Origin of the sequence: Streptomyces sp. NPDC052052 (genome assembly GCF_040680455.1) — a bacterium.
Taxonomy (GTDB): Bacteria; Actinomycetota; Actinomycetes; order Streptomycetales; family Streptomycetaceae; genus Streptomyces.
Window position 1 is genome coordinate 57,672 of record NZ_JBFAWU010000023.1, and the last position, 56,210, is coordinate 113,881.

General features: G+C 70.4%; 53 protein-coding genes and 1 pseudogene (2 of these 54 cut by a window edge). 32 read left to right on the forward strand and 22 right to left on the reverse strand.

Annotated features, from left to right (window positions below):
- Positions 1-1,047, reverse strand: partial view of a cytochrome P450 gene (locus AB0L71_RS25345; protein WP_365247074.1) — the 5' portion only. It extends 159 nt beyond the left edge of the window; only the first 1,047 of its 1,206 coding nucleotides appear in the window; its start codon is at positions 1,045-1,047; its stop codon lies off the left edge, out of view.
- 544 nt (positions 1,048-1,591) lie between these two features.
- Between AB0L71_RS25345 and AB0L71_RS25350 the strand changes: the two genes are divergently transcribed.
- On the forward strand, positions 1,592-2,803 hold the full coding sequence (locus AB0L71_RS25350) for a DUF2786 domain-containing protein (RefSeq protein ID WP_365247076.1): 1,212 nt from the start codon (positions 1,592-1,594) through the stop codon (positions 2,801-2,803).
- 59 nt (positions 2,804-2,862) lie between these two features.
- Positions 2,863-5,016: an FUSC family protein gene (locus AB0L71_RS25355; protein ID WP_365247078.1), complete on the forward strand. Its 2,154-nt coding sequence runs from the start codon at positions 2,863-2,865 to the stop codon at positions 5,014-5,016.
- A 42-nt stretch (positions 5,017-5,058) separates the two neighbouring features.
- Here the strand turns inward: AB0L71_RS25355 and AB0L71_RS25360 are convergent, their stop codons facing one another.
- Positions 5,059-5,538: a hypothetical protein gene (locus tag AB0L71_RS25360; protein WP_365247080.1), complete on the reverse strand. Its 480-nt coding sequence runs from the start codon at positions 5,536-5,538 to the stop codon at positions 5,059-5,061.
- Positions 5,539-5,820: 282 nt separating this feature from the next.
- On the opposite strand from AB0L71_RS25360, the gene AB0L71_RS25365 reads away from it, so the two are divergent.
- Positions 5,821-6,063 carry a DUF397 domain-containing protein gene (locus AB0L71_RS25365; RefSeq protein WP_037690973.1) on the forward strand — a complete coding sequence of 81 codons (243 nt, stop codon included), beginning with the start codon at positions 5,821-5,823 and terminating at the stop codon, positions 6,061-6,063.
- A gap of 153 nt (positions 6,064-6,216) precedes the next feature.
- On the opposite strand, the gene AB0L71_RS25370 is transcribed toward AB0L71_RS25365, so the two are convergent.
- Positions 6,217-6,711: an ATP-binding protein gene (locus tag AB0L71_RS25370; protein WP_365247082.1), complete on the reverse strand. Its 495-nt coding sequence runs from the start codon at positions 6,709-6,711 to the stop codon at positions 6,217-6,219.
- A 328-nt stretch (positions 6,712-7,039) separates the two neighbouring features.
- Between AB0L71_RS25370 and AB0L71_RS25375 the strand changes: the two genes are divergently transcribed.
- The 3 genes from AB0L71_RS25375 (at position 7,040) to AB0L71_RS25385 (ending at position 10,143) form a co-directional block, all read left to right on the forward strand.
- Complete coding sequence (locus AB0L71_RS25375) at positions 7,040-7,921, forward strand: helix-turn-helix transcriptional regulator (RefSeq protein ID WP_365247084.1); 882 nt, start codon at positions 7,040-7,042, stop codon at positions 7,919-7,921.
- 54 nt (positions 7,922-7,975) lie between these two features.
- The gene (locus AB0L71_RS25380; protein ID WP_365247086.1) at positions 7,976-9,433 is read left to right on the forward strand and encodes an aldehyde dehydrogenase family protein; all 1,458 of its coding nucleotides are present in this window, start codon (positions 7,976-7,978) and stop codon (positions 9,431-9,433) included.
- A 161-nt stretch (positions 9,434-9,594) separates the two neighbouring features.
- Entirely contained in the window at positions 9,595-10,143 is a 549-nt protein-coding gene (locus AB0L71_RS25385; RefSeq protein WP_365247201.1) for a DinB family protein, read from the forward strand.
- A gap of 59 nt (positions 10,144-10,202) precedes the next feature.
- Here AB0L71_RS25385 and AB0L71_RS25390 read toward each other — a convergent pair whose 3' ends face one another.
- Positions 10,203-11,627 (reverse strand): glutamate decarboxylase, encoded by a 1,425-nt coding sequence (locus AB0L71_RS25390; RefSeq protein ID WP_365247088.1) that lies wholly within the window; start codon positions 11,625-11,627, stop codon positions 10,203-10,205.
- A 71-nt stretch (positions 11,628-11,698) separates the two neighbouring features.
- The gene (gene wrbA, locus AB0L71_RS25395; RefSeq protein ID WP_365247090.1) at positions 11,699-12,322 is read right to left on the reverse strand and encodes an NAD(P)H:quinone oxidoreductase; all 624 of its coding nucleotides are present in this window, start codon (positions 12,320-12,322) and stop codon (positions 11,699-11,701) included.
- Between the two features lie 383 nt (positions 12,323-12,705).
- Between wrbA and AB0L71_RS25400 the strand changes: the two genes are divergently transcribed.
- A complete protein-coding gene (locus tag AB0L71_RS25400) occupies positions 12,706-13,419 on the forward strand; it encodes a VTT domain-containing protein (protein ID WP_365247092.1) in 714 nt (237 codons plus the stop codon).
- A 24-nt stretch (positions 13,420-13,443) separates the two neighbouring features.
- Here the strand turns inward: AB0L71_RS25400 and AB0L71_RS25405 are convergent, their stop codons facing one another.
- Entirely contained in the window at positions 13,444-15,147 is a 1,704-nt protein-coding gene (locus AB0L71_RS25405) for a threonine/serine exporter family protein (protein WP_365247094.1), read from the reverse strand.
- Between the two features lie 275 nt (positions 15,148-15,422).
- Positions 15,423-15,917, reverse strand: a complete 495-nt coding sequence (locus AB0L71_RS25410; protein ID WP_003968257.1) for an inorganic diphosphatase — start codon at positions 15,915-15,917, stop codon at positions 15,423-15,425.
- A gap of 86 nt (positions 15,918-16,003) precedes the next feature.
- Here AB0L71_RS25410 and dacB point away from each other — a divergent pair, with 86 nt between their 5' ends.
- From dacB to folE, 6 genes are all read left to right on the forward strand, one after another.
- Positions 16,004-17,509: a D-alanyl-D-alanine carboxypeptidase/D-alanyl-D-alanine-endopeptidase gene (gene dacB, locus AB0L71_RS25415; RefSeq protein WP_365247096.1), complete on the forward strand. Its 1,506-nt coding sequence runs from the start codon at positions 16,004-16,006 to the stop codon at positions 17,507-17,509.
- A 49-nt stretch (positions 17,510-17,558) separates the two neighbouring features.
- Positions 17,559-18,692, forward strand: coding sequence for a zinc-dependent metalloprotease (locus tag AB0L71_RS25420; RefSeq protein WP_365247098.1), 1,134 nt, complete (start codon positions 17,559-17,561; stop codon positions 18,690-18,692).
- A 195-nt stretch (positions 18,693-18,887) separates the two neighbouring features.
- A complete protein-coding gene (gene tilS / locus AB0L71_RS25425; protein WP_365247100.1) occupies positions 18,888-19,970 on the forward strand; it encodes a tRNA lysidine(34) synthetase TilS in 1,083 nt (360 codons plus the stop codon).
- 98 nt (positions 19,971-20,068) lie between these two features.
- Positions 20,069-20,608, forward strand: a complete 540-nt coding sequence (hpt, locus tag AB0L71_RS25430) for a hypoxanthine phosphoribosyltransferase (protein ID WP_365247203.1) — start codon at positions 20,069-20,071, stop codon at positions 20,606-20,608.
- A 223-nt stretch (positions 20,609-20,831) separates the two neighbouring features.
- On the forward strand, positions 20,832-22,862 hold the full coding sequence (gene ftsH, locus AB0L71_RS25435) for an ATP-dependent zinc metalloprotease FtsH (protein ID WP_365247102.1): 2,031 nt from the start codon (positions 20,832-20,834) through the stop codon (positions 22,860-22,862).
- A gap of 152 nt (positions 22,863-23,014) precedes the next feature.
- Positions 23,015-23,620 (forward strand): GTP cyclohydrolase I FolE, encoded by a 606-nt coding sequence (gene folE / locus AB0L71_RS25440; protein WP_365247104.1) that lies wholly within the window; start codon positions 23,015-23,017, stop codon positions 23,618-23,620.
- 60 nt (positions 23,621-23,680) lie between these two features.
- Here folE and AB0L71_RS25445 read toward each other — a convergent pair whose 3' ends face one another.
- The 6 genes and pseudogenes from AB0L71_RS25445 to AB0L71_RS25470 form a co-directional block, all read right to left on the reverse strand.
- Positions 23,681-24,163 (reverse strand): DUF3180 domain-containing protein, encoded by a 483-nt coding sequence (locus tag AB0L71_RS25445; RefSeq protein ID WP_365247106.1) that lies wholly within the window; start codon positions 24,161-24,163, stop codon positions 23,681-23,683.
- Between the two features lie 83 nt (positions 24,164-24,246).
- Positions 24,247-24,858, reverse strand: a complete 612-nt coding sequence (gene folK / locus AB0L71_RS25450; protein ID WP_365247108.1) for a 2-amino-4-hydroxy-6-hydroxymethyldihydropteridine diphosphokinase — start codon at positions 24,856-24,858, stop codon at positions 24,247-24,249.
- A complete protein-coding gene (gene folB, locus AB0L71_RS25455) occupies positions 24,855-25,214 on the reverse strand; it encodes a dihydroneopterin aldolase (protein ID WP_365247110.1) in 360 nt (119 codons plus the stop codon). The genes folK and folB overlap by 4 nt, the downstream gene beginning before the upstream one ends.
- 192 nt (positions 25,215-25,406) lie before the next feature.
- The gene (locus AB0L71_RS25460) at positions 25,407-25,889 is read right to left on the reverse strand and encodes a nuclear transport factor 2 family protein (RefSeq protein ID WP_365247112.1); all 483 of its coding nucleotides are present in this window, start codon (positions 25,887-25,889) and stop codon (positions 25,407-25,409) included.
- Positions 25,886-26,683 carry a dihydropteroate synthase gene (gene folP / locus AB0L71_RS25465; protein WP_365247205.1) on the reverse strand — a complete coding sequence of 266 codons (798 nt, stop codon included), beginning with the start codon at positions 26,681-26,683 and terminating at the stop codon, positions 25,886-25,888. The genes AB0L71_RS25460 and folP overlap by 4 nt, the downstream gene beginning before the upstream one ends.
- A gap of 194 nt (positions 26,684-26,877) precedes the next feature.
- Positions 26,878-28,035, reverse strand: a pseudogene (locus tag AB0L71_RS25470) (betaine/proline/choline family ABC transporter ATP-binding protein); the annotation flags it as partial.
- Positions 28,036-28,161: 126 nt separating this feature from the next.
- Here AB0L71_RS25470 and AB0L71_RS25475 point away from each other — a divergent pair.
- The 4 genes from AB0L71_RS25475 to AB0L71_RS25490 all read left to right on the forward strand — a co-directional run bounded on the left by AB0L71_RS25475 (position 28,162) and on the right by AB0L71_RS25490 (position 31,730).
- Positions 28,162-28,866: an ABC transporter permease gene (locus tag AB0L71_RS25475; RefSeq protein ID WP_365247114.1), complete on the forward strand. Its 705-nt coding sequence runs from the start codon at positions 28,162-28,164 to the stop codon at positions 28,864-28,866.
- A gap of 3 nt (positions 28,867-28,869) precedes the next feature.
- Entirely contained in the window at positions 28,870-29,544 is a 675-nt protein-coding gene (locus tag AB0L71_RS25480; RefSeq protein WP_365247116.1) for an ABC transporter permease, read from the forward strand.
- 99 nt (positions 29,545-29,643) lie between these two features.
- On the forward strand, positions 29,644-30,630 hold the full coding sequence (locus AB0L71_RS25485; RefSeq protein WP_365247118.1) for an ABC transporter substrate-binding protein: 987 nt from the start codon (positions 29,644-29,646) through the stop codon (positions 30,628-30,630).
- Positions 30,631-30,722: 92 nt separating this feature from the next.
- A complete protein-coding gene (locus AB0L71_RS25490; protein WP_365247119.1) occupies positions 30,723-31,730 on the forward strand; it encodes a hypothetical protein in 1,008 nt (335 codons plus the stop codon).
- Positions 31,731-31,848: 118 nt separating this feature from the next.
- On the opposite strand, the gene AB0L71_RS25495 is transcribed toward AB0L71_RS25490, so the two are convergent.
- Complete coding sequence (locus tag AB0L71_RS25495; RefSeq protein WP_365247121.1) at positions 31,849-32,991, reverse strand: NADH-quinone oxidoreductase subunit D; 1,143 nt, start codon at positions 32,989-32,991, stop codon at positions 31,849-31,851.
- A 58-nt stretch (positions 32,992-33,049) separates the two neighbouring features.
- Positions 33,050-34,045, reverse strand: a complete 996-nt coding sequence (locus AB0L71_RS25500) for an SAM-dependent methyltransferase (protein WP_365247123.1) — start codon at positions 34,043-34,045, stop codon at positions 33,050-33,052.
- 95 nt (positions 34,046-34,140) lie between these two features.
- Here AB0L71_RS25500 and AB0L71_RS25505 point away from each other — a divergent pair, with 95 nt between their 5' ends.
- Together AB0L71_RS25505 and AB0L71_RS25510 are read left to right on the forward strand one after the other, a co-directional pair.
- A complete protein-coding gene (locus AB0L71_RS25505; RefSeq protein ID WP_365247125.1) occupies positions 34,141-35,352 on the forward strand; it encodes a sensor histidine kinase in 1,212 nt (403 codons plus the stop codon).
- Between the two features lie 44 nt (positions 35,353-35,396).
- On the forward strand, positions 35,397-36,089 hold the full coding sequence (locus AB0L71_RS25510; protein ID WP_365247127.1) for a response regulator transcription factor: 693 nt from the start codon (positions 35,397-35,399) through the stop codon (positions 36,087-36,089).
- Here AB0L71_RS25510 and AB0L71_RS25515 read toward each other — a convergent pair whose 3' ends face one another.
- Positions 36,090-37,322, reverse strand: coding sequence for a beta-eliminating lyase-related protein (locus tag AB0L71_RS25515; RefSeq protein ID WP_365247129.1), 1,233 nt, complete (start codon positions 37,320-37,322; stop codon positions 36,090-36,092).
- 198 nt (positions 37,323-37,520) lie between these two features.
- Here AB0L71_RS25515 and AB0L71_RS25520 point away from each other — a divergent pair, with 198 nt between their 5' ends.
- The 10 genes from AB0L71_RS25520 to AB0L71_RS25565 all read left to right on the forward strand — a co-directional run bounded on the left by AB0L71_RS25520 (position 37,521) and on the right by AB0L71_RS25565 (position 45,833).
- Positions 37,521-38,468: a DUF2520 domain-containing protein gene (locus AB0L71_RS25520; protein ID WP_365247131.1), complete on the forward strand. Its 948-nt coding sequence runs from the start codon at positions 37,521-37,523 to the stop codon at positions 38,466-38,468.
- On the forward strand, positions 38,468-39,532 hold the full coding sequence (gene panC, locus AB0L71_RS25525) for a pantoate--beta-alanine ligase (RefSeq protein ID WP_365247133.1): 1,065 nt from the start codon (positions 38,468-38,470) through the stop codon (positions 39,530-39,532). Before AB0L71_RS25520 ends, panC begins: the two co-directional genes overlap by 1 nt.
- A complete protein-coding gene (locus AB0L71_RS25530) occupies positions 39,529-41,271 on the forward strand; it encodes an L-aspartate oxidase (RefSeq protein WP_365247135.1) in 1,743 nt (580 codons plus the stop codon). Before panC ends, AB0L71_RS25530 begins: the two co-directional genes overlap by 4 nt.
- A gap of 2 nt (positions 41,272-41,273) precedes the next feature.
- Entirely contained in the window at positions 41,274-42,317 is a 1,044-nt protein-coding gene (gene nadC / locus AB0L71_RS25535) for a carboxylating nicotinate-nucleotide diphosphorylase (RefSeq protein WP_365247137.1), read from the forward strand.
- The gene (locus AB0L71_RS25540) at positions 42,317-43,114 is read left to right on the forward strand and encodes a type III pantothenate kinase (protein ID WP_365247139.1); all 798 of its coding nucleotides are present in this window, start codon (positions 42,317-42,319) and stop codon (positions 43,112-43,114) included. Before nadC ends, AB0L71_RS25540 begins: the two co-directional genes overlap by 1 nt.
- A 159-nt stretch (positions 43,115-43,273) precedes the next feature.
- Positions 43,274-43,855 (forward strand): hypothetical protein, encoded by a 582-nt coding sequence (locus AB0L71_RS25545; RefSeq protein WP_365247207.1) that lies wholly within the window; start codon positions 43,274-43,276, stop codon positions 43,853-43,855.
- Between the two features lie 60 nt (positions 43,856-43,915).
- Entirely contained in the window at positions 43,916-44,095 is a 180-nt protein-coding gene (locus AB0L71_RS25550; RefSeq protein WP_365247141.1) for a hypothetical protein, read from the forward strand.
- 175 nt (positions 44,096-44,270) lie between these two features.
- Complete coding sequence (locus tag AB0L71_RS25555; protein ID WP_365247143.1) at positions 44,271-44,783, forward strand: BlaI/MecI/CopY family transcriptional regulator; 513 nt, start codon at positions 44,271-44,273, stop codon at positions 44,781-44,783.
- A gap of 9 nt (positions 44,784-44,792) precedes the next feature.
- Complete coding sequence (locus tag AB0L71_RS25560; RefSeq protein ID WP_365247145.1) at positions 44,793-45,350, forward strand: amino-acid N-acetyltransferase; 558 nt, start codon at positions 44,793-44,795, stop codon at positions 45,348-45,350.
- Positions 45,351-45,497: 147 nt separating this feature from the next.
- Positions 45,498-45,833 carry an Lsr2 family protein gene (locus AB0L71_RS25565; protein ID WP_365247147.1) on the forward strand — a complete coding sequence of 112 codons (336 nt, stop codon included), beginning with the start codon at positions 45,498-45,500 and terminating at the stop codon, positions 45,831-45,833.
- Here the strand turns inward: AB0L71_RS25565 and AB0L71_RS25570 are convergent.
- Positions 45,812-46,420, reverse strand: coding sequence for an SCO3374 family protein (locus AB0L71_RS25570; RefSeq protein WP_365247149.1), 609 nt, complete (start codon positions 46,418-46,420; stop codon positions 45,812-45,814). The two genes, AB0L71_RS25565 and AB0L71_RS25570, sit on opposite strands and share 22 nt — an antisense overlap.
- Positions 46,421-46,848: 428 nt before the next feature.
- On the opposite strand from AB0L71_RS25570, the gene AB0L71_RS25575 reads away from it, so the two are divergent.
- Both AB0L71_RS25575 and AB0L71_RS25580 read left to right on the forward strand, forming a co-directional pair.
- On the forward strand, positions 46,849-49,377 hold the full coding sequence (locus AB0L71_RS25575) for an ATP-dependent Clp protease ATP-binding subunit (RefSeq protein ID WP_365247151.1): 2,529 nt from the start codon (positions 46,849-46,851) through the stop codon (positions 49,375-49,377).
- 665 nt (positions 49,378-50,042) lie between these two features.
- Positions 50,043-50,747, forward strand: coding sequence for a M23 family metallopeptidase (locus AB0L71_RS25580; RefSeq protein ID WP_365247153.1), 705 nt, complete (start codon positions 50,043-50,045; stop codon positions 50,745-50,747).
- A gap of 19 nt (positions 50,748-50,766) precedes the next feature.
- Here AB0L71_RS25580 and AB0L71_RS25585 read toward each other — a convergent pair whose 3' ends face one another.
- On the reverse strand, positions 50,767-51,351 hold the full coding sequence (locus tag AB0L71_RS25585; protein WP_365247155.1) for a TetR/AcrR family transcriptional regulator: 585 nt from the start codon (positions 51,349-51,351) through the stop codon (positions 50,767-50,769).
- A 126-nt stretch (positions 51,352-51,477) separates the two neighbouring features.
- Here AB0L71_RS25585 and AB0L71_RS25590 point away from each other — a divergent pair, with 126 nt between their 5' ends.
- Positions 51,478-53,070 (forward strand): MDR family MFS transporter, encoded by a 1,593-nt coding sequence (locus tag AB0L71_RS25590; RefSeq protein ID WP_365247157.1) that lies wholly within the window; start codon positions 51,478-51,480, stop codon positions 53,068-53,070.
- Between the two features lie 88 nt (positions 53,071-53,158).
- Here AB0L71_RS25590 and cseC read toward each other — a convergent pair whose 3' ends face one another.
- The 4 genes in view from cseC to AB0L71_RS25610 are tightly spaced (at most 50 nt apart) and all read right to left on the reverse strand, a layout consistent with a single transcriptional unit that may run on beyond the window.
- Positions 53,159-54,538: a two-component system sensor histidine kinase CseC gene (cseC, locus tag AB0L71_RS25595; protein ID WP_365247159.1), complete on the reverse strand. Its 1,380-nt coding sequence runs from the start codon at positions 54,536-54,538 to the stop codon at positions 53,159-53,161.
- Positions 54,535-55,239, reverse strand: a complete 705-nt coding sequence (gene cseB / locus AB0L71_RS25600) for a two-component system response regulator CseB (protein ID WP_365247161.1) — start codon at positions 55,237-55,239, stop codon at positions 54,535-54,537. Before cseB ends, cseC begins: the two co-directional genes overlap by 4 nt.
- A 10-nt stretch (positions 55,240-55,249) precedes the next feature.
- Positions 55,250-55,903, reverse strand: a complete 654-nt coding sequence (locus tag AB0L71_RS25605) for a hypothetical protein (RefSeq protein ID WP_365247209.1) — start codon at positions 55,901-55,903, stop codon at positions 55,250-55,252.
- Between the two features lie 50 nt (positions 55,904-55,953).
- Positions 55,954-56,210: the final stretch of a SigE family RNA polymerase sigma factor gene (locus AB0L71_RS25610; RefSeq protein WP_365247163.1), read on the reverse strand. 367 nt of this gene lie beyond the right edge of the window; the window shows 257 of its 624 coding nt (coding positions 368-624); its start codon lies beyond the right edge, outside the window; its stop codon occupies positions 55,954-55,956.

A 56,210-nucleotide genomic window follows, 5' to 3' on the forward strand; every position in this document is an offset into this window, starting at 1 on the left:
GTGGTGCCCGCCCCAGCCGAAGGTCATGTGGGACGGACCGTTGCGCTCCAGGTCCAGCTCGTCGGGCCGGTCGAACTTCCGCGGGTCGCGGTTGGCCGTCAGGTAGGAGACGTGCACGATGTCGCCCTGCCGGATCGTCACCCCGCTCAGTTCCACGTCCTCGAGGGCGACCCGAGGGATGCCGACACCCTTGCGGAACGGGATGAAGCGCAGCAGCTCGTCGATGGCCTGCGGGAGCATGTCCGGGCGCTCGCGGAGCATGGCGAGTTCGTCGGGCCTGGTGAGCAGCGTGTAGGAGAGGTTCCCGATCTCGTACGTGGTGGTGTCCTGACCCGTGATGAGCAGGACCATGGCCATCACGGTCAGTTCCTGGTCGTTGAGGATCTCGTCCCCGTCACGGGCCGTGGCCAGCGCGCTGATCAGGTCGTCGGCCGGGTCCGCGCGCCGTTGGGCCGTCAACCGCTGGAAGTAGGCGCGGAGATCGGCCTTGGACCGTACCGCGGCGTCCCGGTTCTCGACGGTGAGGTCCATCATCGTCCGGGCATGGGCGCGCAGCTGTGCGCGGTCGGCCTCGGGAATGTCGAGGACCTCGCAGATGGTGGTCAGGGGCAGCGGGGCCGCCAGGTGCTCGAAGAGGTCGGCGGGGGCGCCGTGGTCCTCCATCCGGTCCAGCAGCTCGTCCACGACGTGCTGGGTGCGCACCCTCATGCGCTCCATGTGGTGAGGCGCGAAGCCCTTGGAGATCAGGCTGCGCAGACGGCTGCTGCCCGGCGGGTCCATCACGTTGATCGCCTCGTCCTGAACGATGGGCTCAGGGGTCATGCGCGGGAAGTCCCGGCCGACGATGGCGTGCCGGCTGAAGCGCCGGTCGGTGGTCACCGTCCGCACGTCGTCGTAGCCGGTGACGAGCCACGCCTCACCCTCGCCGTGCGGCAGCCGGATGCGGGAGACGGGTTCTTCGGTCATCAAGTGCCTGAGCACCGGGTCGAATTCGAGGGCATCGGCATAGTCGAACGGGCAGTACCGTGCGCCGGCGGCTGGTTCCATGCGGAGCTCCAGAGAGGGATCCGGGGGATCTGACGAGTGGTGGGAGGGGTCTGCGGGCTGGTCGGTCGGACGGGGCATGGGTGCCCGGTCGTCCGCACGGGCACGCGCCGCTCCGGGGCGATTGGTCCATATGCAGAACGGTTTCCTGGGCCGGGGTCGCTGGACCGGGGGAACCGGTCCGGCACCCGCCGGCCGGCCGATCGGGTGAGCCGGACCGGCCGTCCGCCGCAGGGCCGGCCCCGTACCGCCGGGCCGGCCCCGTGGCGTTCCTCGGCCTCGGCCACCACGACGGGGCGGTCGCCCGATTCCCGGAACCCGGATGCCGCCGTCCTCACCCCGACGCGGAACCCGGACCCGGGTGAGGTCGCACAGGAGTCGGATATCCACAGGGTGTGGATATCCATGGGGGTGGTCGCGTTCCGCCGTGGACGGTCCGCGTCGGCCGAGGTCACCGGGGTGCGGATGGCCGCCACGGACACCGCGACGGGCCGGGAGGGGGTGGGTCAGGCGTACCCCGCCGTGCCGCCCTGCCTACCCTGACCTCATGGAACCGGTGATCGACCAGGCGTTCGCGGCAGCCCTCTACTCGGACGGCGACGCCGGTCTCGACACCGGGGCCTCGCTCCTGGCCGCCGATCCGACGGCCGACGCGGAACTGTTCCGACGGGGCGAGGAGTTCGTCCGCCGCGCCTGGGGGCGCGGCTGGCAGCCCGCCGATGTCGTACGTGTCGTCCGCCGTGAACTCGACGAGACCGCGACCGGCCTCGTCGCCGGGCTGATCGCGGCGGAGACCGGACGGTACGAGCGGCTGCCGCCCCGCTGGCGTTCCCAGCTCGAAGGGCTCCCCGCCGCGCCGCCCCGGAACCGGCCCGACCGCTTCTCCTACGCCTGGGCCGTTCTCGGCCTGTACCGGTTGCTGCTCCGGCTCCCCGCCATCGAACCGGTCGGTCCGCCGCCCGGTGCCCTGCCGCACGGCCTCCCTCTGTCGCCGGCGCACGACGAACCGCGGATGCTGACCAGGATCCGGGCCCTGCTCGCCAAGGCGGAGGCGACCGGCTTCCCCGAGGAGGCGGAGGCGCTGACCACCAAGGCACAGGAACTCATGGCGCGGCACTCCTTCGACGAGGCCCTGCTCGCCGCGCGCACCCATCGTGCGCAGGCGCCGGGCGCGTGCCGGATCGGGGTCGATGCCCCGTACGAGACGGCCAAGGCGATCCTGCTCGACGCGATCGCCTCCGCGAACCGCTGTCGCGCGGTCTGGAACAGCGACCTCGGCTTCTCCACCGTGGTCGGCTTCGAGCCGGACCTGGAGGCCGTGGAACTGCTCCACGCGTCCCTCCTGGTCCAGGGCGTGGCGGCGATGGCCAAGGCGGAGGCGGACCAGCGGGCCGGCGGACGCAAGCGGACCAAGACGTTCCGGCAGTCCTTCCTGATGGCGTACGCCCAGCGCCTGGGCAGCCGGCTCGCGGCGGACACCGCCCGGGTCGCCGCGGCCGCCGAAGCCGAAGCGGAGGGCGGGGGCGATGTCGGGGGCGATGCCGGGGCCGCGCAGGGTGCGTCGGCTCTTCTTCCGGTACTCGCCGCGCGTGATCTGGCCGTCACGGAAACGGCCGAGCGGATGTTCCCCGAGACCACGACCAGCCGGGTCCGGGGCGCCACGGACCTCGACGGATGGACCCATGGAACGGCTGCCGCGGACCGGGCGAGGATGGGCGGGAGCGGGCCGGGGATCGAGGGGAGGCGGCGGAGCCGGTAGGCCATGGAGAGGTATTCCGACAACTCGGGCTTATCGGGCATTCCGGTTAGGCTCTGGGCATGACCTGGTTGCGGGCGCTGAAGGAGACTGCCCGCTCCGGGCTGACGATCGAGCGACCGCGTCTCGAACCACTGGTCGCAATCCGTGGCGCGGCCGGTCTTGCGCTCGTCCTCGGGATCTCCCTCGCGCTGTTCGGACCGGTGGTGGCCGCGAGCTCCGCGTTCGGTGCGTATCAGGCGGCCAGCGCCACGCTCGTGCGCAGTTGGCGCCCCCGGCCCGTACTCGCCCTGGTCTCCGGGGCGAGCCTGGCCGTGTCGACCTTCCTCGGCTATCTCACCGGCTCCCGCCTGTCGCTGTTCCTGGCCCTGCTGATGCTCTGGACGTTCCTCGCGGGTCTCGCCTGGGCGGCGGGGCGCACCGGCGGCATCATCGCGGCGTCCAACGTGGCGATCATGCTGGTGACGGTCACCCTGCCGACCTCGATCGCGGACTCGGCCGTGCATGCCGCGATGATCCTGTTCGGCGGCATCGTGCAGGCCGCGCTGATCGTCCTGTTCCCGGTACGCAGATGGGGCGCCCACCGCGATGCCCTCGCCGATGCCCTGGCCGCCGAGGCCGACTACGCCCGCCGACTGCGCCACGACCCGCTCGCGGCCTTCGACCCGGTGCCGCTGATGACGGCCCGCAGCGCCGCCGCCCTCACGCCGCGCCAGGCCCGTCGCCGACCCCCCGAACTGCGTGGTTCCCGCGGCGTCGCCGAACGGATCAGGCCGGTTCTCGCCTCGCTCGCGGACCCGGCGATGGGCGTGCCGTCCGAGGGGCCGGAGCGGGACCGGGTCCGCGAGCTCCTCGCCGCCGCCGGGTCCGTGCTCGACTCGGCGGCCCGTGCGATCCGCCACGGCGGCCCGGTGGAACTCGCCCCGTCCGCCGTCGCCGCGCTGAGGACACCCGACACCGACGCGCTCTTCACCGGTCCGCCGAGCCGGGCGGCCGACCGGCTCGGTTCGCTGCTCTCGGACGTCATCGAGACGGCCGAGGGCGGCGGGACGAAGACGGAGCGGGCCGAAGCCGAGAAGGCCGCAGAGGCGATCCGGGCCGCAGAGGAGGCGGCACCCGCCGCCCGGCACCGCCGCCGCCCCAGCCTTCCGCGCCTGGTCCCGTTCATCCTGCGGGCGATGCGGGCCGAACTGCGCCCCGGCTCACCGATCCTGCGGCACGCCATCCGGGTCTCGGCCGTCGCCGCCGTCGGCTATCTCATCGGTACCGCGCTGCCGTTCGGGCACGGCTACTGGGCGCCCATGGCGGCCGTCATGGTGATGCGGCCGGAGTTCTCCCGGACGTACGGCCGCTCCATCGCTCGTTTCGGCGGCACGATCGTCGGCGTCTCGCTCGCCACCGCGATCGTCCAGGTCGTCCACCCCGGGGTGACACCGTCCGCGGTGCTCGCCGTGGGCTGTGCCCTGCTGATGTATCTCCTGACGGACACCGGGTACGTCGTCGGCCAGGCGTGCGTCAGCGCGTACGTCGTCTTCCTGCTCGGCATGGCGGGCGGCGTCTGGTCGCAGACCGTGTCCGAACGGGTCGTCCTCACCCTCGTCGGCGGGATCCTCGCGATGATCGCGTACGCCGTCTACCCGGCCTGGGAGACCCCGCGGCTCCGGGGCAGGCTCGGCGACTGGCTCACGGCGGCCGGGCGGTATGCCGCCTCGGTCGTCGACCAGTACGCCGAACCGTCCGAGGGTGGCCACGACGAGGTCCGCTCCGCCCTGCTCGACACCCGCGAGGCCCGGGTGGCCTGGCAGGAGGCGGTGGACACCGCCCAGCACGAACCGGTGCGCCACCGCGGCCTCTCCCATGCCGCCGCCGACCACACCCAGCACGCCCTCGCCGAGTTCGGCCGGGTCGCGATGCTGCTGGAGGCCCACCTCCCCGGTGCTGCCGCGACCCCCGTGCCGGCCGCCGCCCGCCTGGCCGAGGCGCTGCGGCGGGCCACCGAACAGGGTGCGAAGGAGGTGCGGGAACGGCGGGTCCCCAACTGGATCGAGGTGCGCAAGGCGTTGGCACAGTGGGACGCCCAACAGGGGGTGGGCGGGGGCGAGACCGACCCGTTCGTACGGAACGGGGCCGGCCTCCTCCTCGATGCCCTGGAGGCGTTCTCCCACGGGCTGGGCGGGAAGCGGAAGCCGAGCCGCCGCGCGCGCCACCGTGCGTGACGGACGTCGCTGACCGGTCGGCCACCGCTCACCGACAGGGAGTCAGGACGTCGGCAGGTCCGGCAGGCCCGAGGGAAGCGCACCCGGGGCGGTCTTGGCCAGGATGTCCTGCATCCCGCCCTTCCAGGAGACGACAACGTTCCTGCCGTCGTCGGACACGACGGTCCCCTCGGTGCGGTCGGTGCTGCCGTCGGCACACTTCAGCGACAGCGTCACCTCGCCCGAGTCCTTGACGGTGCCCGTGCAGGCGAGCTGCTCGGTGACGAGGACGGCCTTCCCGGACGCCACGGACAGGACGACCGTCTTGCCGTCGGTCCGGCCGGCCCAGCCGCCCTCCAGAGGTGCGGCATCGGCCCCGGAGCCGCCGTCACTGCCGTCGTCGGCGGGAGTCCGGCTCGGCGTGCCCGCGTCGGAGCCGGTGCCCGAGTCGCTTCTGTCACCGGCGCTGCTGCAGCCGGTCAGTGCTGTGGCGGTGACGAGTCCGGCAACAATGACTGCGCTGGTACGTAGGACGTGGTGCATGTGACTCCCCCCTGCTGGCGAACGACGGCGTCAAGCTACCAGCGTGAGCGCCCGGGGCGCGGGTTCGCTTCGGAACGCATGGAGGTGCGGTGGTGCCCCGCCGATTCCGTTTGTGCCCAGCCGGCCCGAATTCCCGTACGCGGGCACGTAGGTGGGTCTGTAATCGAAAGAACACCCCGCGTGCACGTGCATCCGCTCATGCATCCGCTCATGCAGCGAGTTTTGAACAGAGCTATGATCCCGGACAGTTGACATTTGTACCTTGCAACTCGGGAGCGTCCTGTGCACCACGTGTACAACGGCATGGCGGCCACAGAGCTTCGCGGAGTCGTCTGGCAGAAGAGCAGACACAGTAACTCCCAGGGATCCTGCGTGGAGTTCGCGAAACTGCCCGACGGGGATGTGGCGATGCGTAATTCCCGCCACCCCGATGGGCCGGCCCTGGTCTACACGCCGGCCGAGATAGAGGCACTGCTGCTCGGGGTGAAGGACGGGGAGTTCGACCACCTCATTGCGGGCGGCTGACGCGTCCCGCGGGCCGGTGTCACCGGCCTGGTACGTGCTCCGCCGGCCGACCGGCACCCGATGGTCGGTACGGTGTCCCATCGATGCGGGCACGCCCGGCCGCCGGTCCGGTGCGCACCGGCCCGGCCGCCCCGGGAGGGGCGGCCGGGCGGATCACACGTCGTCGGACAGCCGGAACAGGGCCCAGACCACCTTGCCGCGCGGTGCCGCAGCGGAGTGCGGGCCGTCTGCCCCCAGAACGGGGGAGGGGTGCCAGCCCCAGGAGTCGCTGAAGGAATCCACCAGGAAGAGCCCGCGGCCCGATTCCGCCGACTCGGGGGCCTCGGAGACCACGGGACTCTCCCGGCTGGGGTCGCGCACCGCGCACACCAGGCGTGAGCTCCAGCGCATCAGGTGCAGCCGGACGGGTGGCCCCTGGGGAGCCGTTTCCGTGGGCAGGGCGTGCCGCAGGGCGTTGGTCACGAGTTCCGAGACGACCAGTGCGACATCGTCGAACCGCTCTTCCAGGCCCCATCCGTTCAGGGTCTTCCTGGTGAACCGCCGTGCGCCGCTCACGGATTCGTAGCAGGCGGGCAGTGTGCAGATGGCGGATCCGGAAGCGGCTGAGGGATCGATGGGGGGAAGCCCCTGCCGTAACGGCTCGAGCATCGTCGATCCATTCGTCCCCATGCGAGGCACTCCCGGGAATCGCGGCCGTATCGACGCGGTGGATACAGCGGCACAACACGAACGAGCACGCAGGTGCGCGGGGACCATGGTTCCGAATGCGCAGGGCAGATGCAAGGGCAGATGCACGTGCACGGCGCCGGACCTGTCCGAACCCGTGCCGGTTCTTGGCCATTTCTTCCCGCAGGTATTTTTCCGACCCCGTGGAAGCTCTCCCCTTTCCGTAATCGAATGAGTACGGGCTGAAGCGTTTTGATGGCAGAATCCGGCACTTGGGGTTCAAGGGGGGAACCCCGCTGTCCAGGAAGCGATGGGGAGGACCGGGCCAGTGGCGGCAGGCGAGTCGAGTGGATCTGTGGTGCGGCGCATCCTGCTGGGCTCGCAGCTCAGGCGGCTGCGTGACTCGCGCGGGATCACGCGCGAGTCGGCCGGTTACTCCATCCGGGCTTCCGAATCGAAGATCAGCCGCATGGAGTTGGGACGGGTGAGCTTCAAGGCCAGGGATGTCGAGGACCTGCTCACGCTCTACGGTGTCACGGACGAGGCGGAGCGCGAGGCTCTCCTCGGCCTGGCCCGTGAGGCCAATGTGGCGGGCTGGTGGCACAGTTACGGTGATGTACTGCCGGGATGGTTCCAGACGTACATCGGTCTGGAGGGGGCGGCGTCGCTCATCCGGGTGTACGAAGTCCAGTTCATCCACGGCCTGTTGCAGACCGAGTCGTATGCGCACGCGGTCGTCACCCGTGGCATGGGGGAGGCGCCCGCCGTCGAGATCGACCGCCGTGTGGCCCTGCGGCTGGAGCGGCAGAAGGCCCTCGTCTCCGAACGCGCACCCCGGCTCCATGCCGTACTGGACGAGGCGGCGCTGCGCCGGCCGTACGGCGACCGGGACGTGATGCGGGGGCAGTTGCGGCATCTGATCGAAATGTCGGAGCGACCCAACATCACTCTCCAGGTGATGCCCTTCAGTTTTGGCGGGCACGCGGGAGAAGGCGGTTCCTTTACGATGCTCCGATTCCCGGAATCCGACCTGTCGGACATTGTCTATCTGGAGCAGCTGACAAGTGCGCTCTATCTGGACAAGGCCGAAGAAGTCGCTCAGTACGAAAAGGCCATGGCCCGTCTCCACGAGGACAGTCCCGGCCCCGAGGAGAGCCGCGATCTCCTCCGCGGCCTGCTTCAACTCATCTGAATCATCAGTAAGATGACGATTCGACAGAAGTCTGCACCTGAGTTAAGGGATCGCATGTCCTTCTTCTACGAGCTGGCCGACCAGTACATCGACGGTGAGTGGCGCACCGGAACCGGCTCGTGGGACATTATCGATTTCAACCCCTACAACGGGGAGAAACTCGCCTCGATCACCATCGCGACGACGCAGGAGGTCGACCAGGCCTACCGCGCCGCCGAGCGAGCCCAGCGGTCCTGGGCCGGCACGGGACCGGGCGAGCGCCGCGGAGTGCTGGAACGCGCTCTGCGCATCACCGAGGAGATGCGCGACGGCATCGTCGAGGCGATCGTCGACGAACTGGGCGGCACCCGTCTCAAGGCGGAGTACGAGGTCCGTGTCGCCCGGGACTTCCTGCGCGACGCGATCCGGCAGACGGTGCGCCCTCTCGGCCGTCTCCTGCCCTCTCCGGTGGACGGCAAGGAGAACCGCGTCCACCGGCAGCCCGTCGGCGTCATAGGGCTGATCACGCCCTTCAACTACCCCTTCCTGGCAGCGATGAAGTCCGTCGCGCCGGCTCTCGCGCTCGGCAACGCGGTCGTCATCAAGCCCCATCAGTACGCTCCGGTCGTCGGCGGCGGGCTGATCGCCAAGATCTTCGAGGACGCCGGACTGCCCGCAGGACTGCTCAACATCCTGATCACGGACGTGGCCGAGATAGGCGACGCGTTCATAGAGCACCCCGTGCCCAGAGTGATCTCCTTCGCGGGCTCGGACCGGGCCGGCCGCCAGGTCGCGGCGACCGCGGCCGGGCACTTCAAGCGGACGATCCTCGAACTCAGCGGCAACAGCGCCCTGGTCGTACTGGACGACGCGGACATCGACCATGCGGTCGACGCGGCCGTCCTCAGCCGCTTCGTGTACCAGGGGCAGGTCGGCATGGCTGCCAACCGCATCCTCGTGGACCGTTGCGTGGAAGGGGAGTTCACCGAGAAGTTCACCGCCCGGGTGGCCGCGCTGAGGACCGGCGACCCGCGCGACCCGGGGACGCGGATCGGCCCGGTCAACGACACCTTCCAGGCCGATGCCCTGAACGCGCTCGTCGATCAGGCGGTTGCCGAAGGGGCCACCGCGCTCGTACGGGGCGACACCTGCGGCACTCTGGTCGGACCCACCGTGCTCACGGGGCTGCGGGAGGACTCCCCGCTGCTGTCCCAGGAGATATTCGGCCCGGTGGCGCTGTTGGTGACGTTCGACGGCGAGGACGAGGCCGTCCGGATCGCCAACGACCCCCCGTACGGGCTGAGCGGCGCCGTGCACACCCGCAGCACCGAACGCGGGGTGCGGTTCGCACAGCGCGTCGCCGGCGGGGTGTTCCACGTCAACGGCTCCACCGTCCAGGACGACCCGCTGGTCGTCCTCGGCGGCGAGGAGTCCTCCGGGGCCGGCCGACTGAACGACGGGGCGGCCGTGGACGCCTTCACCGTGCAGAGGTGGATGTCCATCCAGCACGGCCGCAGCGAGTTCCCCTTCTGAGTCTTCCGGGCTTCTGGCCTGCTGGGCTTGCTGGGCCTGCTGGGATTCTCCGAACGCGCCGAAGCGAGGCGTTCTCGCGTTGAGGACAGGAACTGACCGCAAGGGTCCGTAGCGTGGCCGGTGTCGACATGAAACCGGCACGGTTCTCCAAGGAGGACATCATGGTCACCCACGTTCCCGCAGAAGCCCCTGGTGACGAGCGCGGCGCGCTCCTCTCCTTCGTCGAGGCGCAGCGCGGCGCGATCCGGCGCTCCCTCATCGGTCTGACCGAGGAGCAGGCGGCGAGCCGTCCCAGTGCGAGCGGGCTTTCGCTGTCCGGGGTGCTCAAGCACGTCGCCGAGGGGGAGCTCAACTGGCTCCGGATGGCGCAGCAGCGGCCGAGCGAGGTCTCCCGGACCGAGGAGACCTGGGCGGACAGTTTCCGGCTCGTCGGCGACGAGACCGTCGCGGGCATGCTGGATTTCTGGGACGGCGTCGCGGCCGAGGCCGAGACGTTCATCCGCTCGGTGCCCAGCCTGGACGACACCTTCCCGCTGCCCGAGGCACCCTGGTTCCCCAAGGAGGGGCGGGTCTCGATGCGCTGGCTGCTGCTCCATCTCGTCGAGGAGCACGCCCGGCACGCCGGACACGCCGACATCATCCGGGAGTCCCTGGACGGCCGGAACGCGTTCGAGCTGGTCGCCCGGGAGAGGGCGGGCTCCGGCCGGTGACGAGGGACCGGGCGCGTGAGCTGTCCTGGCCCCGTGAGCTGTTCCGGCCGTGATCCGTCTCAGTGGTGGAACGACGTCGCCGCCTGTTTGTCGGGGCTCAACGGGTGGGGCTGGCGGCGCAGTTCGGGCAGGATCAGCCGGAAGTCCTCGAGAAGCAGCTCAGCGAGGTCCGACGAGAAGCCGTTGCGGCACACCACCCGCAGCACCGACAGGTCCTGCCGGTTGGCGGGGAAGGTGTACGCGGGCACCAGCCAGCCCTGCTCGCGCAGCCGGCGGGACACGTCGAAGACGTCGTACGCCCGCACGTCCGGCGTCGTCGTCAGGGCGAAGACGGGCAGCTGGTCGCCGCGGGTGAGAAGCCGGAAGTCCCCGAGCTCCTCGATCCGCTTCGCGAGGCCGCAGGCGACGTCCCGGGACGCCTGCTGGACGGCCCGGTATCCGTCCCGGCCCAGCCGCAGGAAGGTGTAGTACTGCGCCACCACCTGTGCGCCGGGGCGGGAGAAGTTCAGGGCGAACGTGGGCATGTCGCCGCCCAGGTAGTTGACCCGGAAGACCAGCTCCTCGGGCAGCTCGGCGGGGGAGCGCCACAGCGCCCAGCCGACGCCCGGGTAGACCAGGCCGTACTTGTGCCCGGAGGTGTTGATGGAGGAGACCCGGGGCAGCCGGAAGTCCCACACCAGGTCCTCGTCCAGGAACGGCGCCACCATCGCACCGGACGCCCCGTCGACATGGACGGGGATGTCGAGGCCGGTGCGTTCCTGAAGGGCGTCCAGCGCCGCGCAGAGGTCCGCGATCGGCTCGTACGAACCGTCAAAGGTGGAGCCGAGGATGCCGACGACACCGATGGTGTTCTCGTCGCAGAGATCGACCGCGGCCTGGGGATCGAGGTGGAAGCGGTCGCCCTCCATCGGGACCGTCCGCGGCTCGATCTCCCAGAAGTTGCAGAACTTCTCCCAGCAGACCTGCACGTTGATGCCCATCACCAGGTTCGGCCGGGCGGTCGCCGGGTACCGGTCGGCGTTCCTGGCCGCCCAGCGGCGTTTCAGGGCCAGGCCGGAGAGCATGCAGGCCTCGCTGGATCCGGTGGTCGAACAGCCCACGGCCGCCGAGGGGTCGGGAGCGTTCCAGAGATCGGCGAGCATCGCCACACAGCGCCGCTCCAGCTCGGCGGTGCGCGGGTACTCGTCCTTGTCGATCATGTTCTTGTCACGGCACTCGCCCATCAGCTCGCCGGCCTGGGGTTCCATCCAGGTGGTGACGAAGGTGGCGAGGTTGAGTCGCGCGTTGCCGTCGAGCATCAGTTCGTCATGGACCAGGCCGTACGCGGTCGAGGGAGGCATCGGTCCGTCGGGCAGCCGGTGCCGGGGAGGTGCGGACTCCATCCCGGCGACCGGGTCGGCCTCTCCGAAGAACGGATTGAGAGCGAGCCTGCGGCTTTTCTCGGAGCGTTCCGTGCCCTGGGGCGAACCCTTGTGGAGAGGCATCGGCGGCCGGCCTTTCTCGGTTCCCGGCGGTCCTGGGGACCTGCGGCGGGGCTGCGGGTGTGCGGTGCGGTTCAGCTCGCGGCGGCGAGGCCGTCCTTGACGGCCCGGGTGAACTTCACGACCCGTTCGGCCTGGACCCGGGCCGCGGTCAGGGTCTGCTCGCCGACCGGGATCTCGCCCTGGCCCGCCACGTGCGACGTGCCGTACGGATTGCCGTCGACGAACTTCGAGGGGTCCGTGTAGCCGGGGGCGACGAGGATGCCGCCGAAGTGGTGGATCGTCTGGTAGAGCGCGAGCAGCGTGGACTCCTGGCCGCCGTGCGCGGTGCTGGTGGAGGTGAAGCCGCTGTAGACCTTGTCGGCGAGCCGGCCCGCCTGCCAGAGACCGCCGAGGGTGTCGATGAACTGCTTGAGCTGGGAGGTGACATTGCCGAAGCGGGTCGGCGTGCCGAAGATCACGGCGTCCGCCCAGATCATGTCGTCCTTCGACGCCTCGGCGATGTCCGCGGTGGCCTTCGCGTTGGCGGCCCATTCCGGTTTGGCGTCGATAGCGGCCTGCGGGGCCAGCTCGGCGGCCTTGCGCAGCCGCACGTCCGCGCCGGCCTTCTCGGCGTACTGCGCCATGGCCTTGGCCATCGTGGCGACGGTACCGGTCGAGGAGTAGTAGATGACGGCGACGTTGACGGGCGTGGGCATCGCGGAAACCTCCGGCAGAGCCTTGCGTGACGTATCCATGCGTATCGCTGCGTATCCGGACGAACACGTAAAGGTACGCATCCGCATGGATGCGACGATACGGAAGGCGGAGGCATCCGGCGCGTCGAGCGGCGGGCGGAAGGATCGGAGCCGGGTGGGGTCTGGGGGTCCATGGCCATCGGCTCACCTCGGTGGCGCAGAGATCAATTCAGTGGCACGGAGTTCGGTGGCGCAGCGATCGTATCGGCAGTCGCGAGGGGCTTTGTCCTGGTTCGCCCGGTGCGCATTTCCTGGAGGCGACTGGAACCCGGGGGCGTCGCTCCGCGTTGATAGCTTTGGGCGGCCACGCAGCCCGCCATCGATCGATCCAGGAGCCCGGACCCTTGAATACGCTTGCGCTCGGACCGAGCTGGCTGGACCCGGACTATTTGATCAACACCTTCGGACTCCCCGGTGTTCTTCTCGTCGTCTTCGCCGAGTCCGGTCTGCTGATCGGTTTCTTCCTGCCTGGTGACTCATTGCTGTTCACCACGGGTCTGCTGGTGACCTCGGACCAGCTGAGGTACCCGCTGTGGCTGGTCTGCGTACTCGTGGGGCTCGCGGCGATCATCGGCGACCAGGTCGGCTATCTCTTCGGCCGCAAGGTCGGCCCCTCGCTCTTCAAGCGTCCGGACTCCCGCCTCTTCAAGCAGGAGAACGTCGAGAAGGCCCACGAGTTCTTCGAGAAGTACGGGCCGAAGTCGCTGGTCCTGGCCCGCTTCGTGCCCATCGTGCGTACGTTCACGCCGATCATCGCCGGTGTGAGCCGGATGAACTACCGCTCGTTCCTCACGTTCAACATCATCGGCGGCGTCCTCTGGGGCGTCGGCGTCACGCTGCTCGGTGCCGCGCTCGGGCAGATCGACTTCGTCCACAAGAACATCGAGGCGATCCTCGTCCTGATCGTGCTCGTCTCGGTGGTGCCGATCGCGATCGAGTTCCTGCGGGCCCGCTCCAAGGCGAAGAAGGAAGCGGCGGCCGGCGGAGGCGAGGGCCACGGCCCGTCCGCCGGAGGCCCGGCCGCGGTCCAGCAGCGCGGCCGCCACGCCAAGCGCTGAACCCGGGCCGCACCGGCGGCGGTGTCAGAAGCCGCGCGTGCGCTTGGCCGCGCGGCGATTCGCCGCGTCGACCGCACCGGGCACCCGCATGAACAGCCGGGAGATCTCGCTTCCCAGGTTGACCCCTATCGCGATGGCCAGCGCCGTAGCCACCGCGGTCGACAGCGAGGCGAGCCCGGCGTTCACATTGCCCTGTGCCATGCCCAGCAGCCCGAAGTAGGTGGCCGATCCGGGCAGCAGCGGGCCGATCGCCGCCGTGATGAACGGCAGCGACGAGGTGTACCGGTAGCGGGAGAGCAACTGCCCGAACAGGCCCACCAGACCGGCCGCCGTCGCGGTCGCCACCACCGGTGAGATGTGGCCGGTCCGGGCCATCGCTCCGTAGACCACCCAGGCAACAGCGCCGTTGAGGGTCACCGCGAGCACGGTGGACCGGTCCTGCTGGAGCAGGATCGCGAAGGCGAAACAGAGCGCCATCGACGCCAGGATCTGCACCACCGGACGGTCGTGGGCGATCAACCTGGCCTCGGGGTTCAGCTGGGCGCCCAGCTGAACCCCCAGATACAGGACCAGCAGCACACCGACGACGATGCCGATGAACAGGTACATGACTTCGAGTAGCCGTGCGGCGGCGGTGATGTAGAAGCCGGTCAGCCCGTCCTGCACACCCGCCACCAGGGCCCGCCCCGGCAGCAGTGCGAACAGCCCACCGGTGATCACCGCGGACGGCTGCAGGTCCGACCAGTGGGTGACGGTCAGCGCCACGCCCATGGCCGCGGGCGGCATCGCCGCCACCACGAACTGGTAGAACTCCGGCAGCCCCCGTCCGGCGCACAGCCAGGCGAGCCGGTCGCCGAGCATCGCGCCGATCGCCGCCACCACGAACACCAGCGGGCCACCGCCGACCAGCACCGACGCCGCCCCCGCGAGACCACCGCCGGCCAGTGTCAGGATCCAGCCGGAGTACGGATGCCGGTTGCGCCGGATCTCCGCCAGACGTCGGTAGGCGTCCTCCAGCGAGACCTCGACGTCCTCGGTGGTGATGTCGTCGACCAGCCGGAAGACCGCGGTCAGCCGGGTGTAGTCGGTGCCACGGCGGCGTACGGTACGGCTCGCGGTCACCGGGTCGTCGACCAGCGACGGCTGGTACGAGATCGACAGCAGGGTGAAGGTGACCGTGGGCTCGCAGCGGTCCAGGCCGTAGCTGCGGGTCACCGCGAACATCGCCGCCTCGACGTCCTCGGCGCCCTCACCACCGGCGAGCAGCAGCTCCCCGATACGCAGCGTCAGGTCGAGCACGCGCGGCACCGCGGGCCCCGCCTCGTCGGACTTCTGCACCCGGTCGGGCGCCGGGCGCTCGGTGACCGGCATCCGCAGCATCGTGCGCATCCGGTCCTGCCAGGGGGCCTCCTTGGCCAGCCGGATCATGGGGATGCCCTGTGCCGGAGTGAACGCGGGCGGCGGATGCCGGTCGCCATAGGTGCTCGGCGGGGCGAAGGCGGAGCCGGCCGGCTCCGTGCCGGTACTCGTACCGGAACCCGATGCGGAACCTGTCCCCGGCCCCTGCGGCTCCGCCGCCAGTCCGGCCGGAATGGCGAATTCCGATGTCGGATGGTCATCGTCGGAAGGCGGCGCAGGCCTCTCCACCCCGGCCGGCGGTACGAAGGCGCTGCGCGCCTCGTCGGACTGGGGTTTCTGGTCTTCGGGACCGGCCGGTTCCGCCGCCACTCGACTTCGCTCCTCACTGGCTGCGCGTCTCAGGTTGCGCTTCTGCCCAGTATGGCCGCGGTCAAGGGTGGGACCGCGAGGAGGCGGGCACAGCGGGTCCGGGGGGCGGGTCGGCGGCCGGGCGCACCGGGCGGGCAGGCATACGCCGACGGGCGGCACCCCTCGGAAGGAGTACCGCCCGGCTCAGTGCCTTTCGTGCACACGAAACCCCAGGCCCGGAACCGCAAGCGGAACCAGGCAGGTGCATCAGCCGGAACCCGGCTGCGCCCCTGGGGTCAGTGCGCGCCGCCCTGCGCCTCGAGGCGCTTGTAGGAGGCCTCGATCTCGGCCTCGGCCTCGGCGCGGCCGACCCAGTCGGCGCCCTCGACGGACTTGCCGGGCTCCAGGTCCTTGTAGACCTCGAAGAAGTGCTGGATCTCCAGGCGGTCGAACTCCGAGACGTGGTGGATGTCGCGCAGGTGCTCGACCCGGGGGTCGGAGGCCGGCACGCACAGCAGCTTGTCGTCGCCGCCGGCCTCGTCGGTCATCCGGAACATGCCGATGGCGCGGCACTTGATGAGGCAGCCGGGGAAGGTCGGCTCGTCCAGGATGACCAGCGCGTCCAGCGGGTCGCCGTCCTCGCCGAGGGTGTTCTCGACGAAGCCGTAGTCCGCCGGGTAGCTGGTCGAGGTGAAGAGTCGACGGTCCAGGCGGATCCGACCGGTCTCGTGGTCCACCTCGTACTTGTTCCGCGACCCCTTCGGGATCTCGATGGTGACGTCGAACTCCACGGGTGGCTCCTCCATGATCAAGACATACGACTGGTGATTAAGTGTCCCCCACGCAGATGTGTGCTCGCGAAAGGGGCTGGTCAACGGTGGACGAACCGGTGAACGAACCGTCGGTCGAGCCGCTCGACAAGCTGAGCAGGCTCACCCGGCAGGGCAGCGTGATCAGGCTGAAAGGACTGAACGACCTGCAGTTCACGGCGATCGCCGCCGGCCTCGGCCTGGTGCTCGCAGCCGGCGTCGTCCTTGCCGCCGGCCCCTGGGACTCGGGTCAGCGTACGGCCGAGCGGGACCGGGCGGCCGCCCGGAGCCGCACAGGTGGCGTACATCACGAAGCCGCCGCGCCGACCGGACCGGAACCGGCGCCCAGCGCCCCGGCGGTCCTCGCGCCCCTCTCCTCCGGGGTCGACAAGGCCGCCGCGGACACCCGCGATACCCCGGACGTCTCGGCGGCCGCCTTCAGCGCCGCCCTCCGCCCGCTGCTGAAGGCCTCCGCCCTGGGCACCGTGCGCACCGCCGTCGTCATCGACACCTCCACCGGGCGGCGGCTGTACGGGCAGGGCGCCGACACGCCCATGACGCCCGCCTCCACCGTCAAGATCGCCACGGCGGTCGCCGCCCTGAGCGCGCTCGGCCCCGACCACCGCATCGCCACGACGGTCCGGGTCTCCCCGGACTCCCGCAGCGTCACCCTGGTCGGCGGCGGCGACCCCACCCTCGACAAGGCCGCCCTGCGCACCCTGGCCGGCGACACCGCCCGCGCCCTGAAGGAACGGGGCGTGAAGAAGGTCCGCCTGACGTACGACGCCTCCCGCTACTCCGGTCCCGTACGTCACCCGATCGGCCCCAACGAGAACATCGCACCGGTCACCGCCCTGATGACCGACGAGGGCAGGCTCGACACATCCGTCAGCGGGCCCGCCCCGCGCAGCGGCGACCCGGCCGGCGACACCGCCCGGACCTTCGGCGAACTGCTCGACGACGCGGGCATCACCACCCGGTCCCGCCCGGAAGCCGGCCGGCCGGCCGCCAAGTCCCGGCAGGTCGCCGAGCACCTCTCCGCCCCGCTCTCCGGGCTGGTCGAACGGGCCCTGACCAACAGCGACAACGACATCGCCGAGGCGCTCGCTCGGCAGACTGCCCTGGCCGCGGGCGAGCCGGCCGACTTCAACGGGGGCCGGCGCGCCGTCACCGCACAGCTCAAGAAGCTCGGACTGCCCCTGAAGGGTGCGAACTTCGCCGACGGCAGCGGACTGAACCGCAAGGACAAGGTCACCGCCGGACTGCTGGCCGGCCTCCTGACCCGTGCCGCCGACCCGGACCACCCCGAACTGCGCCCCGTCCTCACCGGGCTCCCGGTGGCCGGGTTCACCGGGACCCTCAGCGGCCGCTACACCGGGAAGTCCGCGGGGACCGGCCTGGTCCGCGCCAAGACCGGCACCCTCACCGGCGTGAACACCCTCGCCGGGACGGTCGTCGACAAGCGGGGGCGGCTGCTCGCCTTCGCCTTCCTGGCATCCGGTACGACCTCGCCGTCCGAGGCCCAGTCCTCCCTCGACGCCCTCGCCACCGCCCTGGCCTCCGGTACCCGCTGAGCCGGTCGACACCACACCGCGGACGCACCCGAGCACGTACGGTTGGGCCATGACGAGCATCGGTGGTGCCGAGATGGTCGACTGGAATCTCGCGGTGGCGACCGCGACCCGACTTGTGCGGCCGGGGCCCGAGATCAGCCGTGAGGGGGCCCGCGAGGTCGTCGCGGAGCTGCGACGGCATGCCAAGGCCTCGGAGGAGCACGTCCGTTCCTTCACGCGGATGATCCCCGAGGGGACCGAACCGGAGGACACCCCGGTCCTGGTCGTGGACCGGGCCGGCTGGATCAGGGCCAATGTCGCGGGTTTCCGCGAACTGCTGCGCCCGTTGCTGGGAAAGATGCAGGACCGGCGGGGCGGCGGCCCCGGCGGCGCCGTGCTCGGCGCGGTCGGCGGCAAGGTGACCGGCGTCGAGGTGGGGATGCTGCTGTCGTTCCTGGCGTCCCGGGTCCTCGGACAGTACGAGACGTTCGCCCCCGCCACCCGTGGGATCCCGGCCGCGGCCGACGGCGGCGGCCGGCTGCTGCTCGTCGCCCCGAACATCGTCCACGTCGAGCGCGAACTGGACGTGGACCCGCACGACTTCCGGCTCTGGGTCGCCCTGCACGAGGAGACCCACCGCACCCAGTTCACCGGTGTGCCCTGGCTCCGCGACCATCTCCAGGGCGAGATCCAGTCATTCCTCGACGAGACCGACATCGACCCGATGACCGTGCTGGAACGCCTTCGCGAGGCCGCCCAGTCCCTGGCCGGGGGCCGCCCCGAGGGCGAGGACGGCGAGGACGGCGGACGCAGCCTCGTCGAACTGGTCCAGACGCCCGCGCAGCGCGAGATCCTGGGCCGGCTCACCGCCGTGATGTCCCTGCTCGAAGGCCATGCCGACTACGTGATGGACGGCGTCGGCCCCGAGGTCGTCTCCTCCGTCGGGGAGATCCGGGAGAAGTTCCAGCAGCGCAGGGCGCGCGGTGCGAGCCGTCTCGACCAGGCGCTGCGCAAGGTCCTCGGACTCGACGCCAAACTGCGTCAGTACCGCGACGGCGAACGGTTCGTCCGCGCCGTGGTGGACGAGGTCGGGATGGACGGTTTCAACCGGGTCTGGACCTCGCCGAACACCCTTCCGACCAAGGCCGAGATCGGGAAGCCGGCGGACTGGATCGCCCGGGTGCACCGCAGGACAGAGCCCTGACAACGGATCCGGCGGTGTACGGCCGAACATGAATACGCCGGTAATCACCCATCCGAGGGAGCGTAGGGGCATGGGAAGGCGTGCAATGCTCGATGGACGGCTTGCCTCTGTCACCATCGACGCACTCTGAGTGACGGTGCTCTTCCGTCCCGACACTTCGAGGCGACTCCTCACACTCCACGAAGGGCACCGGACATGGGTCCTCATCCTGCGGTCGCGGCGATACGCCTGGCGGTCCGCCGCGTACTCCACGACGTACTCTCCGAACACGCCCGGAGCGCCGGGCACGCCCGGCTCACTCCGCACCCCGAGCTCGCCGAAGCCGGTGCGGGAAGGCAGCCCGCCGCACTCCCCGAACGTCCCGATACCCCGCTGGTGCTGGTGGCATGCTCCGGCGGCGCCGACTCCATGGCCCTCGCCTCCGCCCTCGCCTTCGAGGCCCCCAAGCTCGACATCCGGGCCGGCGGCATCACCGTCGACCACGGCCTCCAGGACGGATCCGACGTCCGGGCCGCCGAGGTCGTCGACCGCCTGACCGCCATGCACCTGGACCCGGTCGAGTCCGTCGCCGTTCAGGTCGGCCAGGAAGGCGGCCCCGAGGCCGCGGCCCGCGACGCCCGTTACGCCGCCCTGGACGCGGCGGCCGAGCGGCACGGCGCCGCCGCCGTCCTGCTCGGGCACACCCGCGACGACCAGGCGGAGACGGTGCTGCTGGGCCTCGCCCGCGGCTCCGGCATCCGCTCGCTCTCCGGCATGGCCGCCGCGTCCGGCCCGGCCGGACGCTACCGGCGCCCCTTCCTCCAGCTCGACCGGCAGACCGCCCGCAAGGCCTGCCTCGTCCAGTCGCTGCCCGTCTGGGACGACCCGCACAACACCGACCCCGCCTACACCCGCTCCCGACTGCGCCACGAGGGCCTGCCCGCACTGGAGAAGGCCCTGGGCAAAGGAGTCGTCGAGGCCCTGGCCCGTACGGCGCAGCTCTCCCGCGACGATGCCGACGCCCTGGACACCTGGGCCGCCGAGGCCGACCGTGCCGTGCGGGACGACGCGGGCCGACTGGAGTGCGCCAAGCTGTTCGCCCTGCCGCCCGCCGTGCGCCGCAGGGTGCTGCGCCGGGCCGTCATGGAGGCGGGTTCCCCGGCCGGTTCGCTCTTCGCCCGGCACATCGAGGAAGTCGACCGTCTCATCACCGGCTGGCGGGGCCAGCGGGCCATCAACCTGCCCGGCCGGGTCGAGGCCATGCGCCAGGGTGGCAGACTGGTGATTCGGCAGAGCTGAAGCACGAGCCGCCGATCCTCAGGCGAGTGGTCGCGCAGGTCCGGGCACCGTCCCGGATCAGGCAGGCAGAGAAAGAGACGCTGGTGAACGAGAAGGACATGGGAACCGACCTCAAGTCGGTGCTCCTCACCAAGGAAGAGATCGACGCGAAGCTCACCGAGCTGGCCGCGAAGATCGACGCGGAGTACGCGGGCAAGGACCTGCTCATCGTCGGCGTCCTCAAGGGCGCGGTGATGGTGATGGCGGACCTGGCGCGTGCGCTGTCCACCCCCGTCACCATGGACTGGATGGCCGTCTCCTCGTACGGCGCGGGCACCCAGTCCTCCGGAGTGGTCAGGATCCTCAAGGACCTGGACACCGACATCAAGGGCAAGCACGTCCTGATCGTCGAGGACATCATCGACTCCGGCCTGACCCTGTCCTGGCTGATGTCGAACCTCGGATCGCGGGAGCCCGCGTCCCTGGAGATCTGCGCCCTGCTGCGCAAGCCGGACGCGGCCAAGGTCGCGCTCGACTGCAAGTGGGTCGGTTTCGACATCCCCAACGAGTTCGTCGTCGGATACGGGCTGGACTACGCGGAGAAGTACCGCAACCTCCCCTTCGTCGGCACACTCGCCCCGCACGTCTACGGCGGCTGACACCCCGGGCGTCCACTCCCCGGCCGGAGCGCCCGGACCGACCGGGACGAACGGTGGGGAACCTTTCACCGGATTCCCGCCGTTGAGCCAGTGAAGGCGGGTTTTGACAGACGTCCCAGGCAGCCGCAGGCGACAATGCTGGGGTACCGTCCGAAGAACAGTCTTTTCTCACAGCAGCATTTACCTACGGGCAGGAGGGACGGGGCGTCATCGCCCCGTATGGATGGACGTGAAGCGATACTTCCGTGGGCCGGTCATGTGGATCGTGCTGGCCGTCCTCGCCGTGGTCGTGTTGATGCAGGTCGTCGGCTCGTCGGGCGGCTACAAATCGGTGGACACCGGCAAGGTGATCCAGGCGATCAGCAAGGACCAGGTGGCGCAGGCCAAGCTGACCACCGGTGACGAACAGATCATCAAGATCGAGTTGAACAAGGGCCAGAAGCTCTCGGGTGAGTCCGGGAGCAAGTTCCAGGCCAGTTACATCGGCGACCAGGGTGTCCAGCTGGCCGACACGCTGCAGCAGAAGTTCGAGAGCGGCAAGATCGACAAGGGCTACACCGTCTCGCCCTCGAAGCAGTCCCCGTTCCTCTCGATCCTCCTCTCGCTGCTGCCCTTCGTCCTGATCGTGGTCGTCTTCCTGTTCCTGATGAACCAGATGCAGGGTGGCGGTTCCCGGGTCATGCAGTTCGGGAAGTCCAAGGCCAAGCTGATCACCAAGGACACCCCGAAGACGACGTTCGCCGATGTGGCGGGGTCGGACGAGGCCGTCGAGGAGCTCCAGGAGATCAAGGAGTTCCTCCAGGAGCCGGCGAAGTTCCAGGCCGTCGGCGCCAAGATTCCCAAGGGTGTCCTGCTGTACGGGCCTCCCGGTACGGGCAAGACGCTGCTCGCGCGCGCCGTCGCGGGCGAGGCGGGCGTCCCGTTCTACTCGATCTCCGGTTCCGACTTCGTCGAGATGTTCGTCGGTGTCGGTGCCAGCCGGGTCCGTGACCTCTTCGAGCAGGCCAAGGCGAACGCCCCGGCGATCGTCTTCGTCGACGAGATCGACGCCGTCGGCCGGCACCGCGGTGCCGGTATGGGCGGCGGTCACGACGAGCGCGAGCAGACGCTCAACCAGCTGCTCGTCGAGATGGACGGCTTCGACGTGAAGGGCGGCGTCATCCTGATCGCCGCCACCAACCGGCCGGACATCCTCGACCCGGCGCTGCTGCGCCCGGGCCGCTTCGACCGGCAGATCGCGGTCGACCGGCCGGACATGCAGGGCCGTCTCGCCATCCTCAAGGTGCACCAGAAGGGCAAGCCGGTCGCGAAGGACGTCGACCTCGGCGCCGTTGCCCGTCGTACGCCCGGCTTCACCGGTGCCGACCTGTCGAACGTGCTGAACGAAGCGGCGCTCCTCACGGCGCGTGGCAACCAGAAGCTGATCGACAACAAGATGCTCGACGAGGCCATCGACCGCGTCGTGGCGGGTCCGCAGAAGCGGACCCGGATCATGTCCGAAAAGGAAAAGAAGATCACCGCGTACCACGAGGGCGGGCACGCCCTGGTCGCGGCGGCCTCTCCCCAGGCGGACCCGGTCCACAAGATCACGATCCTCTCCCGCGGCCGTGCCCTCGGTTACACGATGGTGCTTCCGGAAGAGGACAAGTACTCCACGACGCGTAACGAGATGCTCGACCAGCTGGCCTACATGCTGGGTGGGCGCGCGGCCGAGGAACTGGTCTTCCACGACCCGACCACCGGCGCTGCGAACGACATCGAGAAGGCCACCGCAACGGCCCGCGCGATGGTCACGCAGTACGGCATGACGGAGCGGCTCGGCGCGATCAAGTTCGGCGGTGACAACACCGAGCCCTTCGTGGGCCGGGAGATGGGGCACCAGCGCGACTACTCGGAAGAGGTCGCGGCCCTCGTCGACGAAGAGGTCAAGAAGCTCATCGAGAACGCGCACAACGACGCGTGGGAGATCCTCGTCGAGAACCGCGACGTGCTGGATGCCCTCGTTCTCCAGCTCCTGGAGAAGGAGACGCTCGGCAAGGAGGAGATCGCCGAGATCTTCGCGCCGATCGTGAAGCGTCCGGCCCGTCCGGCCTGGACCGGTTCCGCCCGGCGTACTCCGTCGACGCGGCCGCCGGTGCTCTCGCCGAAGGAGCTCGCTCTCACCAACGGCGCCACCACGGCGAACGGCTCGGTCACGTCCACGGACACCGTCCCGGCCACCGAGGTGCTCCCGGAGGACCGCTCGGAGAGCTGATCGGAGCGACCCCGGTGTGGCCCCCGTCACGGGAGTCGCACCGGGCCCGGAATGGAGCCGCGCCCCTCCAGGTTCTAGCCTGTGGGCGCGGCTATTTCGTACGCTCGTGCGGACGCATGCGCGGGTTAACAGCTCAGAGGAACGAGGCACAGATGACCGACCCGGTGACGTTGGACGGCCAGGGTTCGATCGGCGAGTTCGACGAGAAGCGGGCCGAGGCCGCTGTACGCGAGCTCCTCTTCGCGGTGGGGGAGGACCCGGACCGGGAGGGGCTGCGCGAGACGCCGGGGCGCGTGGCACGGGCGTACAAGGAGATATTCGCGGGCCTCTACCAGGAGCCCGAGGACGTCCTGACGACCACGTTCGATCTCGGCCACGACGAGATGGTGCTGGTCAAGGACATCGAGGTGTTCAGCACCTGTGAGCACCACCTGGTCCCGTTCCGGGGCGTGGCGCATGTCGGATACATCCCGGCGACCAGCGGCAAGATCACCGGTCTGTCGAAGCTGGCCCGCCTCGTCGATGTCTTCGCACGGCGCCCGCAGGTCCAGGAACGGCTCACCACGCAGGTCGCCGATTCGCTCATGGAGATCCTGGAGCCGCGCGGGGTCATCGTCGTCGTCGAGTGCGAGCACATGTGCATGTCGATGCGCGGCATCCGCAAGCCGGGGGCGAAGACTCTGACCTCGGCGGTACGCGGCCAGCTCCGCGACCCTGCGACGCGCGCCGAGGCCATGAGCCTGATCATGGCCCGCTGACATCCTGTCGGTGACCTTCGGCCGCCTGGCCGGCTGCTGCGGGGACGAGCGGGACCACCCTCAGGCGGACTCCGTGCTCTTGTTCTTGTCCTCGTCCTCGGGGAGCTTGCAGATGCGCTCCAGCCAGAGGGCCGCGGCCACCACCGCGATGCCGGCCAGCACGGCGAAGCCCGCGTAGATCGCCTGGTTGCGGCGGGCCGGGATGTCGAGGCTGCCGAGCAGGAAGACGCCCGTGCCGGCGTACAGGCCCGAGACCAGAGCGACGACGAGCGCGCTGGCCTGGCCGAAGACGACCGCGCGGGCGGCCATCAGCGGCTCGATGCCCTTGGCTCCCGGCCTGCGCTCGCGCTGGGCGCGGAGCCGGGAACGGATGGAGAGCGCCGTGGCGAGCAGGACCGCGGCGATCACCGCGAGCACGATCGGGGCCGCGAGGGGGACGCTCGGCAGGTTGCCCAGGGAGTCCCAGAGGCGGGCGCCGCCCCAGGAGAGCACTCCGGCCGCGGCGAACAGGCCGACCAGTACCCCGAGCCGTAGTTGCTTCACCGAGTGATCCGCCCTTCGCCGCCAGTGGTGTGTCTCACCAGTGTCCCGTGTCGCCGGTGATTCGTTGCTGTCGAGCCTAACGACTACTCGGGCAGACGGAGTTCCAGATCGGCCCGGGGCCGTACACCCTCCCGGCCGACGGCGGCCAGGAGTTCCGTGACGGGGCCGACGCCGGGGAGCTGTGCCTCGGGGTCTATGTCGTGCCACGGGGCGAGCACGAAGGCGCGCTCATGGGCCCGGGGGTGGGGGAGGGTCAGCACCGGGTCGTCGGAGACGACATCCGCGTACGACACGATGTCGACGTCGAGGGTGCGGGGACCCCAGCGCTCCTCCCGAACCCGGTCGAAGGCCTCCTCGACGGCCTGTCCGCGCTCCAGGAGGGAGGACGGGGGCAGCGTCGTCCTGACGACGATCACCGCGTTGAAGTACGCCGGCTGGGAGCCGGGCTCGACGCCCCAGGGTTCCGTCTCGTAGACGGGGGAGACCGCTTTGACGCGGAGGCCCGGGGTGTCCTCCAGGGCGTCTATGGCGCCCTGGAGGGTCTCCAGGCGGTTGCCGAGGTTGGAGCCCAGGGAGATCACGGCGGGTTTGGGGTTGGAGAGGGTGACGTCCGCGGCGTCCACCTGCTCGACGACGGAGGCGGGAACCGGCTGTACGGTCGGGTCGCCCTGCCCGCCGGTAGGGAATGAGGTCATACTCGGCTCCGGGTGATGGTGACGGTCACGTCGTCGAAGGGGACGGTGATCGGTGCTTCCGGCTTGTGCACCACCACCTCCACCTCCTCGACCCCTTCGTGGGCGAGGCAGGTTTGGGCGATGCGTTCCGCGAGCGTTTCGATCAGGTCGACCGGCTCCCCCTGCACCACGGCGACGACCTCCTCCGCGACGATGCCGTAGTGCACGGTCTTGGTCAGGTCGTCGGCGGCCGCCGCGGGACGGGTGTCGAGGCCGAGCACCAGGTCCACGACGAAGGTCTGGCCCTCCTCCCGTTCCTGGGCGAAGACGCCATGGTGTCCACGGGCCCTGAGGCCGCGCAGCGCGACACGATCCACGCGAATCACTCCTGCTGTCGTTGGAAGTAGGGACATGGGGCCGTGTGCGGACGGCCGGTGCCCTCTTCACGAATTTACCTGCGAGCACCGACAGGGCCCGCCCGCGGGGGCTGCGGACGGAATCGAACGGGGCCGGGAGCCGCTTCTACCCGCGGCCCGGGATTCCAACCCTCTGCCGGACGTCCGCCCCGGTCAGGAGGATGTGTCCTCGTCCTCGTCCTCATTGGAGTCGGCGAGCACGGGCGAGCCGTGGTGGGACCAGAGTTTCCAGCCGTCCGGTGTGCGTCGGAACACATTGGTGGCCACGACGAGTTGGCCGACCAGCGGACCGAGCGCGTTGCCGTCCTCGGCCGGGCCGCCGCTGAGGATGTTCTCCGTGCAGGTCACCAGGGCCGTGTCGCCGGTCATCGAGACGCCGACATCGGTCAGGAAGAACTGGATGTACTCCGTGTTCGCCATGATCAGGGCGTAACTGCGCAGTACCTCGCCGCGGCCGGAGAGCACCGGCCAGCCGGGGTGGACGCAGGAGACGGTGAGGTCCTCGCCCGGCAGCCAGAGCCCGGAGAGCTGATCGAGGTCCCCGCGCTCCAGCGCCTCGTAGAAGGCGGTGTTGGCCTGTTCGACGGCGGCGATGTCGGCGGCCGCCTCCGCGTGCTCGTCGCGGGGCCCGCTCACGCGGCTCCCTCGACGGCACGGGCGACCCGCACGGCGTCGGCCGTGGCCCGCACCTCGTGGACCCGGACGGCCCAGGCCCCGGCACGGGCGGAGAGCGCGGAGATCGCCGCGGTGGCGGCGTCGCGTTCGCGGGCGGGCGGCGGGGCCGCGCCCTCGCGGGCCAGTACATGGCCGAGGAAACGCTTGCGGGAGGCGGCGACCAGCAGCGGGCGGCCCAGGGCGTGCAGCGCGTCGAGGTGGGCGACCAGGGCGAGGTCGTGGGCGGCGTCCTTGGCGAAGCCGAGGCCCGGGTCGATCACGATCCGTTCCGGGGCCACACCTCCCGCGACCACCGCGTCCATCCGCTCCCGCAGCTCCGCGACGACCTCGGCGACGACGTCCGCGTACACCGCCCGGCTGTTCATGGACTCGCTGAAGCCCCGCCAGTGCATCACCACGAACGCCGCCTGCGACGCGGCGACGACCCCGACCATGTCCGGGTCCGCGAGGCCGCCGCTCACGTCGTTGACCAGGGTGGCTCCTGCCGCGACCGACTCCGCGGCGACCCGGGCCCGCATGGTGTCCACGGAGACCGTGACCCCTTCGGACACCAGCCCCCTGACCACCGGGATCACCCGCCGCAGCTCCTCCTCGGCGTCCACCCGGCTGGCACCGGGACGGGTCGACTCGCCGCCGACATCGATCAGGTCGGCGCCCTCGGCGACGAGGTCGAGGCCGTGTTTGACCGCGGCCGTCGTGTCGAACCAGCGGCCCCCGTCCGAGAAGGAGTCCGGGGTCACATTGACGACACCCATGACCGCACAGCGATCCCACTCCGGCAGGCCCTGGACCGTGCCTCGTCCACGCAACGTACTCATGCGCCCAGCGTAGGCCCGGACGGCGTGCTGTCCTGCCGCGCGGACGTCGCGTCCGGGCCCGCGCCCGGCGTCCCGCCCGCCTGCCGGGTCACCGTCCCCCCTCGCCGCGCGGCGGACGCGCTGACGCTCTCCACAGTCTCGACGGCCACCTCGGCACGCGGGACGTCCTGGGCGTCCGCGTCGATCGAACGGCGCAGCGCCTCATGGAGCCGGGCCGGGGTGAGCACGCCGAGGAAGCGGCCGTCGCCTTCCTCGCCGACGACCGCGATCCAGCCCGCGTCGTGCTGGAGCATGGTGGCGAACGCCTCCTTGAGGGGCGCGCCGACGGGCAGCCACGCCTCCATCCTGCGGGCGTGGGCGCGCACCGTGTCCCCGGTCCGGCCGGTGAGGCCGTCGGCCGGGATCCAGCCGTGCGGCCGGTCCTGCCCGTCGAGCACGACGGCCCAGCGCGCCCCTTCGGCTCGCAGGCGTTCGGTCGCCCGGGCCAGGGGGTCGTCGAGGTGGACGGCGGGCGGCCGGTCGAGGTCGCCCTCCTCGACGGGGGTCACGGAGAGCCGCTTGAGGCCGCGGTCGGCACCGACGAAGTCCGCGACCCGGGAGGTGGCAGGGGCGCCGAGCACGGCCGCCGGGGAGTCGAACTGCTCGATGCGGCCCTGCCCGTAGACGGCGATGCGATCGCCGAGCCGGACCGCCTCCTCGATGTCGTGCGTGACGAGCAGAACGGTTTTGCGGACCTGTTCCTGGAGCCGCAGGAATTCGTTCTGCAGCCGTTCCCGTACGACCGGGTCCACCGCGCCGAAAGGCTCGTCCATCAGCAGCACCGGCGGGTCCGCGGCCAGCGCCCGGGCCACGCCCACGCGTTGACGCTGGCCTCCGGAAAGCTGTTCCGGATAGCGGTCGCCATAAACGGAAGGATCCAGTCCGACGAGGTCGAGGAGTTCCGCCGCGCGCTCACGTCCCTTTCTCCTTTTCCAGCCGAGGAGATGGGGAACGGTCGCGGTGTTCTCCAGAACCGTACGGTGCGGGAAGAGTCCCACCTGCTGGATCACATAGCCGATACGCCGGCGCAGCAGGACGGGGTCGATGGTGGATATGTCGTCCCCGTCGAGGAATATCCGGCCCGCGGTCGGTTCGATCAGCCGGTTCACCATCTTCATGGTGGTCGTCTTGCCACAGCCCGACGGCCCGACGAGCGTGACGAGTTCACCCTCGAAGACCTCGAAGGAAAGGTCTTCGACGGCGGTGGTGCCGTCGGCGTACCGCTTGGTGACATGCTCGAAACGGATCATGGTTCCCCATTGTCGAGGGTGTTCTGTGAAGGACCTGTTGCTGGAATACAACGGCCGCGGCGATTGTCAGAGGCCGAGGATAGGGTCACCAGGACATCGGTACGAGGCGGAAACCGAGGGGGGCGGATGGCTGCCGCACAGAACTGCCTGGTGACGAACGAATGGATCTGCGGGGAGTATCTCCGTTCCCGCAGCCAGGAGTTGACCGATGCGACGGTCCAGCACATCTGGATCACCGCCGTCTCGGTGCTGATCGGGCTCCTGGTGGCCTTTCCGCTGGCGCTGCTCGCCCGCCGCGGCCGGCGCTTCGCCGGCCCCGTCCTCGGGCTGACCACGGTGCTCTACACCGTTCCCTCGCTCGCCATGTTCTCGCTGCTGCTCCCGCTGTTCGGGCTCTCGGCCGCGCTGGTCGTCACCGGTCTGGTGCTGTATTCGCTGACCATTCTCGTCCGGAACATCCTGGCTGGACTGGAAGCGGTTCCGCAGGAGGCGAAGGAGGCCGCGAAGGGGTTGGGGTACGGACCGGCCAGGCTGCTGTGGGAGGTGGAACTCCCCCTGGCCCTGCCCGCGTTGATGGCAGGAGTCCGGATCGCCACGGTCTCGACGGTCGCGCTGACAACGGTCGGTTCGATCATCGGCAGAGGGGGCCTCGGCAACCTCATAGGGGAGGCGCTGCCCAGTTTCTTCAAGGCCCAGGTGCTCACCGCCTCGTTCCTGTGTGTGCTCCTCGCGGTCGCCGCCGATCTGTTGCTGCTGGGTCTCCAGCGGCTGTTGACCCCGTGGACCCGCATACGCACCACTCCCGCGGTCGTCACGGCAAAGGCGGCCTGAAGCATGGGAGTTCTGGGAGACGCCTGGACCTGGCTCACCACCGGCGCCAACTGGTCGGGGGAGAGCGGTGCGGCCCACCGGCTCGCCGAGCACCTCTGTGTCAGCGGTGTTGCGCTCGCTCTGGCCTGCGCCGTGGCCCTGCCCGTCGCGCTGTACCTCGGGCACATCGGGAAGGGCGGCGTGGCGGCCGTCAACCTCGCCAATGCGGGACGGGCGGTCCCGGTCTTCGCGGTGCTGGCGCTCTTCATGGTCTCCCCGCTGCGCAATGCCGGATATCTGCCGACCGTCGTCGCGCTGGTCCTGTTCGCCGTACCGCCGCTGCTCACCAACGCCCATGTCGGGATGACGGAGGTCGACCGGGCGGTGACCGAGGCGGCGCGGGGCATGGGGATGTCCGGGGGTCAGCTCTTCCTACGGGTCGAACTCCCCCTGGCGTACCCGATGATCATGACCGGACTGCGCTCGGCCGCGGTCCAGGTGATCGCCACGGCGACGATCGCCGCCATGGTCGGCCAGGGCGGCCTCGGCCGGATCATCACCGCCGGATTCAACACGTACAACACCCCGCAGGTGGTCGCGGGGGCGCTGCTGGTCGCTGTGCTCGCCCTGCTGGTGGAGGCGGTGCTGGTGACTCTGGACCGGTTGCTCTCACCGCTGCGCCGCCGCAGGGCGGCATGACCGGCCCGGCGGATCCCTCGGGCCGGTGTCCCTGCGCACACCCCACATTCCTGAAGTCCCCTCTGAACAGCCCCTGTTGCTGTGGACGGAGAACACCTCATGAGCAAGACCTCACGCATAGCGGGCGCGGTCATCGGCATGGTCGCGCTGTCCGGTTCGCTCGTCGCCTGCGGCGGCGACACCCTGGAGAAGGGCAAGGAGGGCCAGACGGCCTCCGGTGACTCCGGTGGTTCCGGCAAGAAGGGTTCGCTCGTCGTCGGAGCGGCCTCCTTCACCGAGTCCAAGGTCCTTGCGGAGCTGTACGCGCAGATCCTGGGCGACGCCGGGTACAGCACGTCGATCACCACGGTGGCCAACCGGGAACTCTACGAACCGTCCCTGGAGAAGGGCGAGATCGATGTCGTTCCCGAATACGCCGCCACGATCGCCGAATTCCTCAATGCCAAGGTGAACGGGGCGAAGAAGGCCGAGCAGAAGCCCGTCGCCTCCGGTGACGCGGCCGCCACGGTCGCGGCGCTGGAGAAGCTCGCCACCCCGCGTGGACTGAAGGTCCTCCCGGTCGGCGAGGCCGTCGACCAGAACGCCTTCGCGGTGGCCAAGGAATTCGCCGACAAGAACGACCTCACGACCCTGTCGGATCTCGGCAGGTCGAAGGCCGCAGTGAGGATCGCGGCCGGCGACGAGTGCGAGGTGCGGCCGTTCTGCGCGCCGGGCCTGAAGAAGACGTACGGCATCAATGTCACCGGTATCGATCCCAAGGGAGTCGGTACGCCGCAGTCCAAGCAGGCCGTCAAGGACGGCAAGGACCAACTGGTCCTCACCACCACCACGGACGCGGTGCTGGACAGCTACGGCCTGGTGTTTCTGGAGGACGACAAGAAGCTGCAGAACGCGGACAACGTTCTGCCGGTCGTCAATGCCGCGGACGCGGGTTCCCAGGACATCGCCGACGCGCTCACCAAGATCACCAAGATCCTCACCACCGAGGACCTGGCGGAACTGAACCGCAAGGTCGACGCCGAGCGTGCAAAGCCCGCCGATGTGGCCAAGGACTATCTGCGGTCGAAGGGCCTGATCAAGAAGTAAGGAGGGCGGGATCGGGGCCGTCAGGTAACCAGCCGGGAACAGATTCCCGGGCGGCCCCCCAAGCACCCCGTACGCGCGGTAAATTTCTGGCCATGCCACGCGGACGTCATCGCCATTCGCCACCCCTGCACAGAATCCTTCCGCCTTCGGCCGTCGTCGGAGTCTCGATCCTCTGTGCCGCGGGCGCCTGGCTGCCCGCCGAGCCCCTGGTCCTGCGCATTCTGGTGGCCGTCGCGGCGGCCACTGCCGTGACCGGCGCGTATCTGATGCGCAGCTGGGACCGGGAAGCGGGCCGCCGGGTCGCGGAGCTGACGCGGGCGCGCGCCGGGGACGAGTGGCGGGCCGAGGAGCGCATGGCCGAGCTGGAGGCCGACCTGGAGGAGTCGCGGGAGCTGCGCGTACGGCTGGAGACGAAGCTGCGCCGCAAGCGTGTGGAGCTCGCCGACCTGCGCGGGGAGCACGCCGCGCTGCTGCGGCGGTACGCCAACGCCGAGACCCAGCGGGCCAGCGCCCTGGAGGGCCGCAGGCAGCTCGCGATCGAAGCCTCCGCGCCCCGGGAGCTGCCCGCCGCGGTCAGTACCCCCACACCGGGCGCCTATCTGCGGGCCGCCCAGGCGCTGGAGGACCTCTCGCGCAACAGGGCACTGCAGGAGGCGCGTCGTACGGCCGAGCAGGCCAGGAGGCGTGATCTCGCGGAACGGGCCCGGGAGGCGGAGGAGCGGCAGGGGAAGCACGCGGCCGCCGTCACGTCCGGGGTGCAGCACCAGCGCCCGTCGACCGCACTCACCGCGGCCAGGCAGCCGTCCGCGCTGCCGGCGGCGCGCACCGTGCCGGCCGCCAGCCCGGTGGCCCCGTACACGGCGTCCCGGCGCCATCCGGTGCCCCAGGGCAGCTTCGACTTCTTCGGTACCCAGAAGACGCGCACCGCCATCGAGTCCGTGCAGAACGAGGACCTCGCGGACGTGGTGGGCGAGGAGGCGCTGGCAGCGCACCGCGCGGGGGCGGCCGGGAGGCAGGCCGTCGGCAAGGTCATCGACCTGACCGCGCACGACGAGACCGAGCAACTGGACGTGACGGAGCTGCGCGGAGCGGTGTCCTAGGGGCGCGTTTCGAAAGTCCCGCCCGCGGGCAGACGACGCCACTTTCGAAATACGCCCCTGGCCGCAGGAACTCCGGTCCGGCCCGCACAGGCTCTGTGCGGGCCGGTTCTGTGTCGGGCTACTTGTCGATGTCGCCGACGACGAAGAAGAGTGAGCCCAGGATCGCCACCATGTCCGCGACCAGCGTGCCCGGCAGCAGCTCGGTGAGCGCCTGGATGTTGTTGTACGAAGCGGAGCGCAGCTTCAACCGGTACGGGGTCTTCTCGCCCTTGGACACCAGGTAGTAGCCGTTGATGCCAAGAGGGTTCTCGGTCCAGGCGTAGGTGTGCCCCTCGGGGGCCTTGAGCACCTTGGGCAGCCGCTGGTTGATCGGACCGGGCGCCAGGCCGGCCAGCCGGTCCAGGCACGCGTCCGCCAGATCGAGGGAGTTGTGCGTCTGGTCCAGCAGGCACTCGAAGCGGGCCAGGCAGTCGCCCTCGGTGCGGGTGACGACCCTGAGGGTGTCGGCGAGCTCCCCGTACGCGAGATACGGCTCGTCACGCCGCAGGTCGAAGTCGACCCCCGAGGCGCGGGCGATCGGCCCGGAGACCCCGTAGGCGTGCACGGCCTCGGCGGACAGCACACCCACCCCGCGGGTACGGCCCCGGAAGATCTCGTTGCCGAGCACCAGGTCGTCGTACACGTCCATCCGGGACCGGACCGAGGCGACCGCGTCCCGGGCGCGGCCGAGCCAGCCGGCCGGGAGGTCCTCCTTGAGGCCGCCGACCCGGTTGAACATGTAGTGCATCCGGCCGCCGGAGACCTCCTCCATCACGGCCTGGAGTTCCTCGCGTTCCCGGAAGGCGTAGAACACCGGCGTGAGACCGCCGAGTTCGAGCGGATAGGAACCGATGAACATCAGATGGTTCAGGACCCGGTTCAGCTCCGCCAGCAGGGTGCGGGTCCAGACCGCGCGCTCCGGGACCTCCATGCCCAGCATGCGCTCGACGGCCATCACGACGCCCAGCTCGTTGGAGAACGCCGACAGCCAGTCGTGGCGGTTGGCGAGCATCACGATCTGCCGGTAGTCGCGGGCCTCGAACAGCTTCTCCGCGCCGCGGTGCATATAGCCGACGACCGGTTCGGCGTGCTGGATGCGTTCCCCGTCGAGAACGATGCGCAGACGGAGCACACCGTGGGTGGAGGGGTGCTGGGGGCCGATGTTGAGCACCATGTCGGTGCTCTCCGCCGCGCCGCCGATGCCGACTGTCGTCTCCGTCATACGGCCAGTATTCCCTGAACGGTGGGGTGCGGGATGGTGCGGGGTGGCACCGGGGGCCTCACCCGACGGCGCCGCCGCCGGGCTTGTGGTGCAGCAGCCAGCAGAAGTCGCCCAGACCGCCCCTGGCCGTCAGTTCCGCGGCCTCGCCCGCCGAGGCGAGGGCACGTACGTATCCGGCCGGGTCGGTCGACGCCAGGGCCGGTGAGGGGCGCTCGCCGGTGATGCCGAGGCGGTGCAGCGCCTCGCGCTGGGTCAGTACCTCGCGCCGGGTGGCGTCGCCCACCGCCTCCGCACACGCGTCCAGCGCCACATGTGAGGTGAGGTCGCAGCTGCCGTCCGGCACCGGTCGCACCTCGCGGCCGGACCGGAAGCCGGTCAGCGTGCCGAAGGGGGGCCGTGCCTCCCGGACATGGGCGTAGTCCACCGCCACCGCGAGTCCCGCGGTCAGGGTGGACACCGCCCGCGCCCAGGCCTCGTCGCGAGGGCGGCCGATCTCCGCCCGGCTGCCCGGTCCGGCCGACGGCCACCAGTGACGCAGCCACTCGGCGTCGGCCCCGGTCACCGGTGCGCCCGGCCGTTCCTCGCCGTCCGCGGTCCGGACGAGGACGTACCGGTCGACGCCTTCCGGGTCGGTCTCGACGACCTCGGTCGGGACGTTGTCCAGCCACTCGTTGGCGAACAGCAGCCCGCGGGTTCCCCGGGGCGGCTCGGCGCACCACACGATCCGGGGATCGAGCCCGGCCGGCCGGTCGGCGATCTCCACGGCGTACGCCCGTACGGCGAGCCCGCCTGCGCCGACGGCCGGCAACGCCGCCAGCACGCCCGTCAGCAGTTCCCCGCGCCCGGCCCCCAGATCCACCAGGTCGACCGCGTCGGTGCCCAGCTCCCGCGCCACGTCGGCCAGCAGCCGGGCGACGGCCGAGGCGAACAGCCCGGACGCATGGACGGAGGTGCGGAAGTGGCCCGCCGGGCCCTCGGGTCTCCGGTAGAAGCCCTCGTCTCCGTAGAGGGCGGCCTGTGCCGCCTCCCGCCACCCGCGCCACTGATCCGTCACGCCTGCAGTCTCCACCTTGGGGAGTACGGTCCTCGCAGCTGGATCGGCCCTTCGGCGGACCCGGGCACCTGCCGCCGGTCCCTACGCTGGGTTGCGTGCAGCGCCTCTACGACTTCCTCCGCAGACACCCGACGGGCGTCGACAGCTTCTGGGCCGTCGTCCTCCTCGGGCTCTCCGGGCTGTCCGTCGTGGGGCACGGGGGCGGCGCCGGGGAGCGGATCGTGGCCGTACTGGTCGCCCTCTGCCTGTGCACCGTGGTCGCCCTGCGCCGGCGCGCGCCCGAGAAGATGCTGCTGCTCGCCCTTGCGACGGGTGTCGTCCAACTGGTGTGCGGAGTCGGGCCGGGCGTCGCGGACTTCGCGATGCTGGTGATCGTCTTCACCGTGGCCGCCGTCGGGGAGCGCTGGGCGTCCCGGCTCGCACTGGGCTGCGCCCTGGGCGCGGCCGGTGTCTCGCAGCTGCGCTGGCCGCAGGACATACCGCCGGCCCACTGGCTGGAGCAGGTCTTCGTCGGCGTCGTGATGACCGTGCCGTTCGTGCTCGCCTGGGTGCTCGGGGACTCGATGCGGACCCGGCGCGCCTACTTCAGCCAGCTGGAGGAGCGCGCGGCCCGGCTGGAGCGGGAGCGCGAGGCGCAGTCGAAGGTCGCGGTGGCCGCCGAACGGGCCCGCATAGCGCGTGAACTCCACGATGTCGTCGCACACAACGTCTCGGTGATGGTGGTGCAGGCCGACGGTGCGGCGTACGTCATGGACGCGACCCCGGACCAGGCCCGGCAGGCCCTGGAGACCATCTCCAGCACCGGCAGGCAGGCCCTCGCCGAGATGCGCCGGCTGCTCGGTGTGCTGCGGACCGGGGACGGGCAGGAGAGCGGGGAGTACGTCCCGCAGCCCGACGTCGAACAGATCGAGGAACTGGTCGAGCAGGTCCGCAGGACCGGCCTGGCGGTGGACTTCACGGTCGAGGGCACGGCCCGCCCCCTGCCCAGCGGGGTCGAGCTGACCGCCTACCGGATCGTGCAGGAGGCCCTGACCAACACCCGTAAGCACGGTGGCCCGGACGCCGGGGCCAGCGTCCGGCTGGTCTACTTCGACGACGGGCTCGGACTGCTGGTGGAGGACGACGGACACGGTGCGGCGCACGAGCTGTACGAGGACGGCGGAGCCGACGGCGCGGGCCACGGAATGATCGGCATGCGCGAGCGGGTCGGCATGGTGGGCGGCACGCTGGACGCCGGGCCGCGGCCCGGCGGGGGGTTCCGGATCAGCGCGCTGCTGCCGCTCAGGCCGGCCCACTGGACCTCGTGAATCCCGACCGACGGAACACATACAGACCAGGAGACCGGACCTTCATGGCGATCCGCGTGATGCTCGTCGACGACCAGGCGCTGCTGCGCACCGGCTTCCGGATGGTGCTTGCCGCCCAGCCGGACATGGAGGTCGTGGCCGAGGCCGGAGACGGCGCCGAAGCGATCGAGATCCTGCGCTCCACCGCCGTCGACGTGGTGCTGATGGATGTCCGGATGCCGCGGATGGACGGTGTGGAGGCGACCCGTCACATCTGTACGCAGCCCGACGCGCCCAAGGTGCTCATCCTGACCACGTTCGACCTCGACGAGTACGCCTTCTCCGGGCTGCGGGCCGGGGCCGGCGGCTTCCTGCTCAAGGACGTGCCGCCGGCCGAACTGCTCGCCGCCATCCGCTCCGTGCACAGCGGTGACGCCGTCGTCGCCCCCTCCACCACGCGTCGCCTGCTCGACCGTTTCTCGTCGATGCTGCCGAGCGCCCGGAGCGAACCGCGGCACGAGAGCTTCGGCAGGCTCACCGAGCGCGAACGCGAAGTGATGCTGCTGGTGGCGCAGGGGCTGTCGAACGGCGAGATCGCGGGCCGCCTCGTGCTCTCCGAGGCGACTGTGAAGACGCACGTGGGCCGCATCCTCACCAAGCTGGGCCTGCGCGACCGGGTGCAGGTCGTCGTTCTCGCGTACGAGACGGGGCTGGTCAGGGCCGGCGGGGGCCCGGCGGGCCGGCCCTTCGGCCCCTGATCAGGGCAGGCGCGCCACGAAGTCCGCCACCGCCGCCCGGACATCCGCCGCCGTCCACTCCAGTCCGTCCCGGCCCACCGTGACCTCGGTGAACGCCACCCCGCCCGGCCCGGTATCGCACGGCCGCCAGGTGCGGAAGAGCACCACGCCCGTCTCCTCCGCCTGCCGTACCGAGGCCTCCGTCAGGACATCCGCCTCGTACGGCAGCCACACCTGGAACTGGTGGGTGTGCGGCGGCTCCGGATGGACCCGGGACCAGCCGACGCCGGCCGCCGGGAGAGCCTCGGCCAGCACCCCGGCCACCATCCGCGCCTGCGCCACGTACGAAGGCAGCAGCGGCAGCTCCTGGTCCAGGCCGATCAGCGCGGAGAGCGCCGCCGGGAACTGCTGGGCCAGCTGCCCGCCGTACCGGTGGCGCCAGGTGCGGGCCTCCGCGATCAGCGACTCGGAACCGGCCAGCGCGGCCCCGGAGATTCCGCCGAGGGACTTGTAGAACGACACGTACACGCTGTCCGCGAGCGCCGCGATCTCCGGCAGCTCCCGCCCGAAATGCGAGGAGCATTCCCACAGCCGCGCGCCGTCGAAGTGCACCACCGCCTCGCGTTCCCGCGCCGCCGCCACCACGGCCTCCAGCTCCTCCCACGTCGGCAGGACGAAACCGGCGTCGCGCAACGGCAGTTCCAGCATCAGGGTGCCGAACGGTTCGGCGAAGTCGCGGATCTCCTGGGCCGTGGGCAGCCGGGGCGCGGACGTCGGATGGACGGTGCGCAGCCCGCTCACCGCTCCCAGCGCACCGCGCTCGTGCACCTCGGGATGGGCCTGGGGGTGCAGCGCCACCGTGGAATTGCCGGTCCGCCCGGCCCAGCACCGCAGCGCGACCTGCTGTGCCATCGTCCCGGTCGGGAAGAACGCGGCGGCCTCCGTGCCCAGGAGGTCCGCGATCCGTTCCTCCAGGTCGGTGACGACGCCGTCGCCGTACATGTCCACAGGGCGGTCGAGAGCGGTGACCGAACCGGCCTCCGTCGCGAGAGCGGTGAGCCGGTCACCGAGCGAGAGGTCCATGGGCGGCCTGGCCAGTGCCCGTCCGGCCGCGCGCCAGGCGGTCCGCCTGCGCAGACGCTGTGCGGCCTCCTGTGCACCCTCCTGCTCCTGCGCGTCCAGCGGCTCCTGCGTCCCGGCGTCGCCTGCCGCCCCGCCCTGCCCCTGCTCAGCCGTTCCTGCCGTGTCAGTCATGGGACGATCATCATGCAAACACCCTGCGGAGCCCAGCTCAGGCCCGAAATCCACCGGACCGCCCGGGGCGCGGAGCGTGCGCCGCCCGGACTTTTCCCACAGGCTGTGGACAGCCGGAGGGCAGGGCGAAACGCTGGCGTAGCATGCAGAGAAATCGTCCGGTACCCCCCGCGGACTGGAACGGAAGGCCATCGCCAGGTGAATGCAACAGTCCCCAAGGAGCCCCTCGACGCGAGGGATCGCCCCGCCCGCCTCACGGTCGGCGTCGTGGGCGCGGGCCGGGTCGGCCCCGCGCTCGCCGCATCGCTGCAACTCGCCGGGCACCGTCCGGTCGCCGTGTCGGGCGTCTCCGACGCGTCCGTACGCAGGGCGGCCGCGCTGCTTCCCGACGTCCCTCTGGTGCCGCCCGCCGAGGTCCTCGCCCGCGCCGAGCTGGTGCTGCTGACCGTTCCCGACGACGCCCTGCCCGGCCTGGTCGAGGGGCTGGCCCGGACCGGCGCGGTGCGGCCCGGCCAGCTGATCGTCCACACCTCGGGGCGGTACGGGACGAAGGTGCTCGACCCGGCTCTGCGGGCCGGCGCCCTGCCGCTCGCCCTGCACCCGGCGATGACGTTCACCGGGACCCCCGTCGACGTCCAGCGGCTGGCCGGCTGCTCCTTCGGCGTGACCGCGCCCGAGGAGCTGCGGCTCGCCGCCGAGGCGCTGGTCATCGAGATGGGCGGCGAGCCCGAGTGGATCGCGGAGGAGTCCCGCCCGCTCTATCACGCGGCGCTCGCCCTCGGTGCGAACCACCTGGTCACCCTGGTCGCCCAGTCGATGGAGCTGTTGCGGTCGGCCGGGGTCGCCGCCCCCGACCGGATGCTCGGCCCTCTGCTCGGTGCCGCGCTCGACAACGCCCTGCGCTCCGGCGACGCCGCTCTGACCGGCCCGGTGGCCCGCGGCGACGCCGGCACGGTCGCCGCGCACATCGATGAGCTGCACCGACACGCTCCGCAGGCCGTGGCCGGCTACGTCGCCATGGCCCGCGCCACCGCCGACCGCGCGCTCGCCCACGGCATGCTCAAGCCGGAGCTGGCCGAGGACCTGCTCGGCGTCCTGGCCGACGGCGTCGGCACCGCGGGCGGCCCCGGACCCCAGGAGTCCTGATGACCGACACGAACGGCAGGTCCGGCGTCACCCCCACGCCCGGCACGCCCCGCCCCCGCACCGCCCCCGCCCTGCTGCGGACGGCCGCCGAGCTCACCGCGTTCGCCCCCCGCACGGGGCAGCGGGCCGTCGTCATGACCATGGGCGCCCTGCACGAGGGCCACGCCACGCTCATCCGTACCGCACGCGAGGCCGCGGGCCCGGACGGCCAGGTCGTCGTCACGGTCTTCGTCAACCCGCTGCAGTTCGGCGAGGCCGCCGACCTGGAGCGCTACCCCCGCACCCTCGAAGCCGATCTCGCCGTGGCCGGTGCCGCCGGGGCCGACGTGGTCTTCGCACCCTCCGTCGACGAGGTGTACCCCGGCGGCGAACCACAGGTCCGGATCACGGCGGGCCCGATGGGCGAGCGGCTCGAAGGCGCCTTCCGTCCCGGGCACTTCGACGGAATGCTCACCGTCGTCGCCAAACTTCTCCACCTCACTCGCCCCGACCTCGCGTTCTACGGCCAGAAGGACGCCCAGCAGTTGGCGCTGATCCGCCGCATGGTGCGGGATCTGAACTTCCCCGTGGAGATCGTCGGGGTGGATACGGTCCGCGAACCGGACGGCCTCGCGCTCTCCAGCCGCAACCGCTTCCTGGACGCCGAGGAACGGCACACCGCCCTCGCCCTGTCCCGGGCCCTGTTCGCCGCGCGGGACCGGCTCGCCGCCCAGCAGGCGCTGCACGCCCGCGCGCGGACCACCGCGGCGGCGACCACCGGCAGGGCGGCCGCGCTCACCGCGCTCGGCGAGACCCGTGCCGCCGCCGACACCCAGGCGGTCGCGCTGGCCCGTCCCGTGGACGGACCCGCGGCGGTGCGCGCCGCGGCGCAGCTGATCCTCGACGACGCGGCCGCCGAACAGCCGCCGCTCGCCCTGGACTACCTCGCGCTCGTGGACCCGGCCGACTTCACCGAGATCCCCGACGACCGCACCAGCGGCGACGCGATCCTCGCCGTCGCCGCGAAGGTCGGCAGGACCCGCCTCATCGACAACATCCCGCTGACCTTCGGAGCCTCTGCGTGACCGGAATACGGCTGACCGCCCCCGCCCCCGGCTGGTCCATCGACGCCGACGTCGTGGTGGTCGGCTCCGGCGTGGCCGGTCTCACCACCGCGCTGCGCTGCGCGGCCGCGGGCCTCGCGACCGTCGTCGTCACCAAGGCCCGTCTCGACGACGGCTCCACCCGCTGGGCTCAGGGCGGCATCGCGGCCGCGCTCGGCGAGGGCGACACCCCTCAGCAGCATCTGGACGACACCCTGGTCGCGGGCGTGGGCCTGTGCGACGAGGCCGCGGTACGCACCCTGGTCACCGAGGGCCCCGGCGCGGTACGCCGGCTGATCGGGACCGGCGCCCACTTCGACACCACGGCCGACGGTGGTATCGCGCTGACCCGCGAGGGCGGCCACCACCGCAGCCGCATCGCCCACGCGGGCGGCGACGCGACGGGAGCCGAGATCTCCCGCACCCTGGTCGAGGCGGTCCGCGAGGCCGCCCTGCACACCATCGAGAACGCCCTGGTCCTGGACCTCCTCACCGATGCCGACGGCCGTGCGGCGGGCGTCACCCTGCACGTCATGGGCGAGGGCCGGCACGACGGCGTCGGCGCGGTCCGCGCCCCGGCGGTGGTCCTCGCCACCGGCGGCATGGGCCAGGTCTTCTCCGCCACCACCAACCCGGCGGTGTCCACCGGCGACGGCGTGGCCCTGGCGCTGCGGGCCGGTGCGGAGGTCTCCGACCTCGAATTCGTCCAGTTCCACCCGACGGTCCTCTTCCTCGGAGCCGGTTCCGAGGGCCAGCAGCCCCTGGTGTCGGAGGCGGTACGCGGCGAGGGCGCCCATCTCGTCGACGCGTCCGGCACGCGCTTCATGGTGGGGCAGCACGAGCTGGCGGAACTGGCCCCGCGCGACATCGTCGCCAAGGCCATCACCCGCCGGATGGAGCTGAACGGTACCGACCACATGTATCTCGACGCCCGCCACTTCGGCGCCGAGATGTGGGAACAGCGCTTCCCCACCATCCTGGCCGCCTGCCGCGCCCACGGCATCGACCCGGTCACCGAACCCGTACCGGTCGCCCCCGCCGCGCACTACGCCTCCGGCGGCATCCGCACCGACCTGCGGGGACGTACGACCGTGCCCGGTCTGTACGCCTGCGGCGAGGTCGCCTGCACCGGTGTGCACGGGGCCAACCGGCTGGCGTCCAACTCCCTCCTGGAGGGCCTCGTCTTCGCCGAGCGCATCGCGGCGGACATCGTCGAGGACCGTCCCGCCGCAGGGGCCGCGACCGCGGACCCCCTCCCCACCCCCCTGCCGCTGCTCGACCCCGAGGCGCGCGGCACGATCCAGCGGATCATGACCCGTGGCGCCGGGGTCCTCCGCTCCGCCGAGAGCCTGGCCGCCGCAGCCGACGAGCTGGAGGCCCTGCACCGGAGCGCCGCCGAGACCGCCGAGGCCGCCGACCCCGAGGCCGTCGTGCCCGGCGTCGAGGCGTGGGAGGTCACCAACCTGCTGCTCGTCTCGCGCGTCCTGGTCGCCGCCGCCCGCACCCGCGAGGAGACCCGCGGCTGCCACTGGCGCGAGGACCGGCCCGAGCGCGACGACGAGAACTGGCGCCGCCACCTCGTCGTCCGGCTCACCCCGGAGCGTCAACTGGTCCTCCGTCGGACGGAGACCTCGGCATTCGGGCCCGTAGCACCCGAGCAGGCACCAGACTGCGCAGCAGCACCCCTGAATCACCCCGCCGACGTCACCGAGGAGCCGTAACCGTGAGCACGCCCGAAGAGAATCCGCGCCCCACACCCGTGGACGTACCGCTGATCCAGATCGGCGCGCCCGCACCGTCCGAGGGCGGCTGCGGGGACGGCTGCGGCTGCGGCGGGGACGAGTTCTACGAGACCGGTCCGCTGGAGTGCGGCCTCGACCCCGACCTCGCCCAGCTCCTCGCCGAGGCCGGCCTGGACCCGGTCCAGGTCGAGGACGTCGCGCACGTCGCCATCGAGGAGGACCTGGACGGCGGTGTCGACGTCACCACCGTCGCGACCGTCCCCGAGGACGCCGTGGCCATCGGCGACTTCACCGCCCGTGAGGCGGGCGTCGTAGCCGGACTGCGGGTTGCCGAGGCCGTGCTGTCCATCGTCTGCACGGACGAGTTCGAGGTCGAGCGCCATGTCGAGGACGGCGACCGCGTCGCCCCCGGCCAGAAGCTGCTGACCGTCACCACCCGCACCCGCGACCTGCTCACCGGCGAGCGCAGCGCACTCAACCTGCTCTGCAGGCTCTCCGGCATCGCGACCGCCACCCGCGCCTGGGCCGATGTGCTCGAAGGCACGAAGGCCAAGGTCCGCGACACCCGCAAGACCACCCCGGGCCTGCGCGCCATGGAGAAGTACGCGGTGCGCTGCGGCGGCGGCGTCAACCACCGCATGTCGCTGGCCGACGCGGCGCTGGTCAAGGACAACCACGTCGTCGCGGCGGGTGGTGTGGCCGAGGCGTTCAAGCGGGTACGGGACGCGTTCCCGGACGTCCCGGTCGAGGTCGAGGTCGACACCCTTCAGCAGGTCCGCGAGGTGCTCGAGGCGGGCGCCGACCTGATCCTGCTCGACAACTTCACCCCGCTCCAGACGGCCGAGGCGGTCGCCCTGGTCGGCGGCCGCGCGACTCTGGAGTCCTCCGGCCGGCTCACCCTCGACACCGCACGCGCCTACGCGGAAGCGGGCGTCGATTACCTGGCCGTGGGCGCGCTCACGCACTCCTCGCCGATTCTCGACATCGGCCTGGACTTCCGCGACACCGACGGGGCCGACGTCTGATGCTGCTCACCATCGACGTCGGCAACACCCACACCGTCCTCGGCCTGTTCGACGGCGAGGAGATCGTCGAGCACTGGCGGATCTCCACCGACGCCCGCCGTACCGCCGACGAGCTCGCGGTGCTGCTCCAGGGCCTGATGGGCATGCACCCGCTGCTCGGCGAGGAGCTGGGCGACGGCATCGAGGGCATCGCGATCTGTTCCACGGTCCCGGCCGTCCTGCACGAGCTGCGCGAGGTGACCCGCCGCTACTACGGCGATGTCCCCGCGGTCCTCGTCGAGCCGGGCATCAAGACCGGGGTGCCGATCCTGATGGACAACCCGAAGGAGGTCGGCACGGACCGCATCATCAACGCGGTCGCCGCCGTCGACCTGTACGGCGGTCCGGCGATCGTCGTCGACTTCGGTACGGCCACCACCTTCGACGCGGTCTCCGCCCGCGGCGAGTACTCCGGCGGTGTCATCGCCCCCGGCATCGAGATCTCGGTCGACGCACTGGGCGTCAAGGGTGCTCAGCTCCGCAAGATCGAGCTGGCCCGGCCGCGCAGCGTGATCGGCAAGAACACTGTCGAGGCGATGCAGGCCGGCATCATCTATGGCTTCGCGGGTCAGGTCGACGGCGTCGTCACACGGATGAAGCGGGAGCTGGCGGCCGATCCCGACGACGTCACCGTCATCGCGACGGGCGGCCTTGCGCCTATGGTGCTGGGCGAGTCCTCCGTCATCGACGAGCACGAGCCCTGGCTCACCCTCATCGGTCTGCGTCTGGTGTACGAGCGGAACGTGTCCCGGTTGTAGGGACGCCGTCGTGCGGAGTGAAGGGACAGGGGCCCACCTGCGGGAACGGTTCGGCGGAACGGGGGTCGCCGCCGCGCCGCCGACTGCCAGCTAAGCCGATTTTGTCCCTTTAGCACGTATTGTCGCGCCATGCCCACGCCTTACGGATCACGCGGCGGTATGGCGTTCAGCGCGGACGAGCTGCGTGTGCTCCGACGCGCCCTCGCCATCGCCCTCCACCCTGCCCCCCTGCCCGACGAGGACGTCCAGGACTGCCTGCGGCTGGCAGGCGCCGTGGACGAGGCGGTGAGCGAGGCGGGACGGCTGCGCGCGTTCCTCCTCGCCGACCTCGTCCGCTACCGCGACGCCCTCCCCGGCTCCGTCGGCGGTTACCTGGAGCTGCTCCAGGACGCGCTGGCGGGCGGATACGACCCCTGCCCCGAGGACCTGGCCGCGCTGCGCGCCCTGCGCAGCAGACCGGTGGCCGCGTCCCTGCTGGAACGCTGTCAGGTGCTCGCGGAGCGGTCGGTACGGGCCCGTCTCGCCGGACGTGCCACCCCGACGGCGGCACCCGCACCCCGCAGCAGGCTCCTTGCTCTTCCGGGTGGCCGGGCCGCCGACACCGACCCCGAACGGCCGAAGGCCCCGGCGGCACCGCCCAAGCCGGCGCAGCCGTCCGAGCGCCCGGCGGCACCGAAGCCCTCGGAGGTCTTCCCGCCGCGTCGTCCGGTGCCGCCGCCGCAGCAGCGGGCCGCGGGGTAGCCGCGCCGAACGCGGAGGGGGCGCGTGGAAGCCCGTACCGGCCTCGCTACTCTGGATGCCATGGACTACGTAGCCGCGCTCCTGCCTCCCGTGGTGATGGCCGCCTTCTTCATCGGCCTCGTCGTGACGATCGTCAAGAGCCAGGGCGGTCCCAACAAGGCCAAGGAGGACGCGGCCGTGGACATGGCGCTCGCCGGCGCCGAGCCGGTCCAGCAGACGCCGCGTTCCGACCGCGCCTGACCTCTGCGGACCCCGCGACATACCTCTGCGGACCCCGCGACATACCTCTGCGGACCCCGCGACATACCTCTGCGGACCCCGCGACATACAAAGGGGCGCACGACTTGTGAGGAGTCGTGCGCCCCTTTTGCGTGCATAGCAGGGCATATCGGATATTTGGCACTAAAGTGACACCGTGCCTCGCCCCTTGGGAGATCTGGAAGACGCCGTGATGACGCGGGTCTGGCAATGGAACCGCCCGGTCACGGTGCGGGAAGTTCTTGAGGACCTTCAGCAGGAACGCTCCATCGCCTACACCACCGTCATGACGGTAATGGACAATCTCCATCAGAAGGGCTGGTTGCGCAGGGAAGTCGATGGCCGCGCATATCGATATACGGCGGTCTCCACCCGCGCCGCATACTCGGCCGCACTGATGAACGAAGCCTGGTCGCACAGCGACAACCCCGCCGCGGCTCTCGTGGCGTTCTTCGGCATGATGTCCGCCGAGCAGCGTGAGGCCCTCCAGGACGCGATGCGGATCGTTCGGCCCGATCTCCAGGGCGCTCCCCGCCCCCCGTCCGGTGAAGCGCCGGATGGAGCAGTGGATGAAGGGGCCGATGAACCGGCCGATGAACCAGCTGATGAACCGCTCCGAGAAGCGGCCGAAGATCCGGCCGATGGCGCGGGACCGGAGACCGGGCGATAGCGTCTGGGTATGTCCTCAGAGCTTCCGCATACTGACTTCCGTACCGAACCGTCGGTTAAAAACGTAGCCATCACCGTCCGCCGTGCCAGGACCACCGATGTGGCATCGGTCCGCCACCTCCTCGACGGGTACGTGCGTGAAGGCATCCTCCTCGACAAAGCAACCGTGACGCTTTACGAGGACATCCAGGAGTTCTGGATCGCGGAACGCGACGAGGACGCCCGGGTCATCGGCTGCGGCGCACTGCACGTGATGTGGGAAGACCTCGCTGAAGTGCGTACTCTCGCGGTCGATCACAGCATCAGGGGCACCGGGGTGGGGCACCAGGTACTGGACAAGTTGTTGCAGACCGCCCGTTGGCTGGGTGTGCGTCGGGTTTTCTGTCTCACCTTCGAAGTCGACTTCTTCGCGAAGCACGGCTTCGTGGAGATCGGAGAGACTCCGGTCGACGGAGATGTCTACAGTGAGCTGCTGCGTTCCTATGACGAGGGTGTAGCGGAGTTCCTGGGTCTCGAACGGGTGAAGCCGAACACCTTGGGCAACAGCCGGATGCTTCTGCACCTGTGACCGTCACAAGAAGCCGGTGTAGCCCTATGTCCGAATCGCGCATGTTTCCCGTGTTCTCGGGATCCTGAACCTCTCCCAGGGGTTTGTGTTTTCCGGCGAAAAGCGGTTTCCTTTCCGCGTACTGCATTTTCGATGAAAGGAAATCCGGTGGCACAGAAGGTTCAGGTCCTTCTTGTCGATGACCTCGACGGTGGCGAGGCTGACGAGACAGTCACGTTCGCGCTGGATGGCAAGACGTACGAGATTGACCTCACCACGAGCAACGCGGACAAGCTCCGTGGTCTTCTTGAGCCGTACACCAAGGGTGGCAGGCGTACCGGTGGCCGTGCTGCGGGCGGTCGCGGTAAGGGCCGTGCCGTTGCCGGCGGCAACAAGGACACTGCGGAGATCCGTAAGTGGGCGCGCGAGAACGGCCACAATGTGAATGACCGCGGCCGTGTTCCCGCGGAGATCCGTGAGGCTTACGAGAAGGCCAACGGCTGAGCTGTCGACTCATCGGTCGACCGCCCCGTTCGGGCACGCGTCAACCGGTCCCGGTGGCATTCCGTCGCCACCGCGTCCACGAGCCGTGCGAGATCGGGAGTACCCCCACCCCTGCTCCCGAGGCCGACGAGGGCCGGGAGATCCGGTTCTCCCTCGCGCCGCAGCCCGGGGGGCCGCAACCACACAGCGGCCCCCGACCGGCCCGCCGCCCGTCCGGGTGGTGCCGGAGCAGTGATCCGGCCGCCCGCGCCGATGGCGGTCAGCGAGAGGGTGACCCCGCCCCACTCCAGCCAGTCGAGCAGTCCGGGCAGCTCGTCGGCGCTTCCCGCCGCCACCAGCAACTGCATCCGCGCTTCCGTCAGCGCCACGGGTCCGGTGCGGCCGACCCGTCGCAGCGCCGTACGTCCGGCGGCCGCAGGCACTTCCAGGACGTCGAACCGCAGCCCGGTCAGCAGCCGCACCGGCGCGGTGCCCTCGGTCGCCCAGCCGAGTTCGTGCTCGTACCAGTGCGACCACGGTGCGCTCCCGGTGCGGCTCTCCCGCCCCTCGGGGCGCGAGGGCAGAGGGCGCGGGACGGTGGTGGTCATGTCAGAAGAACGGCCGAACCACTCCCATGGTTACGCAAAGTCGTTGCACGAATGCGTGGTGTGTCCGAAATGGGGGTGTGGAGGGGTGCGCCGGAGCGCGAAGATGTTCGCCCGTAGCGGAGGGAACGGACGTGCGCCGCATGGACCGTCTCTCATTGCGGGTAAGACATCCCTAGTGGGGAGGGGCGGCACGCAGGCCCGGGCGTCTCACGTTCGCCATCGGCGTACTGGCGAAAGGGGTATCTGCCTGGCCTGCGGGAACATCGTCTCGCACCATCGGGTTGGAGCAGATGTCGGCGTTCGGGGCAGGAGGCCAAGAACGGTGTCGGCAGTCGGAATGAGCGGTCCCCGCTTGCGGGACTAAGCTGCGGAAGGACAGGGAGGGGACCGACCCCTTACTGCCTGACCGCTCTGAGGAGCGATTAACGATGTTCGAGAGGTTCACCGACCGCGCGCGGCGGGTTGTCGTCCTGGCTCAGGAAGAAGCCCGGATGCTCAACCACAACTACATCGGCACCGAGCACATCCTCCTGGGCCTTATCCACGAGGGTGAGGGTGTCGCCGCTAAGGCCCTGGAGAGCCTCGGGATTTCGCTCGAGGCGGTCCGCCAGCAGGTGGAGGAGATCATCGGCCAGGGCCAGCAGGCCCCGTCCGGCCACATCCCCTTCACGCCCCGGGCCAAGAAGGTCCTGGAGCTGTCGCTCCGTGAGGCCCTCCAGCTCGGCCACAACTACATCGGCACCGAGCACATCCTGCTCGGCCTGATCCGTGAGGGCGAGGGCGTCGCGGCCCAGGTCCTCGTGAAGCTGGGAGCCGACCTGAACCGGGTGCGGCAGCAGGTCATCCAGCTGCTCTCCGGGTACTCGGGCGGCAAGGAGGCGGCAACCGCGGGCGGCCCCGCGGAAGGCACGCCCTCCACGTCCCTGGTGCTCGACCAGTTCGGCCGGAATCTCACCCAGGCGGCTCGTGAGTCCAAGCTCGACCCGGTCATCGGGCGCGGCAAGGAGATCGAGCGGGTCATGCAGGTGCTGTCCCGCCGTACCAAGAACAACCCGGTTCTCATCGGCGAGCCCGGCGTCGGCAAGACGGCGGTCGTCGAGGGTCTGGCGCAGGCCATCGTCAAGGGCGAGGTGCCCGAGACCCTCAAGGACAAGCACCTCTACACCCTCGACCTCGGTGCGCTGGTCGCCGGCTCCCGCTACCGCGGTGACTTCGAGGAGCGCCTGAAGAAGGTCCTCAAGGAGATCCGCACCCGCGGCGACATCATCCTGTTCATCGACGAGCTCCACACCCTGGTCGGTGCGGGTGCCGCCGAGGGCGCGATCGACGCCGCCAGCATCCTCAAGCCCATGCTGGCCCGCGGTGAGCTGCAGACCATCGGTGCCACGACGCTCGACGAGTACCGCAAGCACCTGGAGAAGGACGCCGCTCTCGAGCGCCGCTTCCAGCCCATCCAGGTCGCGGAGCCGTCGCTGCCGCACACCATCGAGATCCTCAAGGGTCTGCGCGACCGCTACGAGGCCCACCACCGCGTCTCCATCACGGACGAGGCGCTGGTCCAGGCCGCGACGCTGGCCGACCGGTACATCTCGGACCGCTTCCTGCCGGACAAGGCGATCGACCTGATCGACGAGGCCGGTTCCCGGATGCGTATCCGCCGGATGACCGCGCCGCCGGACCTCCGCGAGTTCGACGAGAAGATCGCGGCCGTCCGCCGCGACAAGGAGTCCGCGATCGACTCGCAGGACTTCGAGAAGGCCGCTTCCCTGCGCGACAAGGAGAAGCAGCTTCTCGCCGCGAAGACCAAGCGCGAGAAGGAGTGGAAGGCCGGCGACATGGACGTCGTGGCCGAGGTCGACGGCGAGCTGATCGCCGAGGTCCTGGCCACCGCCACCGGCATCCCGGTCTTCAAGCTGACGGAGGAGGAGTCCTCCCGGCTGCTGCGCATGGAGGACGAGCTCCACAAGCGTGTCATCGGCCAGAAGGACGCGATCAAGGCCCTCTCGCAGGCGATCCGTCGTACGCGAGCCGGTCTGAAGGACCCGAAGCGCCCCGGTGGCTCGTTCATCTTCGCCGGTCCGTCCGGTGTCGGTAAGACGGAGCTCTCCAAGACGCTCGCCGAGTTCCTCTTCGGTGACGAGGACGCGCTGATCGCCCTCGACATGTCGGAGTTCAGCGAGAAGCACACGGTCTCCCGTCTCTTCGGCTCTCCCCCTGGTTACGTGGGCTACGAGGAGGGCGGCCAGCTCACCGAGAAGGTGCGCCGCAAGCCGTTCTCCGTCGTCCTCTTCGACGAGGTCGAGAAGGCCCACCCCGACATCTTCAACTCCCTGCTCCAGATCCTGGAGGACGGTCGTCTGACCGACTCCCAGGGACGGGTCGTGGACTTCAAGAACACGGTCATCATCATGACGACCAACCTCGGGACCCGGGACATCTCCAAGGGCTTCAACCTGGGCTTCGCCGCCCAGGGTGACGTCAAGACCGGCTACGAGCGGATGAAGAACAAGGTCAACGAAGAGCTCAAGCAGCACTTCCGCCCCGAGTTCCTCAACCGTGTCGACGACACGGTCGTCTTCCACCAGCTCACCGAGGAAGACATCATCCAGATCGTCGACCTCATGCTGGCCAAGGTCGACGAGCGCCTGAAGGACCGCGACATGGGTATCGAGCTGAGCTCGGAAGCCAAGTCGCTCCTGGCGAAGAAGGGCTACGACCCGGTGATGGGCGCCCGGCCGCTGCGCCGGACGATCCAGCGCGAGATCGAGGACATCCTCTCCGAGAAGATCCTCTTCGGTGAGCTGCGCCCCGGTCACATCGTGGTCGTCGGCACCGAGGGCGAGGGTGAGGAGAAGACGTTCACCTTCCGCGGTGAGGAGAAGTCGGCGCTGCCCGACGTCCCGCCGATCGAGCAGGCGGCAGGTGGCGCGGGCCCGAACATGTCGAAGGACGTGTAAGGACGCCTCCGAGCGCCTGAGCATCAGAAGGGGCTGCCCCGGAACCGTTGCGAAACGGTCCGGGGCAGCCCCTTCTGTGCTGCCGTGTGCCGCCTGTGCTGCCGTGTGCCGCCCGGAAGGCTGTTCCCCCGCCGCCCCCCCGCCGTCCGGCCAGTGGGCCTTGCCCTCGTACAGGGCCGTGTCCCGAGGGCGCTCAGGAGGGCGCTCAGGGCGGCGCGCCTGTGCGAGTACGGGCAGCCGGGAGAGCCGTCAGGTGACAGGTCCAGGACCCCGGATCTGACCGTCTCCGGCCCCGTCGGCGGTGACAAGGCACACAGCCCTTCCGAGGCCTACTAGGGGCATTAGGAGAGGGTTCGGCGACGGCGGCAAGGACCTTCGCCCCAGCACGGCGGAGGACTTTTGACCGCCAGGGGAAAGATGTCGCGGTGGCTAGGTTTAGTCCGCTTCCATTGGTTTTGAGCTGGGGCTAAACCTGTCCGAAAAATAGAGTCCCGAGGCGTGCGGGAGTGTGCCGACACCACTCTTTTCCGGCGTATTCCCCGGGCTGCTTCTACGGCTTTTGTTCGTAGACAGGGTGTTTGAGCATTTCGAGGAGTGCGGGTTACCAAGGAACGGCCAGCCCGGTGGGAGCGCCGGGCCCAGTCATCTCCGGAGGTTCTCCGCTTATGTCGAAGCGCGCTTCGTTCCAGCACTCCCGTCGCCCGTCCCTGTCCCGTGTCCGTGGCGCCGTGGTGGCAGCCGGCCTGGGGGCGTCGATGGTCCTCGGTGTGGGCGCTGCGTTCGCGGCCGCGGGCGCCCCCGGCAGCGTGAGCCTGATCAGCTCCGGCGCCGCCGAGTCGGTCGCCCAGCAGGCGGCCGCGCAGAGCAAGGCGGCCAAGACCGCCAAGGCCGCCAAGGCGAAGGCCAAGGCGGAACGTGTGGCCGCGAAGAAGGCCGCCGCGAAGAAGGCCGCCGGCTGGCGGACTCCGGTGAGCCGCTACGAGCTGAGCGCGAGCTTCGGCAACGATGGCGCCCGCTGGTCCCACAAGCACTCCGGTCAGGACTTCGCCGTGCCGGTCGGCACCAAGGTCGAGGCCGCGCACGGCGGCACCGTCGTGAAGGCCGGTCCGAACGGCGGCGGCGACGGCCCCGCGTACGGCAAGGCCGTCGTGATCAGCCACGGCAATGGCACGTACTCGCAGTACGCCCACCTGTCGCAGATCCATGTGCACATCGGCCAGACCGTGAAGGCGGGCCAGAAGATCGCCCTCTCCGGCAACACGGGCAACTCCAGCGGCCCGCACCTGCACTTCGAGATCCGCAACACCCCGCACTACGGTTCCGCGGTCAACCCGGTCTCGTTCCTGCACAAGAAGGGCGTCCTGGTCTGACCGACCCGGACGGATCCCGCTATTCGGCGGATTCCGGGCCGTGTGTCCGGGTGATCAGGTCGAAGGCGACTTCGAGGGTGGCCCCGCGCTTCTCCTCGGGGTCGCCTTCGATGTCCTTGAGGGCGAACATGCCCGCGTGAATCGAGAAGAGCGCGGTGAAACAGCGCACCTGGTCGGTCAGTGAGGCGTCGGGTTCGTTGATCAGGTCGATCAGGCCGAGGGCGCGGTCCTTCATGGTCTTTCCGATGCTGAGGTCCCGCACGGTCGCCTGGTTCTCCTGCATGAAGCGGAAGAGCGGGGCGGCGGCAGCCAGTGCCGCGCTGTAGCGGCGCAGGATCTCCTTCTTCGTCTCCAGGGTGCGGGGCTGGTTCCTGCCCCACTCGATCAGCTCCTCGATCGGCCGGCTGAGGTCGTCGAAGATGCTGACCAGGATGTCTTCCTTGGTCTTGAAGTGGTAATACAGCGCGGCCTTGGTGACATCCAGCCGTTCGGAGATCTCGCGCAGCGAGGTCTTCTCGTAGCCCTGCTCGGCGAAGAGTTCCAGGGCCACGTCCTGAATGCGCTGGCGTGTGTTGCCCCGGCGCGGCTGCGGTGTGCTGCCCATGGCGCTCTCCCTCTAACTTGCTTGACGCCCGGCTAGTTACGGGGCTACGTTCCCCAGTGTAGTCAACTAGCCGGACGGCAAGTAGGTGCGCCGGGTCCGTGCAGGGGATCAGGGGGAGTGGGAACCATGCCGGACCTGAAGAAGGCAGCGGGCGAAGAGGCGGACGACCGGTCTGCCGGGACGGCCGGGAAGCGGCAGCGCGGCGTCCGGGTGGTGATGCTGGCCCTGATGATCACGATGCTGCTCGCCATGCTGGACAACCTGATCGTCGGCACCGCCATGCCGACGATCGTCGGTGATCTCGGCGGTCTGGAACACCTGTCGTGGGTCGTCACCGCGTACACCCTGGCCACCGCGGCCTCCACCCCTGTCTGGGGCAAGCTCGGTGATCTGTACGGGCGCAAGGGCATCTTCCTCACGTCCATCGTGCTCTTCCTGGTGGGCTCGGTGCTGAGCGGAATGGCCCAGGACATGGGCCAGCTGATCGGCTTCCGCGCGGTCCAGGGACTCGGGGCGGGCGGTCTGATCGTCGGTGTCATGGCGATCATCGGAGACCTGGTGCCGCCCCGTGAGCGCGGCAAGTACCAGGGGATGATGGCCGGGGTGATGGCAGTCGCCATGATCGGCGGGCCGCTGGTCGGCGGCACCCTCACCGATCACCTCGGCTGGCGCTGGAACTTCTACATCAACCTGCCGTTGGGTGCGGTCGCGCTCGCCATGGTCACCGCCGTGCTGCACCTGCCTGAGCGGAAGGGCACCAGGACGAGGGTCGACTATCCCGGCGCGGCTCTGCTGACCCTCGGGATCACCGCGATCGTGCTGGTCACTACCTGGGGCGGTTCGGAGTACGACTGGAACTCCGCCGTGATCATGGAGCTCGTGGCGATCGGTGCCGCCTCGCTCGTCGGCTTCCTCTTCGTCGAGACCAAGGCAGTGGAGCCGATCATTCCGCTCCACCTCTTCCGCAACCGCAACTTCACCCTGATATCGCTCGTCGGTTTCATGACGGGCTTTGTGCTGTTCGGCGCCGTGCTGTTCCTGCCGCTGTATCAGCAGTCCGTCCAGGGTGCGTCGGCGACCAACTCGGGCCTTCTCCTCCTGCCGATGCTGCTGTCGATGATGGTCGTCTCGGTGGTCGCGGGACGGGTCACGACCAGCACCGGAAAGTACAAGATCTTCCCCGTGACGGGCTCGGTCCTGATGGTGGCCGGTCTTTTTCTGCTCTCGCGGATGGACACCGGCACGACGCGGTTCACCTCGGGCCTCAACATGGCGGTACTCGGCGCGGGCATGGGCTTCCTGATGCAGATCACGATGCTCGTCGCGCAGAACAGCGTGGAGATGAAGGACATGGGGGTCGCCTCCTCCACCACCACCCTCTTCCGTACGCTCGGCAGCTCCTTCGGCGTCGCGATCATGGGCACGCTGTTCACCGGGAGAGTGCGGGACGAGATGGCGGCCCGTGGCGGTGGGGAAGTGACGGCGAGATCCGCGCAACTGGATGCGGGGAGCCTGGCGAAGCTTCCGGAGGCCGTGCGCGAGGCGTACCGGTTCGCGGTGTCGTCCGGTACCCACATCGCATTCGCGGTGGCCGCCTCGGCCGGACTGATCGCCGTGCTCGCTTCGCTGTTCGTCAAGGAGGTGCCGCTGCGCGGAGCGGGCCCGGGGAGCGCGTCCTCGGACGCGGCAGCCGGCGCCGGGCAGCCCGAGGCGGTCTGATCCCTTCGCACGCGCTCTGCGCGCGGTGGACGAGCCGTTCACGGTCAGGCTCCCGCGCATGCCCGCAGGAGCCTGTTCCCGGTCCGGTTCAGCCGCCGGACCGCCTCCGGCCGGACTCCGCGTGCTTCCCGTCGTCGGCCGGCGGGCGCTGTCCGACCAGGCGCGGGACCGGGAAGCTGCCGGTGTCCGTCGGCGCGTGCTCCGGCAGCCACAGCACGGCGATCGCCCCGCCCGTGTCCTTCTCCGCCCCCTCCGGCGCCGCGTTGCGGAGGGTCAGCCGGGCCCCGAGGACCCTTGCCTGACCGGCCGCGATCGTCAGCCCCAGACCATGTCCGCGCCCGGCCCGGTCGCTGCTTCCGGTACGGAACCGGCTCGGGCCCTCGCGCAGCAGCGCCGCCGGGAACCCGGGACCGTGATCGCGGATCCGTACCACCCGGCCCTCGACCGTGACCTCCACCGGAGTGGTGCCGTGCTTGGCGGCGTTCCCCAGCAGATTGCCGAGGATCCGTTCCAGCCGACGCGGATCGGTGCTGACCCAGGACTCGTGGACGACCCGCACCCGCACGTCCGGGTCCAGCAGAGCGATGCGCCGGGCGGTGAACTCGCCCAGTGCGATCTCCTGGAGCTCACACCGCTCCGACGCGCTGTCCAGCCGGGCCACCTCCAGCACGTCCTCGACCAGGGTGCGCAGCGCCTGCGCCCGGTCCCGTACGAGTTCGGTGGGGCGGCCCGGCGGCAGCAGTTCGGCCGCCGTCAGCAGGCCCGTCACCGGAGTGCGCAGCTCGTGCGCGATGTCCGCGGTGACCCGGCGCTCCGCCTCGATCCGTTCGTTCAGCGCGTCCGTCAGCGCGTCCACCGCGCCGGCCAGCTCATCCGTCTCGTCCTGGACGACACCGCCGACCGCTTCCCTGACCCGGACGTCCGTCCGGCCCTGCGCGACCCGGCCCGCCGCGGCCGCCGCCTTGCGCAGCCGGCGCGACAGCTGCCCGCCGATCAGCACGCCCAGGGCGCAGCCGCCGAACACCACCGAGACCGAGCCGATGACCAGCGCCCGGTCGAGATCGTCCATGATCGTGGCGCTGCGGTCCGCGAAGCGGGTGTGCAGCGAAAGCACATTGCCGTTGCCGACCGGAACGGCCGCCCACACGTCGGGTACCCCGTCCCCGGAGTCCTCGACATGCGTGGCGCGCCGGTTCTTGTTGGTCTGGGCACGCAGGCTGCGGGGCATCGCGGGGTCGTTGAGCCTGGCGCCGAACCGGGGGTCGGCCTTCTGCGTCTTCTTCGCCTCGTACAGCAGCTGCGCGTACTTCAGCCGCTCCAGCTGGACCTCGCGGGCGTTCTCCATCATCGAGGCCCGGGCGGCGTTGTGGACGACGAAGCTCAGCGCCACCGCGGTCAGGGCACCGACCGCCGCGATCGCGATACTGATCTTCCAGCGGACACTCGTCCGCAGGGCCGGCCGCTTCATGGCCTGAGTTTGTAGCCGAAGCCGCGGACGGTCTCGATCCGGTCCTGGCCGATCTTGGTGCGCAGCCGCTGCACATGGACGTCCACGACCCGGGTGTCACCGCCCCAGCCGCAGTCCCAGACCCGCTCCAGGAGCTTGTCGCGGGAGAGCACCGTGCCGGGCGCGGCGGAGAACTCCAGCAGGAGCCGCATCTCGGTCGGGGTCAGGGCCACGTGGCGGCCGTCCCTGCGGGCTTCCATGCCGTCGGTGTCGACCTCCAGGTCACCGAAGACCAGCACCCCTCCGACGGGCTGCGCCGCCGGTTCCCCGCTTCCCGGCCGCCCGCCCGAGGCATGGCCGAAGCGACGCAGCACGGCGCGGATCCGGGCAACCAGGACCGCCCCGTCGAAGGGCTTGGTGACATAGTCGTCGGCGCCGGCCTCCAGGCCGAGCACCACGTCGATCGCGTCGGCCCGGGCCGACAGCATGATCACCGGGACCGTCGACTCGTCGCGGATGCGACGGCACAGGCTGACCCCGTCGAGTCCCGGCACCATCACATCGAGCAGGGCGATGTCGGGGCGGTCGGAACGGAAGGCTTCGAGGCCCGACAGTCCGTCGGGCATGGCGGTGACCGCGAAGCCGTCGCGCTCCAGCGCCAGCTGGGTGGCCTCGCGGATGACGTCGTCGTCCTCGACGAACAGGACATGGGTCTCGGCCATCGGTCTGCTCTCAGTTCCCCGCCGGTTCGGAGGGTTCCGGAAGACCGGCTTCTCCGTCACCGACCGCGCGGTTGAAGTCGTTGTGCACCCGGTCGTGTTCGCTGAACCGGTGGTCCGCCCAGCGGTAGGTGATCACTTCCTCGCCGGAGGGGTACGCGACCGCGTCCTTCTTCCCGTACACCTGGGCCGTCACCACCAGATCGCCGCGGTCGATCGTGCCGTACACCGCGGGCTGCTCGATGGCGAACACGTTCTCGTAGGTGCCGTCGTCCTTCGAGCGGTACACATACGTGCCGACGCCGACCGAATCGCCGCAGGTCATCACGTTCACCACCACGTCGGCCGAGGGACCGCCGGTGAGGGTGCCGTACGAGGTGTCCACCGGGTACGCAGAGCCGCTGCAGGGCTTCAGATCGGTCCGGACCCGCTCGCTGACCACGGGGTCCCGCTTGAGCAGTGTCACCGGATCGATCCGGGGCGTGGGCTCCTTCGTGGACGACGGATTGATGTCCGGCGTGACCCGGGCGACCGGCTGGGTGCCCGCCGGGCCCTCGTCCCGGGTACCGGTGCCGCCGGTGGAACAGCCGGCGGAGAGCAGCCCGAGCACGGCGAGCCCGGCCAGGGCCGTGGTGCCCGCCGCCCAGCCGGTCCTGCCGGTGCCCACAGCACCGCCTCCGCTGTCGGCGCCGCTGGTGCGGCCGTCACCGTCGGCTCTCAGGCCGCGCACCGCTCCCGCCCCCGTTCGTCCAGATCTCTGCCCGCCTGCGCCCCTATCCGCGCAGGTGCCGGAGCACGGCCCGCCGTCGGGAGGCCCCGCTCCTCGTGGAGCCGGTCCTGGCTGCTCGCCGCCTCACGGCTCTCCAGCTCCTGGCGCAGTCGCGCGAGCGCCCGGTGCAGCGTGCTCTTCACGGTACCGGCCGACATGCCCAGGGCCGCAGCCGTCTCCTCCGTGCTCATCTGCTCCCAGTGTC

Excerpts from the sequence above, each read along its gene's own strand:
- ftsH (WP_365247102.1), top strand. The coding sequence starts at position 20,832 with ATGGACGTGAAGCGATACTTCCGTGGGCCGGTCATGTGGATCGTGCTG.
- folP (WP_365247205.1), bottom strand. The coding sequence starts at position 26,683 with ATGGGTGTCGTCAATGTGACCCCGGACTCCTTCTCGGACGGGGGCCGC.
- AB0L71_RS25585 (WP_365247155.1), bottom strand. The coding sequence starts at position 51,351 with ATGGGCAGCACACCGCAGCCGCGCCGGGGCAACACACGCCAGCGCATT.
- AB0L71_RS25515 (WP_365247129.1), bottom strand. The coding sequence starts at position 37,322 with ATGACTGACACGGCAGGAACGGCTGAGCAGGGGCAGGGCGGGGCGGCA.
- tilS (WP_365247100.1), top strand. The coding sequence starts at position 18,888 with ATGGGTCCTCATCCTGCGGTCGCGGCGATACGCCTGGCGGTCCGCCGC.
- hpt (WP_365247203.1), top strand. The coding sequence starts at position 20,069 with ATGGGAACCGACCTCAAGTCGGTGCTCCTCACCAAGGAAGAGATCGAC.
- wrbA (WP_365247090.1), bottom strand. The coding sequence starts at position 12,322 with ATGCCCACGCCCGTCAACGTCGCCGTCATCTACTACTCCTCGACCGGT.
- AB0L71_RS25380 (WP_365247086.1), top strand. The coding sequence starts at position 7,976 with ATGTCCTTCTTCTACGAGCTGGCCGACCAGTACATCGACGGTGAGTGG.
- AB0L71_RS25560 (WP_365247145.1), top strand. The coding sequence starts at position 44,793 with ATGTCCTCAGAGCTTCCGCATACTGACTTCCGTACCGAACCGTCGGTT.
- AB0L71_RS25420 (WP_365247098.1), top strand. The coding sequence starts at position 17,559 with ATGACGAGCATCGGTGGTGCCGAGATGGTCGACTGGAATCTCGCGGTG.
- AB0L71_RS25480 (WP_365247116.1), top strand. The coding sequence starts at position 28,870 with ATGGGAGTTCTGGGAGACGCCTGGACCTGGCTCACCACCGGCGCCAAC.
- AB0L71_RS25545 (WP_365247207.1), top strand. The coding sequence starts at position 43,274 with ATGGCGTTCAGCGCGGACGAGCTGCGTGTGCTCCGACGCGCCCTCGCC.
- cseC (WP_365247159.1), bottom strand. The coding sequence starts at position 54,538 with ATGAAGCGGCCGGCCCTGCGGACGAGTGTCCGCTGGAAGATCAGTATC.
- AB0L71_RS25490 (WP_365247119.1), top strand. The coding sequence starts at position 30,723 with ATGCCACGCGGACGTCATCGCCATTCGCCACCCCTGCACAGAATCCTT.
- AB0L71_RS25550 (WP_365247141.1), top strand. The coding sequence starts at position 43,916 with ATGGACTACGTAGCCGCGCTCCTGCCTCCCGTGGTGATGGCCGCCTTC.
- AB0L71_RS25360 (WP_365247080.1), bottom strand. The coding sequence starts at position 5,538 with ATGCACCACGTCCTACGTACCAGCGCAGTCATTGTTGCCGGACTCGTC.
- AB0L71_RS25385 (WP_365247201.1), top strand. The coding sequence starts at position 9,595 with ATGGTCACCCACGTTCCCGCAGAAGCCCCTGGTGACGAGCGCGGCGCG.
- AB0L71_RS25485 (WP_365247118.1), top strand. The coding sequence starts at position 29,644 with ATGAGCAAGACCTCACGCATAGCGGGCGCGGTCATCGGCATGGTCGCG.
- AB0L71_RS25375 (WP_365247084.1), top strand. The coding sequence starts at position 7,040 with ATGGGGAGGACCGGGCCAGTGGCGGCAGGCGAGTCGAGTGGATCTGTG.
- AB0L71_RS25580 (WP_365247153.1), top strand. The coding sequence starts at position 50,043 with ATGTCGAAGCGCGCTTCGTTCCAGCACTCCCGTCGCCCGTCCCTGTCC.
- folK (WP_365247108.1), bottom strand. The coding sequence starts at position 24,858 with ATGACCTCATTCCCTACCGGCGGGCAGGGCGACCCGACCGTACAGCCG.
- AB0L71_RS25570 (WP_365247149.1), bottom strand. The coding sequence starts at position 46,420 with ATGACCACCACCGTCCCGCGCCCTCTGCCCTCGCGCCCCGAGGGGCGG.
- AB0L71_RS25355 (WP_365247078.1), top strand. The coding sequence starts at position 2,863 with ATGACCTGGTTGCGGGCGCTGAAGGAGACTGCCCGCTCCGGGCTGACG.
- AB0L71_RS25590 (WP_365247157.1), top strand. The coding sequence starts at position 51,478 with ATGCCGGACCTGAAGAAGGCAGCGGGCGAAGAGGCGGACGACCGGTCT.
- folE (WP_365247104.1), top strand. The coding sequence starts at position 23,015 with ATGACCGACCCGGTGACGTTGGACGGCCAGGGTTCGATCGGCGAGTTC.
- AB0L71_RS25370 (WP_365247082.1), bottom strand. The coding sequence starts at position 6,711 with ATGCTCGAGCCGTTACGGCAGGGGCTTCCCCCCATCGATCCCTCAGCC.
- AB0L71_RS25350 (WP_365247076.1), top strand. The coding sequence starts at position 1,592 with ATGGAACCGGTGATCGACCAGGCGTTCGCGGCAGCCCTCTACTCGGAC.
- cseB (WP_365247161.1), bottom strand. The coding sequence starts at position 55,239 with ATGGCCGAGACCCATGTCCTGTTCGTCGAGGACGACGACGTCATCCGC.
- AB0L71_RS25575 (WP_365247151.1), top strand. The coding sequence starts at position 46,849 with ATGTTCGAGAGGTTCACCGACCGCGCGCGGCGGGTTGTCGTCCTGGCT.
- AB0L71_RS25475 (WP_365247114.1), top strand. The coding sequence starts at position 28,162 with ATGGCTGCCGCACAGAACTGCCTGGTGACGAACGAATGGATCTGCGGG.
- AB0L71_RS25390 (WP_365247088.1), bottom strand. The coding sequence starts at position 11,627 with ATGCCTCTCCACAAGGGTTCGCCCCAGGGCACGGAACGCTCCGAGAAA.
- panC (WP_365247133.1), top strand. The coding sequence starts at position 38,468 with ATGACCGACACGAACGGCAGGTCCGGCGTCACCCCCACGCCCGGCACG.
- AB0L71_RS25540 (WP_365247139.1), top strand. The coding sequence starts at position 42,317 with ATGCTGCTCACCATCGACGTCGGCAACACCCACACCGTCCTCGGCCTG.
- AB0L71_RS25510 (WP_365247127.1), top strand. The coding sequence starts at position 35,397 with ATGGCGATCCGCGTGATGCTCGTCGACGACCAGGCGCTGCTGCGCACC.
- AB0L71_RS25495 (WP_365247121.1), bottom strand. The coding sequence starts at position 32,991 with ATGACGGAGACGACAGTCGGCATCGGCGGCGCGGCGGAGAGCACCGAC.